This window comes from Treponema sp. JC4 (assembly GCF_000260795.1).
Taxonomy (GTDB): domain Bacteria; phylum Spirochaetota; class Spirochaetia; order Treponematales; family Treponemataceae; genus Treponema_D.
In genome coordinates, this window is record NZ_AJGU01000019.1 from 1 (window position 1) to 47798 (window position 47798).

41 protein-coding genes and 1 tRNA gene are annotated in these 47798 nt (G+C 41.5%); 22 read left to right on the forward strand and 20 right to left on the reverse strand.

What is annotated here, in order from left to right; translation table 11 throughout:
• From cas2 to sufC, 11 genes are all read right to left on the reverse strand, one after another.
• A partial coding sequence (gene cas2 / locus MSI_RS08410; protein WP_039924609.1) for a CRISPR-associated endonuclease Cas2 occupies positions 1 to 265 on the reverse strand: 265 nt, incomplete at its 3' end.
• Positions 243 to 992, reverse strand: a complete 750-nt coding sequence (cas1, locus tag MSI_RS08415) for a type II CRISPR-associated endonuclease Cas1 (RefSeq protein ID WP_009105776.1) — start codon at positions 990 to 992, stop codon at positions 243 to 245. The genes cas2 and cas1, both read right to left, overlap by 23 nt.
• 216 nt (positions 993 to 1208) lie before the next feature.
• Positions 1209 to 4391, reverse strand: a complete 3183-nt coding sequence (gene cas9, locus MSI_RS08420) for a type II CRISPR RNA-guided endonuclease Cas9 (protein ID WP_237706498.1) — start codon at positions 4389 to 4391, stop codon at positions 1209 to 1211.
• A gap of 215 nt (positions 4392 to 4606) precedes the next feature.
• A complete protein-coding gene (locus MSI_RS08425) occupies positions 4607 to 5152 on the reverse strand; it encodes a DUF3841 domain-containing protein (protein WP_009105778.1) in 546 nt (181 codons plus the stop codon).
• Between the two features lie 54 nt (positions 5153 to 5206).
• Positions 5207 to 5281, reverse strand: a tRNA-Arg gene (locus MSI_RS08430).
• 25 nt (positions 5282 to 5306) lie between these two features.
• The gene (gene sufU / locus MSI_RS08435) at positions 5307 to 5744 is read right to left on the reverse strand and encodes a Fe-S cluster assembly sulfur transfer protein SufU (protein WP_009105779.1); all 438 of its coding nucleotides are present in this window, start codon (positions 5742 to 5744) and stop codon (positions 5307 to 5309) included.
• A 94-nt stretch (positions 5745 to 5838) separates the two neighbouring features.
• Positions 5839 to 7080, reverse strand: coding sequence for an aminotransferase class V-fold PLP-dependent enzyme (locus tag MSI_RS08440; protein ID WP_009105780.1), 1242 nt, complete (start codon positions 7078 to 7080; stop codon positions 5839 to 5841).
• 24 nt (positions 7081 to 7104) lie between these two features.
• Positions 7105 to 8211, reverse strand: coding sequence for a SufD family Fe-S cluster assembly protein (locus MSI_RS08445; RefSeq protein ID WP_009105781.1), 1107 nt, complete (start codon positions 8209 to 8211; stop codon positions 7105 to 7107).
• Between the two features lie 26 nt (positions 8212 to 8237).
• Entirely contained in the window at positions 8238 to 8384 is a 147-nt protein-coding gene (locus MSI_RS14525) for a hypothetical protein (protein ID WP_009105782.1), read from the reverse strand.
• Positions 8385 to 8405: 21 nt separating this feature from the next.
• Complete coding sequence (gene sufB, locus MSI_RS08450; protein WP_009105783.1) at positions 8406 to 9818, reverse strand: Fe-S cluster assembly protein SufB; 1413 nt, start codon at positions 9816 to 9818, stop codon at positions 8406 to 8408.
• A 1-nt stretch (position 9819) separates the two neighbouring features.
• The gene (gene sufC, locus MSI_RS08455; RefSeq protein ID WP_009105784.1) at positions 9820 to 10557 is read right to left on the reverse strand and encodes a Fe-S cluster assembly ATPase SufC; all 738 of its coding nucleotides are present in this window, start codon (positions 10555 to 10557) and stop codon (positions 9820 to 9822) included.
• A gap of 264 nt (positions 10558 to 10821) precedes the next feature.
• On the opposite strand from sufC, the gene MSI_RS08460 reads away from it, so the two are divergent.
• Genes MSI_RS08460 through MSI_RS08480 form a run of 5 tightly spaced genes read left to right on the forward strand, consistent with a single transcriptional unit; the run spans position 10822 to position 16332 of the window.
• Positions 10822 to 12129, forward strand: coding sequence for a solute carrier family 23 protein (locus MSI_RS08460; protein WP_009105785.1), 1308 nt, complete (start codon positions 10822 to 10824; stop codon positions 12127 to 12129).
• Between the two features lie 9 nt (positions 12130 to 12138).
• The gene (locus tag MSI_RS08465) at positions 12139 to 13254 is read left to right on the forward strand and encodes an Mbeg1-like protein (protein WP_009105786.1); all 1116 of its coding nucleotides are present in this window, start codon (positions 12139 to 12141) and stop codon (positions 13252 to 13254) included.
• A 51-nt stretch (positions 13255 to 13305) separates the two neighbouring features.
• A complete protein-coding gene (locus MSI_RS08470; protein WP_009105787.1) occupies positions 13306 to 13650 on the forward strand; it encodes an FHA domain-containing protein in 345 nt (114 codons plus the stop codon).
• Positions 13651 to 13660: 10 nt separating this feature from the next.
• Positions 13661 to 14689, forward strand: a complete 1029-nt coding sequence (locus MSI_RS08475; RefSeq protein WP_009105788.1) for a hypothetical protein — start codon at positions 13661 to 13663, stop codon at positions 14687 to 14689.
• Between the two features lie 8 nt (positions 14690 to 14697).
• Complete coding sequence (locus MSI_RS08480; protein ID WP_009105790.1) at positions 14698 to 16332, forward strand: serine/threonine-protein kinase; 1635 nt, start codon at positions 14698 to 14700, stop codon at positions 16330 to 16332.
• 158 nt (positions 16333 to 16490) lie between these two features.
• Here the strand turns inward: MSI_RS08480 and MSI_RS08485 are convergent, their stop codons facing one another.
• Entirely contained in the window at positions 16491 to 16985 is a 495-nt protein-coding gene (locus MSI_RS08485; protein WP_009105792.1) for an S-ribosylhomocysteine lyase, read from the reverse strand.
• Positions 16986 to 17040: 55 nt separating this feature from the next.
• Between MSI_RS08485 and lon the strand changes: the two genes are divergently transcribed.
• Both lon and MSI_RS08495 read left to right on the forward strand, forming a co-directional pair.
• Positions 17041 to 19494: an endopeptidase La gene (gene lon / locus MSI_RS08490; protein ID WP_009105794.1), complete on the forward strand. Its 2454-nt coding sequence runs from the start codon at positions 17041 to 17043 to the stop codon at positions 19492 to 19494.
• A gap of 24 nt (positions 19495 to 19518) precedes the next feature.
• Positions 19519 to 20166: an HAD family phosphatase gene (locus MSI_RS08495; protein WP_009105797.1), complete on the forward strand. Its 648-nt coding sequence runs from the start codon at positions 19519 to 19521 to the stop codon at positions 20164 to 20166.
• Here the strand turns inward: MSI_RS08495 and MSI_RS08500 are convergent.
• Positions 20161 to 21378, reverse strand: a complete 1218-nt coding sequence (locus MSI_RS08500) for a GGDEF domain-containing protein (RefSeq protein WP_009105799.1) — start codon at positions 21376 to 21378, stop codon at positions 20161 to 20163. The genes MSI_RS08495 and MSI_RS08500 overlap by 6 nt on opposite strands.
• 92 nt (positions 21379 to 21470) lie before the next feature.
• Between MSI_RS08500 and MSI_RS08505 the strand changes: the two genes are divergently transcribed.
• Positions 21471 to 21851, forward strand: a complete 381-nt coding sequence (locus MSI_RS08505) for a C-GCAxxG-C-C family protein (RefSeq protein ID WP_009105800.1) — start codon at positions 21471 to 21473, stop codon at positions 21849 to 21851.
• Between the two features lie 34 nt (positions 21852 to 21885).
• On the opposite strand, the gene MSI_RS08510 is transcribed toward MSI_RS08505, so the two are convergent.
• Positions 21886 to 22488 (reverse strand): YigZ family protein, encoded by a 603-nt coding sequence (locus MSI_RS08510; RefSeq protein WP_009105801.1) that lies wholly within the window; start codon positions 22486 to 22488, stop codon positions 21886 to 21888.
• On the reverse strand, positions 22488 to 24428 hold the full coding sequence (locus MSI_RS08515; protein WP_009105802.1) for a DNA topoisomerase IV subunit A: 1941 nt from the start codon (positions 24426 to 24428) through the stop codon (positions 22488 to 22490). Before MSI_RS08515 ends, MSI_RS08510 begins: the two co-directional genes overlap by 1 nt.
• Before the next feature lie 285 nt (positions 24429 to 24713).
• Between MSI_RS08515 and rsgA the strand changes: the two genes are divergently transcribed.
• The 3 genes from rsgA (at position 24714) to MSI_RS08530 (ending at position 29306) form a co-directional block, all read left to right on the forward strand.
• Positions 24714 to 25700 carry a ribosome small subunit-dependent GTPase A gene (rsgA, locus tag MSI_RS08520; RefSeq protein WP_009105803.1) on the forward strand — a complete coding sequence of 329 codons (987 nt, stop codon included), beginning with the start codon at positions 24714 to 24716 and terminating at the stop codon, positions 25698 to 25700.
• Positions 25701 to 25725: 25 nt separating this feature from the next.
• A complete protein-coding gene (locus MSI_RS08525) occupies positions 25726 to 28314 on the forward strand; it encodes an endonuclease MutS2 (protein ID WP_009105804.1) in 2589 nt (862 codons plus the stop codon).
• A 224-nt stretch (positions 28315 to 28538) separates the two neighbouring features.
• Positions 28539 to 29306 (forward strand): class I SAM-dependent methyltransferase, encoded by a 768-nt coding sequence (locus tag MSI_RS08530; protein WP_009105805.1) that lies wholly within the window; start codon positions 28539 to 28541, stop codon positions 29304 to 29306.
• Between the two features lie 97 nt (positions 29307 to 29403).
• On the opposite strand, the gene MSI_RS08535 is transcribed toward MSI_RS08530, so the two are convergent.
• Complete coding sequence (locus MSI_RS08535) at positions 29404 to 30984, reverse strand: carboxylesterase family protein (protein ID WP_192807753.1); 1581 nt, start codon at positions 30982 to 30984, stop codon at positions 29404 to 29406.
• 28 nt (positions 30985 to 31012) lie between these two features.
• Here MSI_RS08535 and MSI_RS08540 point away from each other — a divergent pair, with 28 nt between their 5' ends.
• Complete coding sequence (locus MSI_RS08540; protein WP_009105807.1) at positions 31013 to 31315, forward strand: Dabb family protein; 303 nt, start codon at positions 31013 to 31015, stop codon at positions 31313 to 31315.
• 101 nt (positions 31316 to 31416) lie between these two features.
• On the opposite strand, the gene asd is transcribed toward MSI_RS08540, so the two are convergent.
• Positions 31417 to 32514: an aspartate-semialdehyde dehydrogenase gene (gene asd, locus MSI_RS08545; protein WP_009105808.1), complete on the reverse strand. Its 1098-nt coding sequence runs from the start codon at positions 32512 to 32514 to the stop codon at positions 31417 to 31419.
• Between the two features lie 11 nt (positions 32515 to 32525).
• Entirely contained in the window at positions 32526 to 33440 is a 915-nt protein-coding gene (dapA, locus tag MSI_RS08550) for a 4-hydroxy-tetrahydrodipicolinate synthase (RefSeq protein ID WP_009105809.1), read from the reverse strand.
• Positions 33441 to 33777: 337 nt separating this feature from the next.
• Here dapA and MSI_RS08555 point away from each other — a divergent pair, with 337 nt between their 5' ends.
• The 4 genes from MSI_RS08555 (at position 33778) to MSI_RS08570 (ending at position 39669) form a co-directional block, all read left to right on the forward strand.
• Entirely contained in the window at positions 33778 to 34878 is a 1101-nt protein-coding gene (locus MSI_RS08555) for a hypothetical protein (RefSeq protein ID WP_009105811.1), read from the forward strand.
• Between the two features lie 34 nt (positions 34879 to 34912).
• Complete coding sequence (gene aroC, locus MSI_RS08560) at positions 34913 to 36007, forward strand: chorismate synthase (RefSeq protein WP_009105813.1); 1095 nt, start codon at positions 34913 to 34915, stop codon at positions 36005 to 36007.
• A 17-nt stretch (positions 36008 to 36024) separates the two neighbouring features.
• A complete protein-coding gene (locus MSI_RS14025; protein WP_009105815.1) occupies positions 36025 to 37443 on the forward strand; it encodes a D-alanyl-D-alanine carboxypeptidase family protein in 1419 nt (472 codons plus the stop codon).
• Between the two features lie 138 nt (positions 37444 to 37581).
• Positions 37582 to 39669 (forward strand): methyl-accepting chemotaxis protein, encoded by a 2088-nt coding sequence (locus MSI_RS08570; protein ID WP_009105817.1) that lies wholly within the window; start codon positions 37582 to 37584, stop codon positions 39667 to 39669.
• Between the two features lie 267 nt (positions 39670 to 39936).
• Here MSI_RS08570 and MSI_RS08575 read toward each other — a convergent pair whose 3' ends face one another.
• Entirely contained in the window at positions 39937 to 40941 is a 1005-nt protein-coding gene (locus MSI_RS08575; RefSeq protein WP_009105819.1) for a class II fructose-bisphosphate aldolase, read from the reverse strand.
• 231 nt (positions 40942 to 41172) lie between these two features.
• Between MSI_RS08575 and MSI_RS08580 the strand changes: the two genes are divergently transcribed.
• Together MSI_RS08580 and MSI_RS08585 are read left to right on the forward strand one after the other, a co-directional pair.
• On the forward strand, positions 41173 to 41937 hold the full coding sequence (locus MSI_RS08580) for a flagellar filament outer layer protein FlaA (RefSeq protein WP_009105821.1): 765 nt from the start codon (positions 41173 to 41175) through the stop codon (positions 41935 to 41937).
• Positions 41937 to 42659, forward strand: a complete 723-nt coding sequence (locus MSI_RS08585; RefSeq protein ID WP_009105823.1) for a flagellar filament outer layer protein FlaA — start codon at positions 41937 to 41939, stop codon at positions 42657 to 42659. Before MSI_RS08580 ends, MSI_RS08585 begins: the two co-directional genes overlap by 1 nt.
• 41 nt (positions 42660 to 42700) lie before the next feature.
• On the opposite strand, the gene MSI_RS08590 is transcribed toward MSI_RS08585, so the two are convergent.
• Positions 42701 to 43435 carry a hypothetical protein gene (locus MSI_RS08590; RefSeq protein ID WP_009105825.1) on the reverse strand — a complete coding sequence of 245 codons (735 nt, stop codon included), beginning with the start codon at positions 43433 to 43435 and terminating at the stop codon, positions 42701 to 42703.
• A gap of 162 nt (positions 43436 to 43597) precedes the next feature.
• On the opposite strand from MSI_RS08590, the gene mraZ reads away from it, so the two are divergent.
• The 4 genes from mraZ to MSI_RS08610 form a co-directional block, all read left to right on the forward strand.
• Entirely contained in the window at positions 43598 to 44041 is a 444-nt protein-coding gene (gene mraZ, locus MSI_RS08595) for a division/cell wall cluster transcriptional repressor MraZ (protein ID WP_009105828.1), read from the forward strand.
• A gap of 26 nt (positions 44042 to 44067) precedes the next feature.
• On the forward strand, positions 44068 to 45054 hold the full coding sequence (rsmH, locus tag MSI_RS08600) for a 16S rRNA (cytosine(1402)-N(4))-methyltransferase RsmH (protein ID WP_009105829.1): 987 nt from the start codon (positions 44068 to 44070) through the stop codon (positions 45052 to 45054).
• Position 45055: 1 nt separating this feature from the next.
• Entirely contained in the window at positions 45056 to 46849 is a 1794-nt protein-coding gene (gene murF, locus MSI_RS08605; RefSeq protein WP_009105831.1) for a UDP-N-acetylmuramoyl-tripeptide--D-alanyl-D-alanine ligase, read from the forward strand.
• Positions 46850 to 47798 (forward strand): FtsW/RodA/SpoVE family cell cycle protein (locus MSI_RS08610; protein ID WP_039924610.1); only part of this gene is annotated, 949 nt, incomplete at its 3' end.

Genomic DNA, 47798 nt, shown 5'->3' on the forward strand with positions numbered 1-47798 from the left:
CATACTGCTTATCCGTAATTGTTATGATATCTACTTTTCCTTCACTGGGCAAGTTGTCTTTTATCATCTTGTAATACTTTTCGCATGCATCTTTTCCAGAAAATAACTTTGTATAAATTGAATACTGAATCATTCCAAAACCATTATCTAATAAAAAATTCCTGAATTGTGTCGCTTCCTTTCGCTCATATTTTTCTACAACTGGTAAATCAAATAAAACTAGCATCCACATAAGCTCATACCTATTCAATAATGGTAATTCCATCAGCATTTCCTTCCCAAACGGGCAGTTCAATGTCAGGTTTTCCAGCTTCCAGTGCATTAACAAAGGAAGACACCATATATTGCATACTCTGAACAGCCTGTGTATCGCAGTCAGAAGTATGAACCTTTATTTTTAAAAGCCCTACAAGCGTCTTTTTATTCTGAGGTGTTAAATCTTTTTCTCCATTTTCCCAAAGTTTATAAACAAGGTTATCAACCAATGGTCTGTAAATTTCAAAAAAATCATCTGCAAGGCAAAACTGATTCAAATTATTATCGTGATGAATTCCTAAGGCTGGTAACAAACCGTGTGCACATATTGCACGTGCCATTCCAGCCCTCATTATTGCATAACCATAATTCAAGAAAGCATTTATACCGTCACCATTTTTATCACGAATAAAAGACTCTCCAAATAATGCTTTCCAGTAAAGTTTTGCAGCGTATGCTTCTCTGTTATCTGTATCACCAGATTTTACAGTATCAGCAATCATCTTTAATTTTTCTGCTTCTGGCTTTTTTGTATAACCTAAACTTAAAGATTGATTTTTTATTTTTTGGATTACAATCTGCTGCCAGACTCGTTTTTTAAAAGGTTCTGTTGCATTAATCTGATTTTTTATGATTTTTGTAAAATAGGTATGACTGGCAATGGGAAGAACCATGCTCAAAGGAATATAATTGGCACCGCAAAAAAATTGTAATACAACCTTTTTCAGAAAGAGCATTTATAACATTTTTTGTTAATGTTACGCCTTGTGCAGAAAGCAATAATACAGCTATGTCATCCAGAGGACAGAACCAAGTTCTTCTGTTCCTTGCTGAATAACAATAAAGCCTCGCTTTAGAGAAAGATAACGATTTTCTTCTGCAATCTCTAAGACTCTGTTAAGCACAGTTATTTATCGGCAGAGGAGTTAAAATTTATGATTACAGAAGATTTTTTACTTTCGAAATACGCGCCCTATTGGGGAAACTGTAACTAAGCGAGCCTTCTGTTTATCAAACAATACATTTACAGATACCCAATTTTGAGTTGGAGTTGGCTTCCAGTAACCTGTAAGCATAGTCTCATTAGTTGAATTAATCCAATCTGCACAATATGAAACTGCATAAACAGGACGGATATCAAGTTTATTGTTTGTTGCAGCATATCCTGCAATTCTACAAAAATACATCTTTCCTTTATCACTAAATTCTAGATAATCATCCTTATGTAACAAACATACTTGTTTTGCAGCTGGATGTGGCTTACCATTTTCCAAAACCGCTGGCTTTACAACATTCAATCCTTTTGAATTCTTTTCGACTTCGTTTCGTCTTATATATTGAGCCTTGAATGTTTTCTTTTCCCCGGGAATTTCCCAGATTACAGCTGCAAAATAGTCTTCTGGTGAAAGATAACGTGAAATTTTCCCAGAGGTAATTTCTATAGGAGTCTGAACTCTGTTTACACAGCGAACCTTTTTTATTCCATTTTCTTTTGAGAAGTCAGAAAGAACTGCTTCAATCTTTTGTCCTTTATGTTTTGCAACATAATCTTTTACTTTGCTCTTAATTTTCTCATCTACAATATCATCAAGATTTTTTTCAGAAAGAGAAACAATATTTTCACGGCAAACGAAGGTTTCTTTTCCGTGGAGTTTGATTTTTCCAAGTAAAGTTTCTTTAGAAAGTTTTCCTTCTGCTCCGTGGTCTGGCTTAAAACTAACAACAATGTTTTTAACCTTTTCAATTAAATCACTTCGTAAAATCGGAAACTCAGGAATTTCAATTCTGTTTCCCTTGTGTGAGTTTTTTGTTGCAAGTTTTTGAACCATACTACGGTCTGTAAGCCCGATAACTACAGCATCAATCGCGTGATGCCTGTGGTCAAATCTATTCTTTTTATAATTACCAATTTGTTCTGGTTTAAGGCCAAGTAAGGCAACTTCTTTTTCTGTAAACTTGCGGCATAGAATAGAATCCATTTCCCATTTATCACGCAAAAGTTTTGTCATACTTCCGTTTGTTGTCCAGACATCAGACGGATTTTCTACAAGACATTTTAGATATCGTAAAGCCGCCTTTGCAATATACTGGTTATCTGAAAGTTGGCGGGCAATAAAACTTGAATCCTTTTCAAAACTATCCATTGCATTTGGCGAAAACTTATTTTTCTTTGAAGTGTTTTTCAACTGATTAGCACGTTGAATAATCTCCTGCCAGCTATATCCACTAGGATTTGTTCCAAATGCTTCAAAAGGAGAACGTTCTGCCTTAAAAGCATTACAAGAAGAATGAGCAACAGTCAGATTCGATTCTGCATCAAGCAAAGTCCTGCTGAATGGAAGAATATGCTCTATTTCGATTTCCTTTGTAAAAAGTTCTGCACCAGATATTCCTTTTCCACAATAAATACATTTGTTTCCGAGTCCTAATTCAGACCATAAACGATATTTCATGCGGTCATTTCTGTTAGGATAAAATGATTTTCCCGGAAAAGCAGTATGATAAAGAGCAGAAATTGTATCATTAATTGCGATATTTTCTTTTGCACGCTGATTTTGCTTTCTTGCAATTTCAGCTTTCTTTTCTACATTGTTTTTCAAATCACGGCTTAATTCAATTGCAATTTGAGATGGCTTTCCATATTCCTTAATCAAAGCATTTACAACAACCCGCGTCTGATTTAAAGCAACATGAACAGTCGGATTGCTGATTTTTCCATAGTGTTTTTCAGGATTAGTTTCCGGAGCTGAAAGGTCAATTTCCATTGTAGAACCAGGTAGAACTTTTCCATAATATGGAAGTAAATCATATTTTTCTACAGTCTGATCTGCAAATTTATATCCAAGCGATTCTACTGCTTCGTGATATTTCAAATCAGCAATTTCTTCTAAGCGTTTTACAAGTTTTTCAGAAACTTCTTTACAAAGCATAGAGGTTCCGCTTTGCAAAATCGTATTCTTTACTATAAAATCCCTCTGCTCCTGTGTAAGGTCATATTTTTTGATAACTTCATAAACAGCATCATCTTCATCAGCTGTAATAATCGTCTCAATAATTAAATCCTGCTCTTCAAGAGGAATTTCATCCCATAATTTTCCAAAACGATTTTTACTTCGCATTTTTACGGCAGTAGGATTACCAATTAAAAAGTCTCTGTTTTCTTCAAGATTAAATGAATTTGAATCAGCAAGGCAAAGAGCCTTTCTCATCTGATCAAAAGTTACTTTATCTTTTGAATTTAAAAGCTCATATAATACCTTATCCTGATTATCATTCAATTCTACACGCTTTTTTGATCCGCCTTCATAATATGCAAGATTTCCTATATCCTGCAAAATTCTGAGTTTTTGAGAACAAGGCATTGCCTTAAAAGTTCGTTCCTTATCATTTTCATAAATGCAGTAACCTCGCTGCTGAGGTTTTAAAGGTCTTTGATAAAATATAGCCTTGTAAATATCATCCCAATCAACTTGCGGATAATATTTTTCTTGCTTTGAACGAATAAGATTGAATTCTTCTTCATACATTTTTCTTGTAGGATAGTATGTCATTCGTCCAGGTGCGAATCTGATACCGCCATTTTCACCCTGATTTTTATACAGAAATTCAGTGATAGTTCTACAACCATTTTCCTTGATTGCTTTTTCAAGATGTGTTTGCATATCTGCCTGAGTTTTTATCTCATCAGGTGATTTCTTTTCGGAAACTTCTTCACGGCTTCCATCTTTACGGTTACTTTTAAAACCTCGTCTTACTGCAAGATTGAATAATGCCCGTCCAAGCTCATAAGGCTCAAGTTTTTCATCAAGTGCTTTTATTCGCAATTCGTATGGGTTCAATGATTTTAAGGTCATGCATTCTTCTTTTGTTTTAGGAAATAAGCCTTGTTCCTGCAAGAATTTGAAGACCTGTTTTCTTCTAAGTTTTCGACGATAAATAAGTTTTCTCTGAGAGCGTGCTGTTCTACGAGCTACAGCCAGTGGTTCTTTAGTTTTTGGGTCTCTTCCATCAGAAAAAATTCTGACTCCCATATCTATAAGGTCTTGAACAGAATTATCTTTATCAAGTGAAAAAACACTCCATCCAATTGAATTTGTTCCTAAATCTAAGCCTAAGCGCCATTTTTCTAATTTCATAATCATTAATTATAGCACTACATTTCCAAAAAGGTTTAATAATTTGACAGGAAATCTTATGAGGTATATTATTAAGTTACTGATTAATTTTTGCGGTCAACCTGCTAACAAGGAAACTTTAAGTTTCCGCAAAATGCTTTTATATTCGTTGATATTTTTGCGTGAATATAAATAGTATTGCAAATGCAAAGAGGGAGCTACGGCTTCCTCTTTTTTTATTTTATCGACCATGTTCTTATTATGTTTTCTTTTCTGAGTTCCCAAAATGTTGCCTGAATATAGTTTGATTGTGAGATATCGAATATACAGTCCCATGATTTTTCTTTAATAAACTTTTGTTCTTTTGGTGGAAGTTTTTCAAAACATTCTTCTGCGTTTTCAAAATCAAGGTTATGTAAATATTTAGTATTAAAGCAGTTATTTAAAACTATGTGCCATTCTTCTTCATCAGTTAAACAACAATCTTTATCTGGTATTTCGATTTCAATGCATACAGAGGATTCTGTAAAATATCGGAACTCTGTTTTTCTCAAATCCGGTTTAGAATGTTTTCCATCAAAAGTATGCCATGCCCATACAGGATATTTTACATATGGTGGTTTTGGACCAATTAAATTTTCCATTTTTGAAACTAGCCAACTATAAGCGTTTTCAAAATTAAATGAAGAGAGACATTCAGAAAGCTCTGGTTTACAATAAAAAAATTCAGAACTTATCAATAGATTATAAACATTTTCTGGTTGAATAGTCCAAAGACGCATTTATTTTAGGTATGAATATAAGAAAAAAAGCTCCCTATTTAGGAAGCTTTTAGATGACGCTGGACGGGCTCGAACCGCCGACCCTCTGCTTAGAAGGCAGATGCTCTAATCCAGCTGAGCTACAGCGCCGTGGAAAAATAATATATCATATTTACTATTTTGTTTCAACAGGTGAAGACAGCATTTCTTTTACTGTTCTCCAGCCAAGCATTGCGCATTTTACGCGGGCCGGCATGTGGGAAATGTCCTGAAGGGCAGCGGCCTCATCAAGTTCTTCCAGTTCTTCGTCGGTGACGCTGCCTTTTATCATACGGTCAAAAATGTCTGCAAGTTTGAGGGCTTCTTCCTTTGTTTTTCCGATTACAAGGTCTGCCATCATGTCGGCAGAGGCCTGACTTACGGCACAGCCGCTTCCAATAAAGCTTGCGTCTGTGATTTTATCCCCTTCCATTTTAAGCTGCAGGGTAATCTGGTCGCCGCAGCTTGGGTTTACGCCTTCAAGACAGAAGGATGGATTTTCCATATTCTGTTTGTGGATAGGGTTCAAATTGTGTTCGTTTAAAATTTCTCTATAAAGTTCTTTAGTATCCATAAGGGTCTCCTAAAACGGGGCGTTGCGGGGTGTCCCCGCAGAGAGGGTAGGACGCAACGAAGTGCGTCCGCAGGGGGAGACTTCCCCCTCCTTCTTATTCGCTAAAACCTGCCCATTTGCGTACCTGGGCGATTTTTTCAAGGAAGGTGTCGACTTCTTCTTCGGTGTTGTAAAAATACAGGCTGGCACGGGCTGTTGCTGTCTGACCTAGATACTGACCAAGCGGCTGAGCGCAGTGGTGGCCTGCACGAATGGCAATGTGTTCTTCACTCAGAAGGGTCGCAATGTCGTGAGGATGAACGCCGTCAATTGTAAAGGTTGCAATTCCGCAGCGCTTGTTTCCGTCCTTACTTCCTATGATGTTAATATGAGGGATTTTCTTCATGCCGTCAATAAGGCGGCAGCAGAGGGCATTGTCGTGTTCTGTGATGTAATCAAGGCCAACTGACTGAACGTAGCGGATTGCGGCTGCCATACCAACGGCGTCGCCTGCGCTTACAGTTCCGGCTTCAAATTTGTGAGGAACTTCTGCCCAGGTTGCAGTATCGCGGGTAACGTATTCAATCATTTCGCCGCCGCGGAGGAATGGATCCATTTCTTCAAGCAGAGCTTTCTTTCCGTAGAGGGCGCCGATTCCCATAGGTCCGCCAAGCTTGTGTCCGCTCATTGCAAAAAAGTCAGCGTCAATGTCCTGAACGTCAACCTTAATGTGTGGGGCAGACTGAGCTCCGTCTACAATCATGATTGCACCGTTTTTGTGAGCTATTTCAGCAATCTTTTTTACCGGGTTTGTAACGCCCAGTACGTTGCTTACGTGAACTACAGAAACGATTTTTGTATTTTTGTTGATTTTAGAATTAATTTCTTCGTCGCTGATTATCCCGGTTTCTTTATCGCATTCCATGAATACGAGTTTTGCGCCGGTTTTCTGGCAAACCATCTGCCATGGAACGATGTTTGAGTGGTGCTCCATGATTGTAACGCAGATTTCGTCGCCTGCTTTGAGCTTATTGAGACCCCAGCTGTAGGCAACCAGATTCAGGCTTTCAGAGGCATTACGGGTAAATACGATTTCTGAGGCTTCCTTTGCGTTGATGAACTTTGCGGTTGTTTCGCGGGCATTTTCGTAGGCAAGGGTAGCGCGCTCGCTCAGTGAATAAAGGCCACGGAGTGGGTTTGCGTTTTCTGTTGCATAAAAGTGGGTCATCGCATTTAATACGATGAAGGGACGCTGGGCAGTTGCCGCAGTATCAAAATATATCAGGTCCTTGTTTTCTACGGAAGATTTTTCATCAATCGCTTTGAAAAACGGAAAGTCTTTTCTGTATTTATTCATAATTTTGCCCTTATATTTTTTAATTTATTTATCCAAATAAGCGTTGATTTTTTCTTTTACCTCTTCGCTTGGAATCAAAGATGCGGCAGCCTGAATCTTGGCGCGAGACATGATTTTTTCTGCCTCTGCTTCTGAAATTCCGCGGCTCTGCATGTAAAAAAGAACTTCTTTAGAAAGACGGCCGATTGTAGAACCGTGTTCGCCTTCTACGTCTTCTTCATCACACAAAATTACAGGAATTGATTTATTCACGGCTTTTGGAGAAAGAAGGAGAACTTCTTCCATTTCATTGCCTTTTGAGCCTGCACAGCCGTTCTTAAAATCGATTGTTCCCCGGTAAGTTTTGAAAGCGTTTTCCAAAAGTGTACCGTTTACGTTCATCAGACATTCTGATTTTTTGCCTGTGTGATAAACGATGTGGTTCATATCAAGCATCTGGTCTTTTTTACAGGTGTAAGCCACTTCGCTTGTGAAGCGTGACTTATAGCCTTCAAGAATTACGCCAAGACCTGAATCAACGTGGCGGCCGCCAAGCTCAATCTGTGTGAACTGAACTTCTGCTCCGTCCTTTGCGATTACTGCCGTATCATCCAGCTGAAGGCTTTCTTTGCCCAAAAGCTGAACCTTAGCAATGTGGATTTTTGCGTTTTCTTTGGCAAGAATCTTTGCGCGGAAGATAGATTCAGAAGCTTTTCCTTCGTAAACAAATACTACAGTGGATTCTGAATTTTCTTCTGCAATGATGTATGTAAGATTTGCCTGGCTTTCATCATCAGAAAAATTGATGATAAGCGGCTTTTCAACCTTGCCACTAATTCTTACAGTTTTAGAATATTTGCTGTCTGCAAAAATTGCTTCCACAGGGTGATTTTTATCTTCTGTTACAAAATCAAAGTGAGGATGACCGTCTACAAGCTTTGGATTTTTAGCATTAAAAACTCCGCTGGCAAAGTTCAGTCCTGCGGCTTCTGAAGGAATGCCTTCTTCAATTTTTATGCCGTCTTCCGCATTCAAAATCTCTGCTTTTGCGGCGTTAAAGGCTGCCTCAAGAGTGATTTTGTCGCGGTTGAGTTTGAGCCAATTCCAAGTTAATCCTGGGATTTCATTTATGAATGTCTGTATATTATCCATATATATTTCCTACGTATCCGAACAAATCAGCATAGCTGATTTGTGAGCTGATTACTCGATAATCCTAAAACGACCCGCTGACGCAGCTCGTTTTTTAACGGATTTTCGATTTTAAGCAAGTTCCATGTAAGGGAAGGGATTTCGTTTACTGTCATGTTTTCAAGTTTTTCCATGTTTTTCTTTCCCCCTTGCCCCTACATAGTTCCCTTCATTTCCAACTTAATGAGGTTATTCATTTCAACCGCATATTCCAGCGGCAATTCTTTACTTACCGGGTTCGCAAAACCGCTTACTATCATACTGCGCGCTTCTTCTTCGCTGATTCCGCGGCTCATAAGATAGAAAATTGCGTCACTGCTGATTCTTCCGATTTTTGCTTCGTGTCCTACGTCGCTAGAATCGTTGAAGATTTCCATTGCAGGAACTGTATCAGAACGGCTGTCGCTGTCCAGCATCAAAGACTGGCAGGAAACGCTTGCCTTACTTTCTTCTGCATCCTTTGAAATGTAGATTGCAGAACGGTAGGTACTCATTCCGCCGCCCTTAGAAATTGACTTTGTAGTAATCAGACTTGAAGTTTTTGGTGCCAGATGAACCATCTTTGCACCTGTATCAAGATTCTGACCGTTACCCGCAAAAGTAATTCCTGTAAAATCAGCCTTTGCATTGCGGCCAACCAAATCACTTTCCGGGTACAAATAAGAAACGTGAGAACCAAATGAGCCCGAAACCCATTCAATGCTTGCGTCTTCTTCAACCTTGGCACGCTTTGTGTTCAGGTTGTACATATTTTTTGACCAGTTTTCGATAGTTGAATAGCGCAGGTGAGCGCCTTTTTTTACAAAAAGTTCAACCGCACCGGCGTGTAAGTTTGCTTCGTTATATTTTGGAGCAGAACAGCCTTCAATAAAGTGGAGATCTGCGCCTTCATCAACAATAATCAGAGTGTGTTCAAACTGACCGGCACCCTTTGCGTTCAAGCGGAAGTAAGACTGAAGAGGGAAGCTGAGGTGAACACCCTTTGGAACGTAAACAAAAGAACCGCCCGACCAGACTGCACCGTGCAAAGCCGCAAATTTGTGGTCTTTTGGCGTAATCAGGGTCATAAAATATTCTTTTACCATTGGTCCCCATTCAGGAGATTTAAGGGCATCTTCAAAGCCCAGGTAAACTACGCCCTGCTTTGCAACTTCATCCTGAACATTGTGATAAACAAGTTCCGAGTCATACTGAGCGCCTACACCGGCAAGAGATTTTCTTTCAGCTTCAGGAATGCCAAGCTTTTCAAAAGTGTCTTTAATGTCCTGAGGGACGTCTTCCCAGCTTCCGCTCATCTGAGTTTTCGGGCGAACGTAAGTTGCAATATCTTCCATATGAAGGCCTTCGATTGAAGGACCCCAGTCAGGCACCTTGAGCTGATTATATATTTCCAGCGATTTAAGGCGGAATTCCCTCATCCATTCAGGGTCGCCCTTTTCTTCGCTGAGTTTTGTTACGATTTCTGCTGTCAGTCCGCTTTCGATTCGGTAAAAGTCCTTTTCAGACTCTTCGTAGCGGAAGTCATAAAAATCGCGGTTTATGTCGTTTATCTGTGTCTTTTCTTCCATATTATTTTAAGAACTCTTCGAATCCTTCTTCATTAATCTTCTTAAACAATTCTCCGTCACCGGTTTTTGCAATGTGGCCTTTTACAAGGATGTGAGTTTTATCTACGTTCAGGCCGTCGAGAATCTTTGTTGTGTGGGTGATAATCAAAAGTGAACCGTTTGTAAGACGGCGGTATTCTTCAAGACCTTTTGCAACAAAGCGAACTGCATCAACATCAAGTCCAGAATCAGTTTCATCAAGAATTGCAAAATCAGGTTTGAGCATCAAAAGCTGCAGGATTTCAGACTTCTTGCGTTCTCCACCAGAAAATCCTACGTTCAGATCGCGCTTTGCATAGTCTGGATTCATGTTCAAAAGTTCCATGCAGCGCTGTAATTCCTTCTGGAACTGGAAAAGCTTTACGCGCTCGCCGGTTTTCTGCTGAAGGGCAGAGCGGATAAAAGTTTCAAGCGAAATGCCAGGAACTTCAAGCGGCGCCTGGAAAGACATAAACATTCCCATTTTTGCGCGCTTGTCAGTACTTTCTTTTGTAATATCAGTATCTTTGAAAAGAATCTTTCCGCCTGTGATTTTGTAAACCGGGTTACCCAAAAGGGTGTTTCCTAAAGATGATTTTCCGGCCCCGTTTGGTCCCATAAGAACATGAGTTTCGCCGGCGTTTATAGTAAGGTTCAGATCATTAAGGATCTGTTTTCCGTCCTCAAGACCTGCGTTTAAATGTTGGATATCAAGTAACATAGCATAAATATACTAAAAAGATAGGTTAAAGAAAAGATATTTTGATTTTTTATTCTTCATTATAATAGGCATTTTTCATGACAGCCTGATCTGCCATTTATTTAATCTTTCAGGTGTGCTAAAATATTAAAAATAACACCGGCGGCTCTGACCGGCGGCCTTTAAAGTAGGTAAAGCTAAAAAATTGCTGCATCGCAATTTTTTTTAACGCTTTGCTATAGAACACCGGCGGCTCTGACCGGCCGCCTCTCACAGGAGTTAAAAATGTCTGCACAATTCTACGGACCGAGCGACAGACCTCCATTAAAAAAATGGATTCCGCTCAGTTTTCAGCACGTGTTCGCCATGTTCGGCGCAACAGTTTTGGTTCCTCTCCTTACAGGTTTAAGCACTTCAACAGCGCTTTTTACTGCGGGAACAGGTACTCTCTTCTACATCCTTATCACAAAAGCAAAGGTTCCAGCATTTCTGGGTTCTTCATTTGCTTTTATTCCGGCTTTGATCGGAATCGGGCATGCGTACGGAGTTCCTTACGCCATGGGTGGTGCAATTTGTGCCGGTATTTTCTACTGTATTATTGCCGTGATTATCCGCTTTACTGGTAAAGGCTGGATAGACCGCGCTCTTCCTCCGGTTGTAATCGGTTCGGTAATTATTGTAATTGGTCTTTGTCTTGCTCCAACTGCAATTAACGAAGCCTTCTATTTTAATAATGAATATTCACTTGTAGCCCTTTCTATTGCTGCTGTAACTCTTATTGTTGCAATAATCGCTACAATTTTCTTTAAGAACTTTTTCAACACCCTTTCAATTCTGATTGGTCTTGTTGCAGGTTACCTTTTCACTTTGATTATGGGATTCTTCTTCCCGGCTTACCGCCTGATTGATTTCAGCGGAGTTCAGGCTGCAAAGTGGTTTGCTATTCCTTTCTTGAAGGAAAATGCTGACGGTTCACTTTTCTGGATGGCTCCTAAGTTCAATCTTGTTGCCAGCCTTACCTTTGTAATCGTTTCAATTTCTACAATCTGTGAACACCTTGGTGATACTCTTACAACTTCTAAGGTTGTAGGTAAAGATTTCTATAAAGATCCTGGTTTGCACAGAACTCTGGTAGGTGATGGTTTTGCAACCGCCTGGGCAGCAGTTTGGGGCGGACCTCCGAACACAACTTACGGTGAAAACATCGGTGTTATGGCAATCACAAAGGTTTACTCGGTTTGGGTAATTGGTGGCGCTGCCGTTATTGCTGTAATTTTGTCTTTCTGCCAGAAATTCGGTGCTTTGATTCAGACAATTCCGACTCCGGTTTTGGGCGGTATCTGTACTCTTCTTTACGGTTTGATTGCTTCAAGCGGTCTCCGCACAATCGTTGATGCCGGCGTTGATTATCAGGATAAGAGAAACCTTACAATTTCTTCTGTAATTATGGTAATTGGTATTGGTGGTGGTGTATTCCAGCTCAATATCGGAAACGACTTTAAGTTCAGTCTTGGTGGTGTTGCACTTGCAACTATCATCGGTATCGTTCTTAATATCGTAATTCCTAAAACTCCTGCAGAACCTGCACAGTAAGGACACTTTATGGCAGATTTATTTGATTATCTTAACTGGCGTGGTGATTTAACTTTTGAGCAGGCACCTTTCTGTAAAATTGACGGAATAATACTTGCTCAGCTGGTTTATATAAATTACACAGGTCTTGTTTCATCTGATTTTAAAAGTCAGATTGAACTTTCACGCCTCTGGGACTCACTTAAATCTGCCAGAGATTTTACTGCCCGCTGTGATATGGGGCCTATGGTAAGCGCGCATACACCGGAACTTCTGGAGTCTGCTTCTAAAACTGCAAGGTTTTCTTCTCTGAAAGTCTGCGCTTATTCAGAGCTTTTTGACAGACAGAGAAACGAGCAGTTTGCTGCGGTTACTTTTATTCTTCCAGATAAACAGGCGGTTTTTGCCTTCCGCGGAACAGATGATACTGTTGTAGGCTGGAGGGAAAACTTTAATCTTGGTTATCTGCCTAAGATTCCTTCTCAGGTTCAGGCCCTCGAATACATCAGGGCGGCTCATAAAGCCCTTAAATCAAAATATATTCTTACAGGCCATTCAAAGGGCGGAAACCTTGCCCTTCATACAGCGGTTTATGCCGATTCAAAAATCAGAAAAAAGATTACTAATATTTATGATTTTGACGGTCCAGGCTTTAGTCAGGATTTTTACAATAAGCCGGAATATATAGAAATAAAAGACCGTCTTACCATTGTTTATCCCGAACAGACAATCGTTGGAATGATCTTCCATCGTCCCCGCCATTTTGAGGTTATAAAAAGTGATAAATTTGCCGTTTATCAGCATGACCCTTTTAACTGGCATGTTACAGGCTGCAATTTTGAAAATGCAAACGATGTCAGCCGCGAAAGTAAAATCTTTCATAAATCACTGAATAACTGGATAGAAACAATGAGCGTAGGGCAGAAAGAAAAATTCATATCTTCGCTTTTTATTGTAATAAATGCATCCGGTTATGAGCGTTTTTCCGAGCTTACAAAAAATGTAGTACCTGCATCTGCCCGCATGATAAAATGCCTTAGAGGAATGGAGCCTGATATGAGGGACGCAATTTTTAATTCTATCCGCGAACTTTCAAAAGTTGTACGTGCCGAAATTCCTCTTTTAAAGCTTTTGAATAAGAATTAGTCTTTAATAATTCATTTGCACCGAGCCTTTTTCCATACTATAATAAAAGTTATGAGTGATAAAACTATAGTTACCGACAGCCCGGTTGGCAAACATCTTGAATCTTTTGGAGATGCAAAGCCGGCTTCTTACCTTATGTTCAACAAGCAGAAAATTGACCTTGTTGCAAAAATTACAATCGGACGCGATACAGACAATGACGTTGTTGTTGATAACAAACTTGCAAGCCGTCATCACGCTATGATTCAGAAAATCAAAAATGCATATTTTATCAAAGATATGGGATCTACAAACGGAACTTTTATTAACGGAGTTCGCATTCCTAATGATAAATATGTAAAAATGAATCCCGGCGACAAAATTACAATAGGAAATATGAGCCTGGTCGTTTCTTAATTTTTTTTAAATGCTTCCTGAAGTAAAAAATATCCTTAGGACAAATGTGCTTCCATCTCATGATGAGATTTTTAATCTTGCTGATGCTGCTTCTACTGTGCTTGAAACAGAAAGTTCTGTTTACAGGCCTGAAAGCGAGAGTGGAAAGCCGGGAAGTCTTCTGGATTTTCAAAAATCACCGCTGCCTCTTATTGTCGTTCCTGACATTCACGCCCGTCCGCATTTTATGGAAAATATTCTTAATTACAGGCTTCCGGAAGATTTTGTGAGCGGGGGAGAAAGGGTTTTTGATGCCTTGAGCAAGGGGCTTGCCCGAATTGTTTGTGTTGGCGATGCCCTTCATACCGAAGTAGATACCCGCGACCGCTGGATTGCGGCGGAAATTGAATTTGCAAGTAATATTTACACGGGGCCTGCCATAAGCAACGAAATGAAAGACGGTTTTGCAGTTCTTGGCGCCCTTATGAAATTAAAAACTCTTTTTCCTGAGTATGTTCACTTTTTAAAGGGAAATCATGAGAATATTTTGAACCGCACGGGTGATGGAGATTACGGCTTTGTAAAATTTGCAGATGAAGGCCGTATGGTTCGCGAGTTTATTACGGAATATTACGGAGAAGATGTCCTTTATCTTATTTCCTGTGTTGAAAACGTTCTTCCTTTAATTGCCGTAACCGGTAACTGTGTAATTTCGCATGCAGAGCCTCGTTTTGCTTTTAGAAAAGATCAGCTGATTAATGCCCGAACCGAAGCCGGGGTAGTGGAAGGTCTTACCTGGACAGATAATGATTCTGCCCAGGAGGGAAGTGTAATGGAAATAATAGAAGAACTTTGCGCTTTACCTTCCGGTTCTGCCAGGGACAAGGCTCTGGAAGATTATGTATACTTAGGTGGCCACCGTCCTGTAAAGGAAAATTACCGCCTGCGTCAGAAGGGAAAATACATTCAGATTCACAATCCTAAAAAACAGAATATTGCATTGGTAAGAACATATAGAAAATTTAATCCGGACACTGATATTGTCAGTGTTGAAAACTGAGGTCAAAAATGAGTGATGAATTTCCACCTGTGATTGGAAAGTATAAGGTAACGGGAATTATTGCAAAGGGCGGAATGGGCGTTGTGTATAAGGCGGTTCATCCGTCTTTGAAGCGCTATGTCGTGATAAAAAAAATGACAGCCCGGGGAAAATCTTCCAACGGAGAGCGTTTTAAGAAGGAAGCCCAGATTCTTCTTGATATGCAGAGCCCTTATATCGTTCACCTTTTTGACTATTTTACTGAAGGCGGCTACCGCTATATGGTTGAAGAACTGGTAGACGGTGCTGCTTTAGACAAGGTGATTGAAAAACAGACAGCTCTTCCTGTTCCGGTTGCCATGCTTATTATGCAGGATGCCTGCTATGCCCTGAAATTTGCCCACTCAAAAGATATCGTTCACCGCGACATTAAGCCGGGAAACATTTTGATTTCTAAACGCGGCGAAATAAAACTTGCGGATTTTGGAATTGCCAGTGATGCGGATGGAGATACAATTACCCAGAGCGGAGTTGCACTTGGAACTCCAGCCTACATGCCGCCGGAACAGTTTGAAGATACTGCAAGTGTTGACCGTCGTGCCGACATCTATGCCCTTGGTATCATGCTTTACGAAATGATTACCGGAACCAAGCCTTACCCGGGAACTTTTTCTGTTGAAACTCTGAATACAATCAAAAAGGGAAAGTATATAAATCCCCGTGAACTTGATAAAACTGTTCCCCGCTCAATCTGCCGTCTTATTCACAAAATGATCCGGCCAAAGGCTAAGTCCCGCTTTCAGTCTATTGACGGTGTGCTTCGTCACGTTAAGCGCTACCTGAGCCATTATGATACTCACGAGCTTCGGGTTCAGATTGCAAAATCTGTTTATACCCCAAAAACGTATGATTTTCCGGAAATTGAACCAAAAGATAAAGTTCGCCGCCTGATTACCCGTCTTGTTTGCGGAAGTCTTGCAGCAGCGGCTATATTTGCCTTCTGCTGGCAGTGTGGTTTTATTCATAAAACAATTTTGCATCACTGGTATGCAAGTGTAAGCGTTCAGATGGAAATGCCAAAATCTCTTTTGAATGTTATGGATTTACCAAGCCAGGCTGTTTTCTTTGAAAACGATAATGATGATATCCCTGAAGTTTTAGGAAGCCGACGTACCTTTATAAAGGAAGGAACCCGCTTTATCGATAAAATCAATATCTTTAAGCCAAAACTTGAAGTATCACGGCCTTCTGAACGTAACCAGACTTACGTAATGAATGATGTTTTCCTTAAAAAGAATGCAGATTACCGCCTGAAGGTGGTAGTTGGTCCTTATGTCTGGTGGAAGAGTTTCAGTGTGGCAGGTGAAGATATTTCGATTAAGTGTGATTTCTTAAAAAATACAAACCGAAGCCTAAGAATCCGGGTTGACGCTTACGACTGCGAAACTTTTGAAAAAATCAAAGATCCGCTTGTGCGCCTGAACTATAGAAATGCCTGGAAGCCTCTGGAAGAAATTCCTGAAACTGCCTTGAAATCTGCTATGGTCTGGAAAATAAAGGTTTCTGCAGAAGGCTATTCCGAAGAAACCTATTCACTTCTTATAGACTGGTATCAGGATGATTTGATTGTGAGTGCGGCTTTGCAATCTTTAAAGACTGAATAAAACGGGGCGTTGCGGGGGAATAGGTAAAGCTAAAAATTGCTGTGCGCAATTTTTTTAACGCTTTGCTGTAGAACATGCCTTGCCAGCAAGCCTTCACACCCCGCAGAGAGGGTAGCACGCAACGTAGTGCGGGCGCAGGGGGAGACTTCCCCCCTCTTTTATGCATCTGCAAACACTTTACCGTCATCAAGTGTGATTTTGAGTTTAGAATACTCGCAGTGAAAATCATTTTTGAGGCGGTCAAGGTAGCGGGCGCTTTCCCACTTGCACATTGGAAGATCATGAAGAAGATAGTTTCCGCATGATTCAGGCTCTGTTGCAGGTACTTTATCCTGAGTTAAAATCCATTCGAGACATTCAATTGTGAGTTTTCTCATATCTTCTACGCTGTATTTTCCTGTCATGATGATGTACATACCTGTAAGACAGCCCATAGGACCAACGTAAACAACATCGTCTTTTACGCGAGAATTGCGGAACCAGGTTGCCATAAGGTGTTCAAGGCTGTGAATTGCGGCTGGGGCTACGGCAGGCTCCTTGTTTGGTTCTGTGATGCGAAGGTCATAGGTGGTAAAGCCCTTGTCTTCGCGGGAAACGTAGATGCCTGGTTTTAATTTTGTATGATCGATAGTGAAACTCTGAATTACTTCCATAATGTGCCTCTTATTTTTTTTTGCCTTTTCGGCATTTTCTTAGTATATTCATTATATGGCAAACAAAGAAGATAATTCAATCATACCAACAGACCAGATTTTACCAAATAAACTTACTTTGATTCCTTTGCAGGGACGGCCGGTTTTTCCGGGCATTTTTACCCCTCTTATGATAAGTTCAAATGATGACGTAAAGGTTGCTGAATCCGCTTTTGAAAAGGACGGATTTGTTGGAATTGTCATGCTCAAAAATGATGCAGAAAATCCGACGGTGGCAGACCTTCACCGCGTGGGAACGGTTGCCCGTATCATAAAGAAAATCAACCTGCCGGACGGCGGAATAAATATTTTTGTTTCGACAATCAAGCGATTTAAAATCCGAAAAACACTTCATTCTCAGGCTCCAATGGCGGCTGCCGTTGAATATCTTGAGGAAGAAGAAAACGACACCTTTGAAGTTAAGGCTCTTACCCGCGCCCTTATCAGTGAAATGAAGGAGGTTAGTGAAAACAATCCTCTTTTCAGCGACGAAATGCGCCTTAATATGGTGAATATCGATAATCCTGGAAAAATTGCCGACTTTATTGCTTCAATTTTGAATACCGATAAGGACGACCAGCAGAAAATCCTTGAAACTGTCAACGTTCGCCAGCGAATGGAACAGGTGCTTGTTTTCATTAAACGTGAACAGGAACTGCTTCGTGTTCAAAAGAAGATTTCTCAGGATATCAATGAGCGTGTAGACAAAAACCAGCGTGAATACTTTTTGCGAGAAGAGCTTAAGGCTATTCAGGATGAACTTGGCGAGACAGCTGAGGGTAACGCAACTGACTATCAGAAGTTTAAGACTAAGATTGACGAGCTTAAGTTTGAAGGCGAAATTAAAGAAACAGTTGAAAGTGAGCTTGAAAAGTTTAAGCTTATGGATCCTAACTCCAGCGAGTTTATCGGAACCCGTAACTTCCTGGAGCTTGTTGTAAATCTTCCATGGCATGAAGAAATTAAGGAAGATTATGACCTTGGCCGCGCAAAGAAAATTCTTGAAAACGACCACTTTGGCCTTGATGATGTAAAAAAACGCATTCTTGAATATCTTGCCGTTCGCAAAATGAAGAAGGACGCTAAGGGCTCTATTATGCTGCTGGTGGGACCTCCTGGAGTTGGTAAAACTTCCGTTGGAAAGTCTATCGCAAACGCGATGAACAAGCCTTTTTACCGTTTTAGTGTGGGCGGTATGCGCGATGAGGCAGAGATTAAAGGCCACCGCCGTACTTACATCGGCGCTATGCCTGGAAAAATTATTCAGGGACTTAAAATTACAAAGTCAGCAAGTCCTGTCTTTTTGATTGATGAAGTTGATAAGATGGGCTCAAGCCACAACGGAGATCCTGCTTCGGCTTTGCTGGAAGTTCTTGACCCTGAGCAGAACGTAAACTTCCGCGATAATTATTTGGATCTGCCTTTTGATGTTTCCAATGTATTCTTTATTCTTACAGCGAATACTCTGGATTCTATTCCGGGTCCTTTGCTTGACCGTGCAGAAGTAATTCAGCTTTCGGGCTATATCGACCAGGAAAAGCTTGAAATTGCAAAAAAATATCTGATTCCAAAAAACCTTTCTAAAAACGGTCTCAAAAAGAATCAGGTGAAATACACAAAAGATGCCCTTTTGACAATTGCAGAAGAGTATGCCCGTGAATCAGGTGTCCGAAACTACGAAAAGAGTCTTGATAAGATTCACCGTAAGATTGTTACCGAGCTGATTACCCAGAGCGAGCTTAAAAAATCTGAGTTTACTATTGCGGATGACCTTTCTGAAGAAGAAAAGGCAAAGCTTACAGGTGAGCGCGACGCTGCTGTTCAGGCTGTGCTTGATACTCCTTATACTGTCGATTCGGGTGATTTGTTCAAATATCTTGGAAAGCCTGTTTTTGATGAAAGTGAAATTAAGGCCGCAAAAGTTCCTGGAACTGCAATCGGTCTTGCCTGGACAAGTATGGGCGGCGACACCCTGTTGATTGAATCGACTTATTTTGCCGGAAAAGGCGGACTTGTCCTTACCGGTCAGATGGGTGATGTAATGAAGGAATCAAGTCAGATTGCCTTTAACTGGGCTCGAAAGTTTGTCCTTGACCGTAAGGCTAAAAAGGCAGACTGGTTTGACAAGAATATAATTCATCTTCATATTCCAGAGGGGGCAACTCCAAAGGACGGTCCAAGCGCCGGAATTACAATGGCAACTACTTTTGTTTCACTTTTAATGAACAAAAAGATTAAGCCTAATCTTGCGATGACAGGTGAGCTTTCTTTGACCGGTCAGGTTCTTCCAATCGGCGGACTTCGCGAAAAGACTGTTGCCGCAAAACGAAATAAGATTAAGACAATCATTATTCCAAAGGCTAATGAGCGCGACCTTGAAGAAATCCCTGAAAACGTAAAGAAGGGAATTAAGTTTATTCCTGTAAGCGACGTGCACGAGGTTCTCGAGGCAGCTCTTGGAATTAAATAAAAAAACGACGGGGGAAATTGCATCATGGCAGATAACATCAAAGCCGTAATTTTTGACATGGACGGGGTTCTTCAGGATTCCGAAACAATAAGTGATATCACCTGGGAGATGGCGGCAAAAGAGTGGGGCTTTGAATTGAATTATGACATTCTGCAGGCCTGCCGCGGTTCTAACCGCCACGACATAGCTATGAAATTAAAAGAATTTTATGGCGAGGATTTTGATTCTGTTTCCTTTTTGAACCGTACAAGTGAGTTTTTTTATCAGATTGAGGCAGAAAAAGGAATTCCTTTAATGCACTATGCAAAAGAAATTCTTGAATACCTTAAGCCAAAGTATAAGCTTGCGCTTGCATCATCTACCCGAGGAGTATCTGTGCGCCGTCAGATGAAGGCAGGCGGGCTTATAGATTTTTTTGAAAGTCTCACTACCGGAGATATGGTAGAACACAGTAAGCCTGAGCCTGAAATCTATCTTAAAGCTGCTGAAAGTATTGGAATAAAACCTGAAGCCTGCGTTGCGGTTGAAGACAGCCCTAACGGGGTAAAAAGCGCTTATGCTGCCGGTATGCGGGTAATTATGGTGCCGGATAAAATTCAGCCTGATGAAAATCTGAAAAAACTCTGCTGGAAAATCTGTCCTTCGCTAGAGGACGTAAAATCAGTCTTATAAATTTGGAGTAAGATTTTTTAATTCGCTCTTTCTCTTATACATTTTTGAATCTGCACGTCCGAATATCTGGGAGAAAGTGCTGTCTTTTTCAGGATTAAAAGTTGAAAATCCACATGCAACTACAACCTTATCTTCCTTCAGATTTTTCTCAATCTGGCGGTTAAAGGCTTTTAATAATGTTTTGTGGTTTTCTAAATCTTCACCGGTAAGGAAGGCTGCAAACTCATCTCCGCCAATACGGTAAATCGGGCTGTGCTTAAAGGTCTGGCAGATAATTTTTGTGCCGGCCTTAATGATTTTATCGCCTTCTTCATGGCCTTTTGTATCATTAGTCTTTTTTAAATCATTTATATCAAAAATGATAAGTCCAAAATCATGCAAATCGTGATTTTCAATTTTACTTTCCACGCAAAGGGCGTCTTCCTGGTAGGCGCTCTTACTCTTTACACCTGTAAGAGGATCTTTAAAAGCCATCTGACGGGCGTTTCCAAGTTCTGCTGCCTGAATTTTTTCAATCTGCAGAAGCTTTTGAAGTTCTTCATTGCGGTTTCGTCTTTCGTCTTCCAGAACAAAAGTATGCATTATGCAGGTTCCGAGCAGAAATCCGATTGAATAAAAAGGCATGAGCGGATAGATAGCCTGCAAAACAACAAAAATTGCCATTACGATTCCAAAAAATTGGATTGTGTGGTAACGGTGTTTGAAAGTGCCGGATGCCTTAAAAATCTCGTAGTCCATATAAGCAGAACATACAAAGAACATAACAAACTGAAAGATGTAATTAAGGTTTCTTGCATTTTCTGTATGATAGTTGGCTTTGTCATCAAACCAGAATGCAATTGGAATAAAAAGATTGATAAAGAGAATTATCATCTGAAAAGAAAAGAATATCCAGCCTAAAATCCTGATTGTTTTTGAAAACCAGTTTGGCTTACTTAAATAATCAATTACAAAGTGGGTCCAGAATAAAACTGTAAATCCCATTATTACATAGTAAATTTCTGTTTCAATGAAAAGAATTCTTTTTAGCCCGAGTGCTTCCAGAAGTTCCCATAGAACATCAGTTATGTAAAAAAGAGAAACAGCAGTTAAAAAATTTTTATATGCATTCAGAGCGGGGATGCGGTCAGCCCGTTCAATTCGAAAGAGAATATCCCAATTTATGATAATATGAACTAAAAATGAAAGAATCCCAATGCTAGCATAATACATACTATTATTATAACACAGAATTATAAAAGCTGGTAATTTTTTTTTGCTTGCTTTCATAACCAAAAAATATTAGTTTAAAAAAGAGGTATCTTATGACAACAAATGAAAGAGCCGAAAAGGCTGTTGAATACAAAAGAAGCTGTAACTGCTGCCAGGCTGTAATGCGTGCCTATTCAGACAGCGTAAATGTAAGTGAAGAAACTTTGATTCAGCTGGGAGCCGGCTTTGGAAGCGGTATGGGCTGTATGGAAGCAACCTGTGGTGCCCTTGTTGGCGCCGGCTTTATTGCAGGTCTGAAAACTGAGGGGCAGGCAACAACCCGAGTAACAAAACAGGTGCTTGCAAAGTTCCAGGAAAAATGTGGGGCAAGTATCTGCGGGGACTTAAAAGGTATTAAAACCGGTAAAGTTTTATGTTCCTGCGATGACTGCGTAAGAAATGCAGTTCTTTCTCTTGATGAAGTGATTGCTTAAGACTGATGAAGGGCAGCTCGAGGTGCCCTTTTTTTTACAGGTTGATTTTTCCGTTTGAAAGGTCTTTTAGTTTTGAAGCAAAAGTTTCGTATTCGTCGGCCTGGATTTCGCCTGTCAGGGTGACTTCTGTTCCAAAGTCCTCTTTTACATTCCAGAAGTGAAAGTTGCCGCTTTCCATAAGGTTTTTAATTGGCTTTAAAAGAGAATAGTCTGCATTGAAGGTGAAGGCCCTTTTTGCCACCAGGGGCTGGAAGGCGCCTTCTTCATTTGCAGCGGCAATTACTCCTTTTGCGCCGTTTCCGTAGGCTTTTACAAGACCTCCTGTGCCAAGCAGAGTTCCGCCGAACCAGCGGGTAATAGTAAGAATCAGGTTTGTGCAACCCCGGCCGGAAAGTACGTCCAGGGCAGGGCGGCCTGCGGTTCCTGAAGGTTCTCCGTCATCGCTCATGCCTTTTACTTCTGCGCCGTTACCGGTAATAAAGGCGTGTACTACATGGGTGGCGTCGGCGTATTTTGCCTTCTGTGCTTTTAGAATTTCACGAGCCTGTGCCTGCGAGCTGCAGGGAATGAGCTCGGAAAGAAAGCGGGAACCTTTTATTGTTTCTTCGAATTTTACGTATTTAGTTAGAACTTCCATTACAGCGGCAACTCACCATTCACAGGTTTTGCAGTCTGCACTTCAATTGTCTGCACTTCCTTGGCAGCAACCCTTACACCTTTGGCCTTAAGCGACTTCTCTTCGTAATCTCCGGCCTTGAATTTTTCGGACAAAATCTTAACCTTTGGCTTTTTAACGTAATTGAGCTGGAAGGCGAAGGTTTTGCGGGTGTCGATGTGGAGAACTTCCATGCCGTCCGGGGCGAAGAAGTAGTCGCGGTTCATGATGTAAGACGGAATCTTGCAGCGTTTGATGTAAACGTACTGAGTTTCCGGGTCGCGGTACAAAATTGTAAAGAGGACCTTTGAAAGGCTTTCCTTGTCGGCAAGTCCGCAGTAGGCCATGCCGGGACCAACGAAAATCTTTTTAGGGCACTCACTGACTGAGTAAATGCCGCTTTTTCGCACGTAGAGAACCTTGTCGTAAGGGGTTACTTTCAGCATTTCGCTGCCGCCGGAAACTTCTACGCCAAGATAACCGGATTTTTCGTCGTAGTGGAGGGACATATCGCGTTTTACAACTTTTTTTACGTCCACAGTCTTGATGTTTGTAAGATGGGTGCGGCGTTTTGTTGTTGCGGCGTCCAGTTTTGCTTCAATTCCGTCCAGCCAGCTGATTGCGTAATCAACAAGGTGCTTCAAAAGGCGGTTGATTTCCTTAATGCGGTCGTTGATTGCCTTAACTTCCTGGCGGTTTTTGTTCATATCGTAAAGAGAGATGCGGCGGATTGGGATTTTAAGAAGGTGATCAACGTCTTCGTCTGTGAGCGGGCGGATAAGCTCTGCCGCAAATGGCTTGAATCCGTCTTTTACAGCCTTGAGAACGCCTTCCTCTGTTTTTTGAGTTTCAATTTTCTTATAAATGCGCTCTTCAACAAAAATGCGCTCGATTGTTCGCAGGTGAAGTTTTTCTGTGAGTTCGCGTTTTTCAAGTTCAAGCTCGTCCTTAAGAACACCCAACAGTTGCTTTGAATGATATTCGATTACCTGGGTACAGGTCATCTGAACCGGCATGTTGTCTTTGATTACAAGAAGATTGCAGTAAACGGTCTGTTCGCAGTCGGTAAAGGCGTAGAGGGCATCCACTACATCCTTTGTGTAAACTCCGCGCTGGAGTCGGATTTCAATATTTACTTTGTCCGAAGTGTAGTCCTGAATTGAAGCGATTTTGATTTTTCCGTTTTTGGCTGCCTTTTCAATGGAATCTGTAAGGCTTTCTGTGGTTGAGCCGTATGGAAGTTCTGTTATTACGATTTTCTTTTCATCGCTCAGGTCCAGTTTTGCGCGTGTGATGATTTTTCCAAGTCCGTCCTGATAGTCTGAAACGTCAATCAGACCGCCGGTAGGGAAGTCCGGATAAAGCTGGAACTTTTCTCCGCGCAGGCACTTGCGTTCTGCATCAATAACTTCGTGAATATTGTGGCTCAAAATTGAAGTGCTCATACCAACGGCAATACCTTCTGCACCCAGAATAAGGCAGAGTGGAAGCTTTGCGCGGAAGGTTACAGGCTCTTCGTCGCGGCCGTCGTAGGTTGGAATATAGTTTGTAATTTTAGGATTATAAAGAATGTCCTTTGTAATTGGCTTAAGGCGGCATTCAATGTATCGGGGAGCCGAAGCACCGTCGCCTGTCAGCATATTACCAAAGTTTCCCTGCTTGTCGATAAAAAGCTCCTTGTTGGCAAGGTTTACCAGGGCTGTATAAATGGAAGCGTCTCCGTGAGGGTGGTAAGCCATTACCTTTCCCACAACGTTTGCTACCTTAGTAAAACGTCCGTCATCAGTTTTTAAAAGTGTGTGCAAGATTCGGCGCTGAACCGGTTTGAGTCCGTCTGTAATTTCTGGAATTGCACGGTCGCGAATTACATAGCTCGCGTACTGAATAAAGTTTGAATCGAATAAGTTTTTTACGTATGCCATTTTCCCACCGGGATTTATTTTAAAGCAAAAGAAAGAAATTATCTAGAGTAGGAAAATGCTTGTATATGTAAAACGGGCGGAGGGAGCCTGGCGTAATTAAAAAACACTTTATTTGTGATGGTCGCGATAGCGACCTGTTCTATAGTTTCTTTACCACAAATAACGTGTAGCGCATTATTGCGCGGTTTTTAATTACGCCAGGCGACCGCAAGCCCTGCTTTAATATATGTAGATATTTCACTCTTTTAATGGTAAAATATATTATCATTTTTTTTGAGGTTTTTAATGCAGGGAACTGTTCAGGCGGGAACGAACAATCTTTTTACTGTTGAATGCGATGACGATATAACGCGCCAATGTACGATTAAGGGCAAGGTTTTAAAATCTGATAAGCAGTTTTATAATCCTCTTGCTCCCGGTGACCTTGTAGAAGTAGAACCAGACCCTATCAATGAAGAAAAAGGCCAGGTGCTTTCACTTTTGCCTAGAAAAAATACCTTTTTGCGCTGGAATGTAAAAGGCCGCTGCCCTCAGCTTCTTGCAAGTAACCTTGATTATCTTATTCTTGTTACAACTCCGGATGAACCGCCTTTCCGTCCCCGCTTTATAGACCGTGCCCTTGCTCAGGCAGAACATCAGGGAATTACTCCTGTAATTGTCTGCAATAAATATGATTTAGCCGAAAAGATGCAGAATGATGAACGTCAGGCAGAGTTTGAAGAAATAGACCGCCGACTTTCTATCTGGGCAGACTTGGGCTATAAGGTACTCCGACTTTCTGCAAAAACCGGCGAGGGAATGACAGAGTTTGCAGAACTTCTGGAAAATCATACTTCGGCTTTTGTGGGCCAGTCTGGCGTTGGTAAGTCCAGCCTTATAAACGTAATGGACTCTACCTGCGTACTAAAAACAGGAAGCCTTTCTAAAAAATATGGACGGGGAAGTCATACAACAACCAAGGGAACTTTAATCCACCTTTCTCTGAATGAATCTTTAATGGAAGGCGTTCAGGGACGCAAGGCTCATATTATCGACACTCCTGGTATCCGCCGTTTTGTACTTGATGATATTGAATCACAGGATCTGGCAATGTATTTCCGTGAATTCGAACCTTTTATTGGAAAGTGCAAATTCGGACTTGGCTGTTCTCATATCAGTGAGCCGGACTGTGCCGTTATTCAGGCTGTACGCGAGGGAAAAATTACTGCTGAACGCTATGACAGCTGGCAGCGCATTTCCAACGAAATTAAAACCGGCAGCTGGGAAGACTAATTTTACTATTTAACACACAATTAATATGAACGAAAAAACACTTACCGAAATAGATTATTTTAGAATCAGGGATGAAATCTCGCTTTTTTGCGTTAGCCAAGAAGGAAAATACGACCTTCAAAACCGCGAACCTTTTACAGATTCAAAAAAAATTGAGTTTTATAAAAACTGCAGCCGTGAGTGGAAGGATTATCTTTCTTCCGTAAAGGGCAGTCCGCTTTCTGCCTGGGGACCTGTTCACGGTCTTATTCCAATTATAAAAACAAAGGGCGCAAGCCTTACTCTTGAACAGGTAAAGGCTCTCGGTGATTTCTGTAGCAGCGCAGAAAATGTAAAGGGGGCAGTTTTAAATCATAAGGAAGCCCTCAACTTAAAAACTCTGGCTTCCCAGGTGGAGCTGCTTCCTGATATTTCAGAAACCTCCAGAAAGATTTTCAGGATTATTACAAAAGACGGCGACATGCGGGAGCTTCCTGAAATTGCAGAAATCCGCTCAAAAATTGCCAGCCTGAACAGCCAGATAAAAAATATAATGAAGAAGTTTACCGGCGATCAGAAATACACTTCTGTGCTTGAATCCAGCGTGCCGGTTCTTCGCGGCGGAAGACAGGTGCTTGCGGTAAAGGCAAGTCAGCAGACAAAAATCAAAGGTATTATCCATGATGTATCTGCTTCTGCCCAGACGGTTTTTATTGAACCCGAAGAAGCTGTTTTTTGCAGTAACGAACTCATTCAAAAGGAATACGAGCTTCAAAGTGTGATTAAGCGTATTCTGACTGAGCTTACTGAAGATTTACAGCCTTCAATTCCTCTAATCCGCGATACCCTTCCTCTTATGAAGATTTTTGATACCACTCTTGCTGCTGCCCGCTGGGGAATGGAACATTCATGTATCTATGCGCAAAAATGTGGTGAAAGCGAGCCGCCTCTCCTCTTGCAGGCGCGCCATCCTCTTATTGGCGAAAAATGCGTGCCGATTGATCTCCGCTTTATGACCGGAAAACGCGTACTCATTATTACGGGACCAAACACAGGCGGAAAAACCGTAACCTTAAAAACTTTTGCCCTTCTTTCCATGCTCAATCAGTCGGGTTTTCCTCTTCCTGCGGGTGAGGGTACAAGGCTTCCTGTTTTTTCTAACGTATTTGCCGACATTGGTGATGACCAGAGCCTTGATCAGAGTCTTTCGACCTTCAGCGGTCATATGAAAAATATTGCCCATGCAATTAATGCTGCTAAAAGCGACACCCTTATACTTCTTGATGAGCTTGGAAGCGGAACTGATCCTCAGGAAGGAAGCGCAATTTCCATGGCCGTGCTCGACCGCTTGATTGAAAAGGGAAGTTTTGTGCTTGTGACGACCCATCAGGGCATCCTCAAAAATTACGGCTACACAAACGACTCATGCGTAAATGCCAGTGTTGAGTTTGACACAAATACCCTGTCGCCATCTTACCGTCTTTTGATGGGAGTTCCGGGCGAAAGTCATGCGCTTGATATTGCCCAGAAATCGGGACTTCCCCGGGAAATCTGCCGTGCTGCCCGCGACTATATTGCCACCGAGCAGGCTGATGTTTCGGCCCTTATCCGCGGTCTGAACCAGAAACACCTTGAACTGGATAAAATGCAGAACGCTGCCCGCCGCGAAGCAGAATTAATAGAAGAAAACAATTTGAAACTCCGCGAAAAAGAAGTAGAACTGCGCCGTAAGGAGCATGAACTCAAAAGCGGAAAGCAGCAGGAAATGTACGATTTTCTTGTTCATTCCCGCCGGCAACTGGAAAATCTTGTCCGTCAGATTAAGGAAGGCGAACTTACCCGCGAAAAAACTCTTGGTGTAAAGGGCTTTATTTCTGATCTTGAAAAAAATGTTTCCCGGCTTGATAAAAAGATTGAAGCCGAGGGCGAGGAGCTTGAAAAAGCTGCGGAAGAACTTAAAAAAGCAAAGGAAAAGCGAAAGCATCCCGCTTCAAATAAAAATACAAAGAAAAAACTCAGTCTTGCAGAGGCTCTTAAAAATGCGACATCTCTAGCAGAAGATGATTCCGCGCAGGGCGCGGCCGGGGGATTAGGCACCGGCCCTAATGCAAAGGCAGTCAAAAATGCTGCTGCCCCTCGTCTGGTTTTCGAAATTGGAGCCAGCGTAAAGTCAAAGAACGGAGGAAACAGCGGAGTAATTACAGCTGCCTCTAAAAAAGGCGTCTGGCAGGTGCAGTTTGGCAGCATAAAAATGACCATGAAGGAAAAGGATTTGCTTCTGGTTCAGGATGCCGGTGCCAGCGAGCTTAAAGCTTCTTACAGCGTTGATATGGCGCCTAACGTTTATGAATACGGTGATAATGTTATTGTAGAAAAAGAGGGTTCCCGTCCGGTTTACGAGCTTCGTCTTCTTGGAATGTATGCTGATGAGGCAGTAAAGGCTCTTGAGCGTCAGATAGATTTATGCGTGCTGAATAATTTTGACCATTTCAGCGTAATTCACGGAAAGGGTAACGGCGTTTTGCAGCAGGCCGTGCGCGACTATCTTTCCCACAGTCCAGCAGTTGCCGATTTTGAATATGCCCCGGCAGAGGATGGCGGCGCAGGCAAGACTTATGTGACTTTGTGTAAGTAGGAGACATATAGAACAAATCAATCTATATTTAGTAAGGACTTGCGAGAGGGAGTGGAGCGTGGGGCAAAAAGACTATGGTTGTGGAGGTCGCGAAAGCGACCGGTTCAATAGTTACTATGCCACAACCAGCGTGTAGCGCGATATCGCGCGATTTTGAACCACGCTACACGACCGGAAGCAAGTATTTATATTAAAGAAATAAATGTTTTGCTCTGGAGGTTCTTATGGAGTGGTTTGAATCTGAAGATTTCTGGAAAAATTACGGTCCCATTATGTTTGACGAGGCTCACTGGCAGGAAGCTCCCGCAATTGCCGACCGTGTAATGAAGCTTGCAGCCCTTCATGAAGGCGATACTATTCTTGATGCAGGCTGCGGGGTAGGCCGAATCAGCGTTGAACTGGCAGCCCTGGGGCTTAAGGTAACCGGCACTGATATTATCCAGGCAGAACTCGATACTGCTGCTGAATCTGCCCGCGATGAAGGCGTAGAAATTGATTTTATAAAAGCCGATATGCGTAAGTGGTGCCGCCCTGCTGCCTTTGACTGTGCAGTAAACCTTTACACCTCTTTCGGCTACTGCGACACAATCGAAGAAGATATGCTTTATCTTAAAAATATGTGCGACTGTGTCCGCCCGGGCGGAACTTTTATTTTTGAAGGTACCACCCGCGAAATTGCAGCCCTCTATTTTACAAAAGGCGAGGAATTCGACCGCGCCGGCTATAAGGTTGTCACCGATTTCAGCGTCACCGGCGACTGGGAAGGCCTCCGCTCCCACTGGACTCTTTATCCTGCAGACACAGACCTAGCAAAAAATCCTGCCGCCGTTCCTGTCGTAGACCACACTTTTATCCAGCGTCTTTACCCCGCAACCACACTCCGCGACAAAATCCTGGAATACGGTTTCAAATCTGCGAAGGTTTACGGTAACTGGGAAGGTGCCCCCTACGACGAGTATGCCGCCACCTGTGTTATTGTTGCTAAAAAGTAGGGCGTTCCCCTCGCTTCGCTCGGGTCGCTACGTTTCGCCCTTCGCCTCTTCGGCTCATTCCTTCGCTTGCGCTTCGGAACTGCGGGGCTTCACATCGCTAACGCAGAAATTCGTAAATCCCCACATAAGGATCTTCCCTCATTCCGCACTTTTCCCCGATTTCCAAAAGCTTTCCGCCGCTGGCTGAGCTTTCCTCCCAGACCGGCAGCTCCTGCCCCTTCATATCCTTACCGTTTGGATTTCCCGTCTTTACAAAGTTTACCCAATAAGAGCTCATAATATTTTCAATTTCATAATCCCGCTCTGTATAGGTTTTTCTTCTCGGCACATTGCGGTAGGCATAAATCAGCTCACCCGAATGATTTGACCCGATTTCTCCGTTTTCCTGAGTAAAATAGTATTCCCATACCGGTCGCCCCTGAGCCGCCACAGCCTTTGTCCATTCATGATGAGGCCTTGTAAAACATACTGCCGCAAAAACATCGTCATACAAAGCCTTTGCTTCCTTGTCTGTCTTAACAGGATGCGCCTGTAGAAATTCTTCCGTTCTATCTCCAAAAGTTCCGCCCAGAAGTTCAGCAAGATTTTTCATTGTCACTTTGGTAAAAAATGTAAATGCCTTGGCTTCAGTTTTATTAAAGCCGTTCAAAAGCGCTTGTTCGTGGTTAGCCCCCTTTTTGTAAGTTTCAAAAGGCATTTCAACAAGCGCGTAGCCGTCCACCGTCATCGAATTATTTACAAAACGACTTTTCAAAAGTTTTTTTGCCGGAATCTTTCTGAGTTCCTCCACAGATTTTACTCCGAATTCCTTTTTGATGTCTTCTCCCATTTTGAGGGCCGCTTCCATCGTGCGGAAGGTGTGGGGCGGAGTCTCCTCTACAATCGAAGAGCTTTCCCCTATGGCTCGTCTGAAGGTTTCCTTTGTCAAAGGGCTGGCACAGAGCGCATTAACTGATGATGACCCCGCGGATTCCCCTGCAATCGTAATGTTTTTTGCATCACCCCCAAAGGCACTTATATTTTTGCAGACCCAGTCCAGGGCTTTTATCTGGTCTAAGAGGCCATAGTTTCCTGTTGTCCTGTAAGGGCTTTCTTCCCTAAGTTGGGAATCTGCCAGGTAGCCGAAAATGCCCACCCGGTAGGCAATGGTCACTACAATAATTCCGCTCTTACAGAGATTCTCCCCGTCATAATTTTCGTACCAGCTCTGTCCTCCGGTCAGGGCTCCTCCGTGCACATAAACCAGCACGGGAAGGGGAGTTTCAGAAGCTTTTGCCGGTCTCCACACATTCAGATAAAGACAGTCCTCGCTCATATGAGCCTTGTAAGTTCGGCTTGTCTTCTGATGCGTATATAAATTGAACAAAATATTATAAAACCAGTTAGTTTGATTCTGCATAGCCATCGGCGCAAAATGGTCTGCCTGCAAAATACCTTCCCAGGGAATAACGTCCTGAGGTTCCTTCCAGCGTAAGTCTCCCACTGGGGGAGCTGCAAAAGGAATGCCCGCAAAAATCTCAACCGAACCGTCCTTATTCAAAATCCCCTGAATGTCTCCGCCCGTAACGGTGATGATTTCAGTTTTGCCAGCCGCTTTTTTATCAACAGGACTTGTTTTATTAGATACACAGCCCGAAAAAAGTGCTAGAATAATTGCCAGAATAAAAATCTTTTTCATACCCAAAATCATAAAGGAAAAATCTCAAATGGTAAAACACATTATCTTATGGACACTAAAAGAAATGAGCGAGGAAGAAAAATCCCGCGTAAAATCCGAAATTAAAACAGACCTTGAAGCTCTTAAAGGAAAAATCCCCGGCCTTATAGACATAAAAGTAAATGCTGACGGACGCCTTTCTTCATCAAATGCAGATCTCATGCTGGATTCTACCTTTGAATCGGCTGATGCACTCAAAGTATATGCCAGCCACCCCCTCCACGTAGCCGTTGCCGACGGAAAAGTTCGTCCTTTCACCGCCAGCCGTACCTGCCTGGATTTTGAGGTGTAAAACAAAAAAAAGCGGGCACTCCTGCAGGAATGTCCGCTTCTTCATTTTATAGGTAGATTCTAAAAAATTGCTCCAAGTTTTCGCAATTTTTCTTAACGAATCTACGATAAGAAACCTTTAGCCTTAAGCAATTCAGCATTCAAAATACCACCCAAGGCTGCACCGCGTTTTGTGTTGTGGCTGAGTGCTACAAACTTAACGTCGAATACGTTACATGGACGGAGGCGTCCGATTACACATGCCATACCTTTTTCTGTTTCGCGGTCACGGCGTGGCTGAGGACGGTTTTCTTCGTGGCGTACAACAATTGGATGCTCTGGTGCGCTAGGAAGTTTCAATTCCTGTGGCACTGAAGTGTAGCTTGTCCAAACGCGCTCGATTTCTTCAAGACTTGGTTTTTTGTCATCAGGCAAATCAAACTCAAGGCTTACACATGCTGTGTGTCCGTCTACAACAGGAACACGTGTACATGTAGAAGAAACAATAGGGTAGTTTGCGTTTTCAATCTTTCCGTCTTTTACGCTTCCCAAAATCTTAAGACATTCTTTTTCTGTCTTTTCTTCCTCGCCGCCAATAAATGGAACGATATTATCAATCATGTCAAAGGATGCAACACCAGGATAGCCTGCGCCAGAAGTAGCCTGCAAAGTTGTAACGATCATTCTCTTTACAGGGTAGCCTGCCTGAATCAAAGCGTGAAGAGGCATCATGTATGTCTGAAGTGAACAGTTAGGTTTTACTGCAATAAAGCCCTTGTCCCAGCCGTGGTGTTTTTTCTGCTCTGCAATAACGTCAAGGTGAGAGTAGTTGATTTCCGGAACCAGCATTGGAACATCATCTGTCCAGCGGTTAGCAGATGCATTTGAAACTACAGGGATTCCTTCAGCAGCATAAGCAGCTTCCAGAGCCTTGATTTCGTCTTTTCCCATTTCCAAAGCAGAGAAAACGAACTGGCATTTTCCCAAAGCCTTCTTTTCGTCATTTGCATCTTCTACAATAAGGTTTGCGACGCCGGCAGGAATTTCTGCTCCAATAAGCCAGCGGTTTTTTACAGCCTCGCAGTAAGGTTTTCCAGCCGAGCGAGGGCTTGCTGCAACGTAAGAAACTTCAAACCATGGGTGGTTTTCCAAAAGCTTAATATAGCGCTGACCAACCATACCAGTAGCGCCAAGTACACCAACTTTAATCTTATCTGCCATATCAGTTTCTCCTATAAATCACACTCTTTAATTGCAGCTTCAATTTGTTTTTTAGCTGCATCATTTACCTCAACCAGAGGCAGTCTCAAAGCGCCGGCAGCCATTCCTTTTACGTTCATAGCGTATTTAATAGAAGAAGGGTTACCATCGCAGAACTCAGCCTTGAAGAATGGGGCAAGACGATAGTGAATCTCGCGGGCTTTAGCAAAGTCACCCGAAAGACCAGCCGCAGCAAGATCGTGCATCAAAGCAGGAATCATGTTCGAAGCTACGGAAATAATACCGTCTCCGCCAGCCGCAATCAATGGCAAAGTAAGTCCGTCATCACCGCTCAATACAGCAAAGTCCGGCTTCTTAGCCTTAACCTGACCGATAACTTCCATCATCTGAGCAACAGAACCGCTTGCCTCTTTTACACCGGCAATGTTAGGAAGCTCAGCAATGCGGGCCAGCAAATCAGTAGGAATGTTAAGACCTGTACGGCCTGCAATATTGTAAACGATGATTGGAATTCCAACCTTGCTTACAGCCTCAAAGTGGCGGAAAATGCCTTCTTTAGATGGCTTATTATAGTAAGGAGTTACAACCAGAGCCGCATCAGCTCCGGCTTTTTTTGCGCGTTCACAGTAGATAACTGCATCGCGGGTGTTGTTTGAACCAGCACCCAAAATTACAGGGATTTTTTTACCAGATTTTTTTTCAAAGGCACGTACTTCTTCAAATACGATTTCAATAATTTTGTCCTCTTCCTGACCTGGACGCTCGTCCAAAGTAGGAGTTTCTGCAGTGGTTCCAAGTGGCACAAGACCGTCAATTCCCTGTTCAAGCTGGAATTTGACATTTTTTCTGAAGCCCTCGTAGTCAACTGAACCATCACTGTTCATCGGCGTAATCAGCGCCGTAAAAGCACCCTTAAAAATGTTCATTCTGGTATCCCTCAAAATGTAGATTTTCACCCGGTAGGTGAATTTTTCTTTGCAAAATAGTATTATATTTTTAAGGTTAATTCAATTATATTGAATAAATTAAGTAAAATTAAATTTCTGAAACGGGGTTGAAATCTTGGCACGCAGATTTTTTCTTCTTTTTTCTATATTAATGATGATATCCTCAGTCGCGCATGGTCAAAATCTCAACCCGAACGAAAGCGCCCCTTCCCAAGTTTCCAGGGCAGGCGCTCCTTCGGAATCCCTTCCAAATCAGGACGACTCCCTAATCTCAAAAATCTCTTTTACAGGCTTAAAACGAACTAATGAGTCTTTTATGCAGGATTCCTTCAAATCCTATATCGGAAGACCCTATAATTCAAAATGTAAAAATGACCTGGAATCAGATTTACAGGCAATGAATCTTTTTTCTTCTATTGAATTTTCCTCATTCTTTGCAGATGGCGGTTCTGTCGAACTTAATGTCATCGTAAAAGAAAAAATCACCTTTATCCCACTTCCTTTTGCAATGTATTCTTCATCCTCAGGTTTTATGCTGGGTGGCTTTATAATGGATATGAATGCCGGCGGTCAGAAAGATAACTTTGTTTCAGGCCTTCTATGGTCGCCTGATAATACAATGCTTTTAGGCCTTTATTCACATGCTCCAAAAATCGGAACTCCAGGCTTCAGTATTTTTGCCTCAACCGGCAAGCGGGATTCATACATCAAAAATTCAGATGGCGATGAAATCTTAAAAATCGAAAATTTTCACGCAAGTCTTGGAGGCTCCCTTCTTCTGAAACTTAACCGCTATAACAATCTTGACTTGGGGCTTACCTATAACGGCTTTTTCCCATACGATACAGACATTCATCCGGATGCCTATCACAGAAACAAATTCGGGTTTAGCGGCGGCTGGAAAATTTCAGATCAGAACTGGAACGGAGTATTTCTTTCAGAAACTTCTTTTGGTCTGAACGGCAGAATTAATATAGATACAAAAGCTCATCTTGCAGAAGCCCTGTCAGCTTCCATTAAACTTCAGCAGCCCATTTTTCCAAAACTCAGACTTAATATTCTTTCCGGCGCAGCAATTGTTTTCGACGGTCTTATAACAGACTATCTTCAGAAGGGCAGTGGAGCCGTTACAATCCTGCATGATAACTTTTCGACCCCCAAAATTGCAGGTGCTTCTTCCGGTCTTGAGTTTGCCCTTTTTCAGCATGAAAAAATCGGAACAATTTCCATTTACGGAAACTATGAGTTTGTTTTTGCCCAGGAATTTGATGACAGTCTTTTGTTCTGTCAGGGCTTCAACGTTGGCTCAAAAGTTTATTTTTCCGGTCTTGCTTTTCCGGCAATCAGTATGGGACTTGCATATAACGCAACAAAAAATAAATATTATTTTTCAGGAAGCTTCGGCGTGAGTTTTTAGCACTACGTTCGCAAATTATAAAAGTGAGGAAAATATGTCAGGAAATACCTTTGGTTCGGTTTTTAGAGTTACAACTTTTGGTGAAAGTCACGGAGCTGCCCTTGGCTGCGTGATTGACGGCTGCCCTTCAGGGGTAAAAATTGACCGCGATTTTATTCAAGCCTCCTTAAACCGTCGCCGACCCGGTGCCTGGGGAGAGCAGGGCTTAAATGCTTCTATAACCGCCCGTAAAGAAGCCGATGAAGTAGAAATCCTTTCCGGCGTTTTTGAAGGCCGCGCAACCGGCACCCCGATTTCCCTTTTAATCCGTAATACCTCACAGCATTCAGGCGATTATTCAAATATTAAAGATACCTACCGTCCGGGACACGCCGATTTTACTTACGACGCAAAATACGGCTTCCGCGATTACCGTGGCGGCGGCCGTTCAAGCGGACGCGAAACTGCAGCCCGGGTTGCAGCCGGTGCCGTTGCCGCAAGCCTTACTTCTCTTTCCGGCATTAAGGTTACCGCTTACACAATCGAAGCGGCCGGAATCAAGGCGACTGCCCGCGACTTTTCTCAAATTGAAAAAAATCCTCTCCGCGCCCCGGACTCAGAAGCCGCCCTTAAAATGAATGAAGCAATAGAAAAACTCCGTTCTCAGGGTGACTCTGCCGGCGGAATTATTGAATGCCTGGTAGAAGGCTGTCCTGCAGGTCTTGGCGAGCCTGTTTTTGATAAGCTGGACGCTCTTCTTGCCCACGCCATGCTTTCAATCGGAGCTGTAAAAGGAATTGAATTTGGTGACGGTTTTGACGCTGCCCGCTCAAATGGCAGTAGTAACAACGACTCAATGCACGCAGAAAATGGTCAGCCCCTTTTTGACACTAACCACGCCGGAGGAATCTTAGGCGGCATTTCAAACGGAAATAAAATTATTTTCCGTCTTGCCGTAAAGCCTGTTCCAAGCATTTTTAAGCCTCAGAATACAGTCCGCCGCGAAAACGACAGCCTTGAAAATCACCCGCTTCAGATTCAGGGCCGCCACGACGTCTGCCTCTGTCCGCGAATCGTTCCGGTTGTCGAAGCCATGACTCAGCTTGTCCTTGCAGATCTTCTTTTACAGAACCGCAGTGCACGTGCCTAGCATAGGATTTTAAAAAGATGATTACCGGCAATATTACTCCCAAAACTTTTACCGACTCATTACCCGAAAATCCTCATAAAAAATTTGCAGTCCGCCTTAGGGTTTTAGGCATCCTCCTCCTTATCAGCTTTGTCCTTTTTGCTGCAATCCGAGCTAATCAGTTTGCAAAGCTTACCTCTGCCCCTGTCCTCACCGCAGACCAGGAGCTTTTGTTACAGACTCAGCTTAAGACCCGCTACGCGTCCCAGTATCAGCTTATAAAGCCTCTTCCGTATAATTTAGCCGCCCGTAATCTTGATGTCGGCGCTGAATCTGCAATTTTAATTGACGCCTCAAACGGATGTATCCTTTATCAGAAGAATGCAGACGAAGTTATTCCTCCTGCCAGCATGACAAAACTTTTCTGCATGTATGTAGTTGAAGAAGAAGTTGCTGCCGGAAGACTTTCTTATGACGACTTTATTCCTCTCCCTGCTGAAAGCTGGGCCTGCAATATGCCTCCTCATTCATCCCTGATGTTTCTTGGAGAAGGGCAGAGGGTAACTCTTGAAGAACTTCTCCTTGGTCTTTCAATCTGCTCCGGAAACGATGCCGCCTATGCTCTTGCCTATACCATCTGCGGAAATATGGAAGCTTTTGTCGAGTGCATGAACAATATTGCTTTATCTTTAAATCTTCCTAATACCTGGTTTGAAGAATCTTCCGGTTATTCAGAAAATAACAGAACTACCGCTTCAGAAATGGCCGCCTTCAGCCGCTCATATTTATTAAATCATCCTGATTCCCTTAAACGTTATCATTCTGTCCGCGATTTTACCTATCCAAAAGAGCAGAATCTTGCGCCCGGAGATGTTCCTGCTGCCCAGGATTTTTCTCAAGGCTTACCAAAGCATATTACCATGCCAATTTATCAGAAAAATACAAATCCACTTTTAGGAAAATTGCAGGGAACAGACGGTCTTAAAACCGGATATATAGATGAAAGCGGCTATAATCTTTCCCTTACTGCTGAACGCAATGGTACCCGCTTTATCTCAGTTACAATGCGCGGTCAGGGTACAAATACTGCTGAAGGTCAGGCCGGCCGTGTTCACGACGGTACAGAACTTATGGAGTGGGCATTTGCAAACTTTTTTGATTATCAAATCCCGGCCGAATACAAATCAATTTTTGTAAAATCCTTCTTTATAAAAGGCATGGGCTTAAATCTTGTGCCGGCCTGGGATGATGCTGTAACAATTCCGTTTATCGCAGGTGAAAATCTTGACCAGTGCCGTGGACTTGTAAAAGTCACTTCTATTCTTCCCCGTCATTCGGAACTCATCAAAAAACACGAAGCAGGACAGCCTCTTGGACTGCTTATAATCAGCGTAGGTGATTCTGAACTTTGCCGTATTCCTCTGGTAAATGACCGTGCGACAGCTTTTGGTTTATAAAATTTTTATTGATAAAAATACTAAACGGATATAGAATTCTATTATAATAAAACCGTCTTTTTCATTATGAACAGGACGGTTTTATTTTTGCTATAGAACAATGGTGGTTTTTATCGGCCGCCTTACACAGGGGTACTCATGAAATTTTCAAGTTTAAAAACAAAGCTTATGATTCTTTTAATTGGAATCATAGTTGTTTCAAATGCAATACTTTCAGTAATGGAAAGTTCTATGTCAAAACCGGCGCTTGAATCTTCTGTAGAGCAGTCAATTACCGGTATTGCGGAAAATGTTGCAAATCAGATGAGGCTGGAAAATGAAAAGGTTTTCCATATGCTTTCAGGAATTGCAAATCTTGAATTTATAAAAGATGATAATATTGCAGCTTCCGAAAAAAGCCGTCAGATAGCAAAAATTGCGGAAACTGATTCCCGCTATGAAAATATTGCTTTTTACGGTGAGGATGGAAAAAGTGTAACCGCTGATGGTCGGGTTCTTGATTTTTCTAACCGTGATTATTTTAAGCAGGCTATGGCGGGTAAGTATTTTATTTCCGATCCTGCAATCTCAAGTGTAAATAACCAGCTTCTGATGTTCTATTCAGTTCCTGTCCGCAGCCTTCAGAATGGCCGCATAAGTGGTGTAATTTGTGCCGTTTATCACGCAGCGGCTCTTTCTCAGCTTTGTATGGATATGAAAATAGGAAAGGAAAGTCATCCTTTTGTCATCAATATGAAAACCGGCCGTACTGTTGCCGATTCTGATGTGGCTTATGTGGAAAAAGGTCAGATTCTTAAAAATGATACAAGCGGCGCCATGCAGGAAGCTATTCTTGAGGCTATGGCCGGAAAAGTTACTTATAAAACCTTCTTTGAGCCCTGGAGAAAGAAAATTATGGTTGCCTCTTATCGTCCTGTAGGCGGTAAATGCGATTGGGCGGTTTTCTGTATGGCTCCTTATGATGAATTCTTCGGCTTTATAAAAAGAATTGCGATTTCTATGGTTACCGCAACCCTGATTATACTTATTATTGCATGTATTTTAAGCCTTGGTGTTATTACCATCAGTCTTAAACCTCTTAAGGCTCTGGAAGCCGCAATTACTGAAATTGCAAGCGGAAATGCCGACCTTACAAAGCGAATTGAAATAAAGACAAAAGATGAAATCGGAAACGTTGTAAAGGGCTTTAATGCCTTTACTGCAAAGCTGCAGTCAATTATCTCAAGTCTTAAGGATTCTAATCTTAATCTTGGTAGTGTAGGCGAAACTATGTCTTCCAGCGTAACCGATACCGCAAGTTCAATTACTCAGATTATTGCTAATATCGAATCAATGCGTAATCAGATTGATGGCCAGACTCAGAGTGTTAATCAGACTGCCGGCGCTGTAAACGAAATTGCGTCAAATATCGAATCTCTTGAACATATGATTGAAAGCCAGTCTAGGGGTGTTACTTCTGCTTCTGCGGCTGTAGAAGAGATGATAGGAAATATTTCTTCTGTTAATCAGTCAATGGATAAGATGGCCCGTTCTTTCAATGATTTGCGTTCAAATTCTCAGGTGGGAATTGATAAACTTCGTGCCGTCAGCGAACGTATTACTCAGATTGAAAGTCAGTCTCAGATGCTGCAGGAAGCAAACGTTGCAATTGCAAATATCGCAAGCCAGACAAACCTTCTTGCCATGAATGCCGCAATTGAAGCTGCTCACGCAGGAGAAGCCGGTAAGGGTTTTGCTGTCGTAGCTGATGAAATCCGTAAGCTTTCTGAAACTTCTACGGCTCAGTCTAAGACTATCGGAGTTCAGCTTAACAATATCAAAGAGTCTATCAATGAAGTTGTTAGTGCAAGTACCGAAACCAGCGTTGCTTTTGAAACGGTTTCTGTAAAACTTGAAGAGACAGATGCTCTTGTTATTCAGATTAAGTCTGCTATGGAAGAGCAGAATGCCGGTTCTAAGCAGATTACCGATGCCCTTCATAATATGAATGACTCTACGGGCGAGGTTCGTACTGCTTCAAGTGAAATGGCAGAAGGTAATAAGATGATTTTGAAGGAAGTTCAGCTTTTGCAGCATGCAACTTCAGAAATGACAAACGGTATGAACGAAATGTCTGTTGGTGCTAAGAAAATCAACGAAACCGGTTCTGCCCTGAACGAAATTTCTTCCAGAATGAACGAATCTATTGCCGAAATCGGCGAGCAGATAGGACAGTTTAAGGTTTAAAAACTGTCGGGGTAAATGAAAAGACCGCTTCAAAAGAAGCGGTCTTTTTTATGCACTTAGCAGGTTATTACCCGCTGGCGCTCCTCGCTAGTCTCGGAGCGAGCCATTTTATCGATAATCCTAAAATGTTGCACTGTCGTACAACATTTTTTAACGGATTTTCGATTATCGGCTCCTCGCTAGTCTTGGAGCTTGAGCCGTTTTCATGTAGAACCTAAACCGACCCGCTGTCGCAGCTCGGTTTTTAACGGTTCTGCTATTATCGGCTTAGTCCAACGCATGTCCAGCTGAACCGAGAACGTCTGTACATTTGTGCATGTACATCTTCTTGAGTTCGTCGCGGGCTGGTGTGAGGTACTGACGTGGGTCGAAGTCACCTGGGTGCTCAACAAAGTGGCGGCGGATAGCAGCTGTCATAGCCAAACGTCCGTCTGAGTCGATGTTGATTTTGCAAACTGCAGATTTAGCAGCCTTGCGGAGCTGTTCTTCTGGAATACCAACTGAGTCAGGGATTTTTCCGCCGAACTGTTCGATGATTTTTACGTATTCTACAGGAACTGAAGAAGATCCGTGGAGTACGATTGGGAAACCAGGAAGTTTCTTTTCGATAGCTTCGAGTACGTCGAATGCCAATGGAGGTGGAATAAGAACACCGTCAGCAGTACGTGTACACTGTTCTGGAGTGAACTTACAGCGTCCGTGTGATGTACCAATAGAAATAGCCAAAGAGTCACATCCTGTTTTTGATGTGAAGTCGATTACTTCTTCTGGTTTTGTATATTTTGATTCTTCAGCAGCAACATCATCTTCTACACCACCAAGTACACCAAGTTCAGCTTCTACTGTAACATCGTGTGCGTGAGCGTATTCAACAACTTTCTTTGTAAGAGCTACGTTTTCATCGTAAGGAAGAGCAGAACCGTCGATCATAACTGATGAGAATCCGTTATCGATACAGTCTTTTGCTACTTCAAAGTTTGGACCGTGGTCAAGGTGAAGAGCGATAGGAATATCACATCCGAGTTCGTGTGCATATTCTACAGCACCGCGAGCCATGTTACGAAGGATGTTTGCATTTGCATAAGCGCGTGCACCTTTTGAAACCTGAAGGATTACAGGTGATTTTGCTTCAACACAAGCCATGATGATAGCCTGCATCTGTTCCATATTGTTGAAGTTGAATGCTGGAATTGCATATCCGCCTTTCATAGCCTTTGCAAACATATCGCGTGTGTTTACAAGACCAAGATCTTTGTAATTAACGTTAGCCATATTACTTCCTTTCTTTAGGCATATAATGCCCGAGTTTTATTTACTGCATTATAAAATTAACCGTGATTTTGTTCAATGAAAGTTTTTTATATAGATAGATTTTTTTATATTTGACAAAGATAATTATAGAAAATATAATTTAATTAGTAATTAATTTGTGATATTATGCCGATAATACAAATGGGGCGTTAATGTCCATATCGGAATGATATAAGATTCAAGGAGTATTGCATGAAAAGGGGACTTAAAGTCTTAGTTGGTCTTGCATGTTTTTTTGTCATTGGTTTACCTGCTTTCAGTCAGCCAAGTGCCAAAAGTCTTGCTACAGTATTGATGGACGATTTTGATTCTGTTGGCGCACAGGATTATCTGTATGCCGGACAGAAATACAGCTGGGAATGGGATGTACAGGCCAGCCGCTTTGTTGCAGATGGTTTTCCTAAGTTGGAATATTTTAATGGTATTTCAAATTCATTGGCAGTTCTTAAACGTGGTATGGATGGCGAGCGCAAGTGTCTTGGCGTTCAGGTTTCATACAAACGTAAGGGAGATAACTGGTTTGAAGTTTTCCCTGTAAAAGATGGAAAGAATTTTGAACCTGTATTCCAGGGTACTGTTAATACAGTAGATTTCTGGGTATGGGGTGCAAACTATAATTATTACCTTGAGATGCTTGTACGCGATGCAAACGGTACAGTTCATGTTCTTAAGGTTGGAAGCCTTGCATTTGCAGGATGGAAGAACGTAGTAGTTAAGATTCCTGGCTGGCTCTGTCAGCATTCTAAACTTCGTTCAGGTCCTCCTAACATGACATTTGTAGGATTCAGAATTCGTTCTGATGCTGGTGAGTTCGTTGATGATTACGCAATTTTCTTTGATGAACTTAAATATACAACAAATACTCTTTCTGATATTTATGATGGTTATGACCTTCGTGATGTATTCGGAAGTACAACTGATTCTGACAGCAGTGATGAAGTTGAGGATGGTGAATAATGAAAAAGTTGTTAGCTCTTTGTTCAGTTGCAGTTTTATTTGCTGGAATTTCATTTGCCCAGAACAATAGTTTGGGTGAGCCAGATCCAGAGAATGTTGGTGCTGATTCAGCAATGGCATCTTTGCGCGAAGTATCTGTAGATAAGTTTGAGCGTGAAGGTTCATGGAATGTTCATATTTCATCTGATGATGGTGTAATTGCCGGACGTCTTTTCCAGGGTAGCCCAATCATGAAGGAACCTTTGGAAGAAGATGAAGGAAAAGAAGATGAAGATACACAGGTTTACGGTGTAAAAGTTTCTTTCTTCCGCCGTGGTATCAACTCTTTCACAATCAAGTCTGGAAGACCTATGCCAATCGAAGGAACTGTAAAGACAATTTCTTTGTGGGTTTGTGGACGTAACCAGTCTCATGATATGTACGTTCTTGTACAGGATTACTTTGGAAGTAATTTTGAACTTTACCTTGGTAACCTCGGCTTCAGTGGCTGGAAAAAACTTACTTGTGTAGTTCCTCCAAGTCCTGATGGAGAACACGGAATTGTTCAGAGTAATGCTTACTTTGGAGATAAACCTGGACTTAGAATTATCGGTTTCCGTGTAGACTGTAATCCGGTTCAGGCAAAAGGTAAGTTCTATATGTATCTTGATGATTTGAGAGCCGTAACAGACTTGTACGATATCGAAAATCATGATGAAGATGATATGGTAGATAACTGGTAATATAAACCTTGAATTAGAAAGCGGCTTTCGAGCCGCTTTTTTTATGCCTTAATGACTTTTTTGTAGTAATGACTTTTATTTTCTGTTTTTGTTTGAGTAATAAGTTCTACCTTTTTTAGAAACCAGATTATAAGGTTTGAATTGTTGTAAATTCTTGCAAGGCATAGTTTTTCTTCTTTTAAATGTTTTGCGATATCTTTTGCACAGAATTCATCCGGAAGTTTTTTTGGCAGAAGTGCAAGATAATTATCTGCAGTTTTAAAGGTGTGAATCTTATTTATTTCGTCCAGTTTTTTGTTAATTTTATTCCAGTCTTTTTTGAATCTTCTTTTTTTATTTTTTGACTGAACTTCAGTTTCTTCTTTAATTCTTATTTCTGTGATGTTAATTTCCGGAACTTCAAGTGTAAAATTTTTATCAAAGAGAATAGGGGATATTCCGGCTGCTTCCCTGAAAATGTCGTAAACCGAGCCTTTCTTAGAACTGCGGCTCTTTTTAATAATATTTCCGTCTTTGTCTTTTAATTCAATGTTTTTTCTTATAACAACCGGGTGAACAACTTTAATTTTCAATCCTTTTTCTAAAGTATCTTTGATTTTTGGATAGAGCTGTTTAAGGTTTTTATTCTGAATTTCGATTACTTCGCCGTCTTTTGTGATTATGTCGTAAATGTGACCGAATTTTTCTACTTCAGTGCTGCCGTCTGTCTGGTATGCGTAAAGTTTTTTTAATGTATTGTGCAGACTGCTTTCATTTAGAACGCTGAAATTAGACATGGTTTTGCTATTAATATTTTTAGTAAATTGACATTAAGTATTTTTTATAAAAAAAGATTATTTTTCTAAATTATCGGTAAAAAAATGGATTGACTTTAGGAAATTTTGGTATAAAATGATAGATAAGTGGGAAAAAGTGGTAAAAAGTGGTGTTAAGTGGGTATGAATCTATTAACTGGTGAATACAATAATACAATCGATGAAAAAGGACGTCTCTCATTTCCTGCTAAACTGAGAACGGCTGTAAATCAGAATGTACTTATTGTTACTAAAGGTTCAGAACGCTGCTTATGGCTTTTTACTACGGAAGAATGGGAATCTTTTCAGACAAAACTGATGGGTAATGCTTCAATGATGAAATCTAAAGACAGACAGATTGTCCGTCACTTTGTTGCACCAGCCCAGGAAGTTGAGTTTGATAAAAACGGACGACTTTCTATCCCACAGAGCTTGCGCGAATATGCAGGGCTTTCAAAGGACTGTACTGTTTTGGGTATTTCAAAATATATAGAACTTTGGGATTCTGCTGAATATAAAAAGTGCGAAGATGAAAGCTCTGAATCTTTCCAGGAAGCAATGGAAGAATTCAGTGATATCACCTTCTAAAAAGTTTGGGTTTGGAAGTAAGAAAGTTGGAAATTGTTCATACACCTGTTCTTTTGAATGAATGTCTCGAATATCTGGCGCCGTTGGGGGAACCGTACGAAAATCATGCCGTTATGGTTGATTCAACTACGGGGGAGGGCGGCCATTCTTTTAATTTCTTAACAAAATTTCCAAATCTTGAACTTAACTGTCTTGATGCTGATCCTGTAATTCAGGCTCGTGCTAAAGAACGCCTTGCACCTTTTGGAGATCGCGTTCATTTTTACAGCGGCTGGTTTCAGGATTTTTATGCAGATTATCCTTCTGATTTCAAAAAGCCTGATATCATTCTTTTTGATCTTGGAATTTCTGTATTTCATTATGAAAAATCTGAGCGTGGTTTTTCTTTCCGTTATGATGAAAAGCTTGATATGCGCCTTAATGAAAATGCAGGTGAATCTGCGGCTGACCTTGTAAATAATCTTCCAGAAGAAAAGCTTGCAGATTTAATTTACCTTTATGGTGAAGAAAAACTCAGCCGCCGCATTGCAAAAGCAATCTGCGATGCCCGTAACGGCGGTAAAATCGAATCATCAAAAAATCTTGCAGAAATTATCTGGAATGCAGTTCCTGCAAATTACCGCTACGGACAGATTCATCCTGCAACAAGAACTTTCCAGGCTCTTCGTATTGCAGTTAATGGTGAACTTAAACGCCTTCCACAGGCTCTTCATAATGCATTTAACTGTCTGAATGTGGGCGGAAAAATGGGAGTTATTACCTTTCATTCGCTTGAAGACAGAATTGTAAAAAATTACTTCAGAAATTTGGGAAAACAGTGTGTTTGCCCGCCGGAAGTTGCTCAGTGCAGATGCGGCGGAAAAGAGTGTGCAGAAATCCTTACCCGTAAACCAGTCTGCCCTTCTGAAGAAGAAATAAAAACTAACAGTCCGTCCAGAAGTGCAAAGCTTCGCGTGGTAAAAAAAATATGTCAGGCATCAGACTTCAGACTGGATGGAGTGATCGGATACTAGGATGAGAGTTGAAATTGGAGATTTTTTCAAAAAGCTGCTGCTTTGTCTGCTTGCTTTGGCTATTCCTGTAATGCTTTACCTTTATGCAGTTCAGGCAAAGCGTTATACAGATCTTGAAAAGGATCTGCGGGATCTTGAACGTAAGCAGGCCGAGCTTATAGAGCAGAATAAAAAGCTTGTAAGTGACATAAGCGTTCTTTCGAGCGCAGATAGAATTGAAAAACTTGCCCTTGAAGATCTTGGAATGCACAAGGCTCAGGCAAAAGATATTGTCCGTGTTGAAATGACCGGCGAAAGAAAAAATAAAAATAGCGAGAGAGTATTTATGAAAGAAGAATCGTTGTTAACAAAAGATGAACTTGTCTCTGGTACTTCAGGTTTTGCTTTAGAAAACGGGGCAGACTGCTATTTTACAAATGTTGTTACAGACAGTCGTAATGTTTGTAAAAATTCAATGTTTGTTCCTCTTGTAGGTGAATTTCAGAACGGTCACAAATATATTCCTCAGGCTCTTGAAGCAGGAGCCTCTGTAGTTTTGTTGAATAAAGCAGAACTTTCTGAAAAGGGCAGCCTTTATGAAAAAATTGCTTCTGAAAATCCTTCAGTTCTTTTTATTGCGGTTGAAAATACCCTTCATGGACTTCAGGATGCTGCCGAAAAATATGTAGAAAAATTTACTGATTTAACTAAGGTTAGTATTACCGGTTCAAGCGGTAAAACTACCACAAAAGAAATGATGGTGAGTGTTGTAAAGCAGCATTATGGTGAGGATTTTGTTGTACACACTCAGGGAAACCTTAATTCTGAAACAGGACTTCCTCTTTCTGTTTTCAATATCCGTAAGGCTCATAAAATCGGAGTTTTTGAAATGGGAATGAACCGCGAAAACGAAATCGGTGAAATTTCAAAAGTTCTTAAATCTCAGTATGGTATCATTACAAATATTGGTACTGCCCACATCGGAATTCTTGGCAGCAAGGAAAATATTGCCCGCGAAAAAAGAAAGTCTTTAGATTATATTCCTTCTAACGGAGCTGCTTTTGTTCCTGCAAATGATGAATTTGCAGATTTCTGTACAGAAAACGTAAAGGGAAAAATCGTAAAATTCGGCGCAGATAATACTGATAAGGGCCGCTGGAGCATTCAGCTTATTAAAGATGACGGTCTTTTTGGAATTAATTTTAAAATCAACGGTGTAAACGTAAAGCTTCCATTAAGCGGTCAGCACAATTATTACGATGCCCTTGCTGTTGTTGAATGTGCAGAAGAGCTTGGTATTTCTGAAGAGGAAATTAAGGCTGGCCTTGAAAGCATGAAGTCTGTAAGCGGAAGAATGGAAACTACTTCTTTCCAGGCTCATAACGGGGCTGAAATTACAGTTATTAAGGACTGCTATAACGCAAATCCTGATTCTATGGATAAACTTCTTACATTTGTTGATAAGCTTGATAACGGCGGACGAAAACTTCTTGTCCTTGGTGATATGAAGGAACTTGGTGCAAACGCAAAAGAAGCGCACCAGGCTGTAGGACAGAAAATTCTTGAAGTAAAGCCTGATTATACCTTCCTTGTTGGTAACGAAATGAAGGCTGCTTATGAGCTTATTAAAAACCGTCCTAACGTATTCTGGTTTGAAAAAAATACAGATGACGTTTTTGATTTAATCGTAAAGACAATTAATCACGCTGTAAAAAAGAATGATATCGTAGTTTTAAAAGGTTCTAACAGCATGAATCTTGTAAAAGTTTACGAAAAAATGCTTGAGACTGTTACTGTAATGCAGGAGGTCCGCTAAATGGAAAGCTTTACCTTTTACGCAAACCGGCCTTCTGAAAATTATCATAAGGTTGATATGCTTCTTTTTGTTTCTATGATTCTGCTCTGGGGACTTGGAGTATTTTCAATTTTTATCTGCTCTCAGAGACTTGGAAGTAACCGTTTTGGAAATCCTTACTATTTTGTTAACCGCCATCTGATCTGTTCTTTTGCAGGTGCGGTTTTGTTTTTGTTTTTCCTGGTTACAGATATGAGTTTTGTAAGAAAGCTGGTATTTCTGATTGTGTTTTTTTCAATTATCACTTGTATTTTTACATATTTTCCGGGAATTTCCATTGAAAAAAACGGTGCCCGCCGCTGGCTTAAAATGCCTATGAATTTTACTTTCCAGCCTTCGGAGTTGATGAAGTTTGCCCTTGTTCTTTTTATTGCAAACTATTTTGAAAAGCAGGAAGAAATTCTTGATGAAGAGGAAAAAACTGTTTTTCCTTGTGTAGTAGGATTTTTTGTTTTTGTGGGCTGTGTAATGGCTCAGAAAGACTTTTCGACAGGACTTTTTCTTGCTTTGATTGGAATTCTGATGTTTTTTGTTTCAGGAACAAAGCTCAGATGGCTTTTTCCGTTTATGTTTGTTGCAATTCCTGCTGTAATCCTTCTGATAACACTGGAACAGTACCGAATGGAACGAATTATCGGTTTTTTAAGACCTGATGAATTTGCTTCTTCTGTAAACTATCAGACACTGGCTGCAAAAAGAGCGATAAGTGCCGGTGGAATGTGGGGAAACGGAATCGGAAGCGGACTTACAAAAATAAACAGCATTCCGGAAGTTCAGGCCGACTATATTTTTGCCGGCTGGTCTGAAGCAATGGGCTTTGGTGGAGTTCTTGCTTATTTTGGACTTCTCTGCATTTTTGCCTGGCGCGGTTATATGGCGGCTTTCAACTGTCCTTCGCGTTTTACGGGGT

Bases quoted from the DNA above. Each gene is read 5' to 3' on its own strand.
- cas1 (WP_009105776.1), bottom strand. From the start codon at position 992: ATGCTCTTTCTGAAAAAGGTTGTATTACAATTTTTTTGCGGTGCCAAT.
- cas9 (WP_237706498.1), bottom strand. From the start codon at position 4,391: ATGAAATTAGAAAAATGGCGCTTAGGCTTAGATTTAGGAACAAATTCA.
- MSI_RS08425 (WP_009105778.1), bottom strand. From the start codon at position 5,152: ATGCGTCTTTGGACTATTCAACCAGAAAATGTTTATAATCTATTGATA.
- sufU (WP_009105779.1), bottom strand. From the start codon at position 5,744: ATGGATACTAAAGAACTTTATAGAGAAATTTTAAACGAACACAATTTG.
- MSI_RS08440 (WP_009105780.1), bottom strand. From the start codon at position 7,080: ATGAATAAATACAGAAAAGACTTTCCGTTTTTCAAAGCGATTGATGAA.
- MSI_RS08445 (WP_009105781.1), bottom strand. From the start codon at position 8,211: ATGGATAATATACAGACATTCATAAATGAAATCCCAGGATTAACTTGG.
- MSI_RS14525 (WP_009105782.1), bottom strand. From the start codon at position 8,384: ATGGAAAAACTTGAAAACATGACAGTAAACGAAATCCCTTCCCTTACA.
- sufB (WP_009105783.1), bottom strand. From the start codon at position 9,818: ATGGAAGAAAAGACACAGATAAACGACATAAACCGCGATTTTTATGAC.
- sufC (WP_009105784.1), bottom strand. From the start codon at position 10,557: ATGTTACTTGATATCCAACATTTAAACGCAGGTCTTGAGGACGGAAAA.
- MSI_RS08460 (WP_009105785.1), top strand. From the start codon at position 10,822: ATGTCTGCACAATTCTACGGACCGAGCGACAGACCTCCATTAAAAAAA.
- MSI_RS08465 (WP_009105786.1), top strand. From the start codon at position 12,139: ATGGCAGATTTATTTGATTATCTTAACTGGCGTGGTGATTTAACTTTT.
- MSI_RS08470 (WP_009105787.1), top strand. From the start codon at position 13,306: ATGAGTGATAAAACTATAGTTACCGACAGCCCGGTTGGCAAACATCTT.
- MSI_RS08475 (WP_009105788.1), top strand. From the start codon at position 13,661: ATGCTTCCTGAAGTAAAAAATATCCTTAGGACAAATGTGCTTCCATCT.
- MSI_RS08480 (WP_009105790.1), top strand. From the start codon at position 14,698: ATGAGTGATGAATTTCCACCTGTGATTGGAAAGTATAAGGTAACGGGA.
- MSI_RS08485 (WP_009105792.1), bottom strand. From the start codon at position 16,985: ATGGAAGTAATTCAGAGTTTCACTATCGATCATACAAAATTAAAACCA.
- lon (WP_009105794.1), top strand. From the start codon at position 17,041: ATGGCAAACAAAGAAGATAATTCAATCATACCAACAGACCAGATTTTA.
- MSI_RS08495 (WP_009105797.1), top strand. From the start codon at position 19,519: ATGGCAGATAACATCAAAGCCGTAATTTTTGACATGGACGGGGTTCTT.
- MSI_RS08500 (WP_009105799.1), bottom strand. From the start codon at position 21,378: ATGTATTATGCTAGCATTGGGATTCTTTCATTTTTAGTTCATATTATC.
- MSI_RS08505 (WP_009105800.1), top strand. From the start codon at position 21,471: ATGACAACAAATGAAAGAGCCGAAAAGGCTGTTGAATACAAAAGAAGC.
- MSI_RS08510 (WP_009105801.1), bottom strand. From the start codon at position 22,488: ATGGAAGTTCTAACTAAATACGTAAAATTCGAAGAAACAATAAAAGGT.
- MSI_RS08515 (WP_009105802.1), bottom strand. From the start codon at position 24,428: ATGGCATACGTAAAAAACTTATTCGATTCAAACTTTATTCAGTACGCG.
- rsgA (WP_009105803.1), top strand. From the start codon at position 24,714: ATGCAGGGAACTGTTCAGGCGGGAACGAACAATCTTTTTACTGTTGAA.
- MSI_RS08525 (WP_009105804.1), top strand. From the start codon at position 25,726: ATGAACGAAAAAACACTTACCGAAATAGATTATTTTAGAATCAGGGAT.
- MSI_RS08530 (WP_009105805.1), top strand. From the start codon at position 28,539: ATGGAGTGGTTTGAATCTGAAGATTTCTGGAAAAATTACGGTCCCATT.
- MSI_RS08535 (WP_192807753.1), bottom strand. From the start codon at position 30,984: ATGAAAAAGATTTTTATTCTGGCAATTATTCTAGCACTTTTTTCGGGC.
- MSI_RS08540 (WP_009105807.1), top strand. From the start codon at position 31,013: ATGGTAAAACACATTATCTTATGGACACTAAAAGAAATGAGCGAGGAA.
- asd (WP_009105808.1), bottom strand. From the start codon at position 32,514: ATGGCAGATAAGATTAAAGTTGGTGTACTTGGCGCTACTGGTATGGTT.
- dapA (WP_009105809.1), bottom strand. From the start codon at position 33,440: ATGAACATTTTTAAGGGTGCTTTTACGGCGCTGATTACGCCGATGAAC.
- MSI_RS08555 (WP_009105811.1), top strand. From the start codon at position 33,778: ATGCAGGATTCCTTCAAATCCTATATCGGAAGACCCTATAATTCAAAA.
- aroC (WP_009105813.1), top strand. From the start codon at position 34,913: ATGTCAGGAAATACCTTTGGTTCGGTTTTTAGAGTTACAACTTTTGGT.
- MSI_RS14025 (WP_009105815.1), top strand. From the start codon at position 36,025: ATGATTACCGGCAATATTACTCCCAAAACTTTTACCGACTCATTACCC.
- MSI_RS08570 (WP_009105817.1), top strand. From the start codon at position 37,582: ATGAAATTTTCAAGTTTAAAAACAAAGCTTATGATTCTTTTAATTGGA.
- MSI_RS08575 (WP_009105819.1), bottom strand. From the start codon at position 40,941: ATGGCTAACGTTAATTACAAAGATCTTGGTCTTGTAAACACACGCGAT.
- MSI_RS08580 (WP_009105821.1), top strand. From the start codon at position 41,173: ATGAAAAGGGGACTTAAAGTCTTAGTTGGTCTTGCATGTTTTTTTGTC.
- MSI_RS08585 (WP_009105823.1), top strand. From the start codon at position 41,937: ATGAAAAAGTTGTTAGCTCTTTGTTCAGTTGCAGTTTTATTTGCTGGA.
- MSI_RS08590 (WP_009105825.1), bottom strand. From the start codon at position 43,435: ATGTCTAATTTCAGCGTTCTAAATGAAAGCAGTCTGCACAATACATTA.
- mraZ (WP_009105828.1), top strand. From the start codon at position 43,598: ATGAATCTATTAACTGGTGAATACAATAATACAATCGATGAAAAAGGA.
- murF (WP_009105831.1), top strand. From the start codon at position 45,056: ATGAGAGTTGAAATTGGAGATTTTTTCAAAAAGCTGCTGCTTTGTCTG.